The sequence below is a fragment of the Streptomyces albicerus genome (assembly GCF_008905045.1).
GTDB classification, from domain to species: Bacteria; Actinomycetota; Actinomycetes; order Streptomycetales; family Streptomycetaceae; genus Streptomyces; species Streptomyces albicerus.
In genome coordinates, this window is the sequence record NZ_VWMY01000025.1 from 81,846 (window position 1) to 137,564 (window position 55,719).

The 55,719-nt window shown below is 68.1% G+C and carries 57 protein-coding genes (2 of these 57 running past the window's edge); 34 read left to right on the forward strand and 23 right to left on the reverse strand.

The window, feature by feature from the left end; all coding sequences use genetic code 11:
* On the reverse strand, positions 1 to 2,013 hold the start of the coding sequence (locus GAS53_RS23380; protein WP_151479641.1) for an FtsK/SpoIIIE domain-containing protein. The gene continues 2,610 nt to the left of window position 1, outside the view; 2,013 of the gene's 4,623 nt are visible here — the first part of the coding sequence; the start codon lies at positions 2,011 to 2,013; its stop codon lies beyond the left edge, outside the window.
* A 289-nt stretch (positions 2,014 to 2,302) separates the two neighbouring features.
* Between GAS53_RS23380 and GAS53_RS23385 the strand changes: the two genes are divergently transcribed.
* The 4 genes from GAS53_RS23385 to GAS53_RS23400 all read left to right on the forward strand — a co-directional run bounded on the left by GAS53_RS23385 (position 2,303) and on the right by GAS53_RS23400 (position 4,265).
* On the forward strand, positions 2,303 to 2,608 hold the full coding sequence (locus tag GAS53_RS23385; RefSeq protein WP_151479642.1) for a WXG100 family type VII secretion target: 306 nt from the start codon (positions 2,303 to 2,305) through the stop codon (positions 2,606 to 2,608).
* A gap of 211 nt (positions 2,609 to 2,819) precedes the next feature.
* The gene (locus tag GAS53_RS23390) at positions 2,820 to 3,101 is read left to right on the forward strand and encodes an Arc family DNA-binding protein (protein WP_151479643.1); all 282 of its coding nucleotides are present in this window, start codon (positions 2,820 to 2,822) and stop codon (positions 3,099 to 3,101) included.
* Positions 3,098 to 3,490 (forward strand): PIN domain-containing protein, encoded by a 393-nt coding sequence (locus tag GAS53_RS23395; protein ID WP_225859046.1) that lies wholly within the window; start codon positions 3,098 to 3,100, stop codon positions 3,488 to 3,490. Before GAS53_RS23390 ends, GAS53_RS23395 begins: the two co-directional genes overlap by 4 nt.
* A gap of 202 nt (positions 3,491 to 3,692) precedes the next feature.
* The gene (locus GAS53_RS23400) at positions 3,693 to 4,265 is read left to right on the forward strand and encodes a hypothetical protein (protein WP_192583248.1); all 573 of its coding nucleotides are present in this window, start codon (positions 3,693 to 3,695) and stop codon (positions 4,263 to 4,265) included.
* Here the strand turns inward: GAS53_RS23400 and GAS53_RS23405 are convergent.
* From GAS53_RS23405 to GAS53_RS23465, 13 genes are all read right to left on the reverse strand, one after another.
* On the reverse strand, positions 4,248 to 4,871 hold the full coding sequence (locus GAS53_RS23405; protein WP_151479644.1) for a hypothetical protein: 624 nt from the start codon (positions 4,869 to 4,871) through the stop codon (positions 4,248 to 4,250). The genes GAS53_RS23400 and GAS53_RS23405 overlap by 18 nt on opposite strands.
* Positions 4,871 to 6,265 carry a WXG100 family type VII secretion target gene (locus GAS53_RS23410; protein ID WP_151479645.1) on the reverse strand — a complete coding sequence of 465 codons (1,395 nt, stop codon included), beginning with the start codon at positions 6,263 to 6,265 and terminating at the stop codon, positions 4,871 to 4,873. The genes GAS53_RS23405 and GAS53_RS23410 overlap by 1 nt, the downstream gene beginning before the upstream one ends.
* Entirely contained in the window at positions 6,262 to 6,579 is a 318-nt protein-coding gene (locus GAS53_RS23415; protein WP_151479646.1) for a hypothetical protein, read from the reverse strand. The genes GAS53_RS23410 and GAS53_RS23415 overlap by 4 nt, the downstream gene beginning before the upstream one ends.
* Complete coding sequence (locus GAS53_RS23420; protein WP_151479647.1) at positions 6,576 to 7,220, reverse strand: hypothetical protein; 645 nt, start codon at positions 7,218 to 7,220, stop codon at positions 6,576 to 6,578. Before GAS53_RS23420 ends, GAS53_RS23415 begins: the two co-directional genes overlap by 4 nt.
* Before the next feature lie 117 nt (positions 7,221 to 7,337).
* Complete coding sequence (locus GAS53_RS23425; RefSeq protein WP_151479648.1) at positions 7,338 to 7,982, reverse strand: hypothetical protein; 645 nt, start codon at positions 7,980 to 7,982, stop codon at positions 7,338 to 7,340.
* A 36-nt stretch (positions 7,983 to 8,018) separates the two neighbouring features.
* On the reverse strand, positions 8,019 to 8,777 hold the full coding sequence (locus GAS53_RS23430) for a hypothetical protein (protein WP_151479649.1): 759 nt from the start codon (positions 8,775 to 8,777) through the stop codon (positions 8,019 to 8,021).
* A gap of 40 nt (positions 8,778 to 8,817) precedes the next feature.
* Entirely contained in the window at positions 8,818 to 9,735 is a 918-nt protein-coding gene (locus GAS53_RS23435) for a hypothetical protein (protein WP_151479650.1), read from the reverse strand.
* 105 nt (positions 9,736 to 9,840) lie between these two features.
* The gene (locus tag GAS53_RS23440) at positions 9,841 to 11,073 is read right to left on the reverse strand and encodes a WXG100 family type VII secretion target (RefSeq protein WP_151479651.1); all 1,233 of its coding nucleotides are present in this window, start codon (positions 11,071 to 11,073) and stop codon (positions 9,841 to 9,843) included.
* A gap of 2 nt (positions 11,074 to 11,075) precedes the next feature.
* Complete coding sequence (locus tag GAS53_RS23445; RefSeq protein WP_151479652.1) at positions 11,076 to 11,375, reverse strand: hypothetical protein; 300 nt, start codon at positions 11,373 to 11,375, stop codon at positions 11,076 to 11,078.
* A gap of 135 nt (positions 11,376 to 11,510) precedes the next feature.
* Positions 11,511 to 12,593 carry a hypothetical protein gene (locus tag GAS53_RS23450; protein WP_151479653.1) on the reverse strand — a complete coding sequence of 361 codons (1,083 nt, stop codon included), beginning with the start codon at positions 12,591 to 12,593 and terminating at the stop codon, positions 11,511 to 11,513.
* Complete coding sequence (locus GAS53_RS23455; protein WP_151479654.1) at positions 12,590 to 13,261, reverse strand: hypothetical protein; 672 nt, start codon at positions 13,259 to 13,261, stop codon at positions 12,590 to 12,592. The genes GAS53_RS23450 and GAS53_RS23455 overlap by 4 nt, the downstream gene beginning before the upstream one ends.
* A 222-nt stretch (positions 13,262 to 13,483) precedes the next feature.
* Positions 13,484 to 13,672, reverse strand: a complete 189-nt coding sequence (locus GAS53_RS23460; protein WP_151479655.1) for a hypothetical protein — start codon at positions 13,670 to 13,672, stop codon at positions 13,484 to 13,486.
* Positions 13,669 to 13,965, reverse strand: a complete 297-nt coding sequence (locus tag GAS53_RS23465) for a hypothetical protein (RefSeq protein ID WP_151479656.1) — start codon at positions 13,963 to 13,965, stop codon at positions 13,669 to 13,671. The genes GAS53_RS23460 and GAS53_RS23465 overlap by 4 nt, the downstream gene beginning before the upstream one ends.
* 159 nt (positions 13,966 to 14,124) lie before the next feature.
* Here GAS53_RS23465 and GAS53_RS23470 point away from each other — a divergent pair, with 159 nt between their 5' ends.
* On the forward strand, positions 14,125 to 14,424 hold the full coding sequence (locus tag GAS53_RS23470; RefSeq protein ID WP_151479657.1) for a winged helix-turn-helix domain-containing protein: 300 nt from the start codon (positions 14,125 to 14,127) through the stop codon (positions 14,422 to 14,424).
* 35 nt (positions 14,425 to 14,459) lie between these two features.
* Here GAS53_RS23470 and GAS53_RS23475 read toward each other — a convergent pair whose 3' ends face one another.
* Together GAS53_RS23475 and GAS53_RS23480 are read right to left on the reverse strand one after the other, a co-directional pair.
* On the reverse strand, positions 14,460 to 14,945 hold the full coding sequence (locus GAS53_RS23475; protein WP_151479658.1) for a hypothetical protein: 486 nt from the start codon (positions 14,943 to 14,945) through the stop codon (positions 14,460 to 14,462).
* A complete protein-coding gene (locus GAS53_RS23480) occupies positions 14,942 to 15,268 on the reverse strand; it encodes a plasmid mobilization protein (RefSeq protein ID WP_151479659.1) in 327 nt (108 codons plus the stop codon). The genes GAS53_RS23475 and GAS53_RS23480 overlap by 4 nt, the downstream gene beginning before the upstream one ends.
* A 170-nt stretch (positions 15,269 to 15,438) precedes the next feature.
* Here GAS53_RS23480 and GAS53_RS23485 point away from each other — a divergent pair, with 170 nt between their 5' ends.
* From GAS53_RS23485 to GAS53_RS23505, 5 genes are all read left to right on the forward strand, one after another.
* Positions 15,439 to 16,086 (forward strand): hypothetical protein, encoded by a 648-nt coding sequence (locus tag GAS53_RS23485; RefSeq protein WP_151479660.1) that lies wholly within the window; start codon positions 15,439 to 15,441, stop codon positions 16,084 to 16,086.
* A 132-nt stretch (positions 16,087 to 16,218) separates the two neighbouring features.
* A complete protein-coding gene (locus tag GAS53_RS23490; protein ID WP_151479661.1) occupies positions 16,219 to 20,874 on the forward strand; it encodes an RHS repeat-associated core domain-containing protein in 4,656 nt (1,551 codons plus the stop codon).
* A 37-nt stretch (positions 20,875 to 20,911) separates the two neighbouring features.
* The gene (locus GAS53_RS23495; RefSeq protein WP_151479662.1) at positions 20,912 to 21,649 is read left to right on the forward strand and encodes a hypothetical protein; all 738 of its coding nucleotides are present in this window, start codon (positions 20,912 to 20,914) and stop codon (positions 21,647 to 21,649) included.
* An 87-nt stretch (positions 21,650 to 21,736) separates the two neighbouring features.
* Positions 21,737 to 22,480 (forward strand): hypothetical protein, encoded by a 744-nt coding sequence (locus GAS53_RS23500; RefSeq protein WP_151479663.1) that lies wholly within the window; start codon positions 21,737 to 21,739, stop codon positions 22,478 to 22,480.
* An 89-nt stretch (positions 22,481 to 22,569) separates the two neighbouring features.
* Positions 22,570 to 23,298 carry a hypothetical protein gene (locus tag GAS53_RS23505; RefSeq protein WP_151479664.1) on the forward strand — a complete coding sequence of 243 codons (729 nt, stop codon included), beginning with the start codon at positions 22,570 to 22,572 and terminating at the stop codon, positions 23,296 to 23,298.
* 189 nt (positions 23,299 to 23,487) lie between these two features.
* Here GAS53_RS23505 and GAS53_RS23510 read toward each other — a convergent pair whose 3' ends face one another.
* Positions 23,488 to 24,225, reverse strand: coding sequence for a hypothetical protein (locus tag GAS53_RS23510; protein WP_151479665.1), 738 nt, complete (start codon positions 24,223 to 24,225; stop codon positions 23,488 to 23,490).
* A gap of 427 nt (positions 24,226 to 24,652) precedes the next feature.
* On the opposite strand from GAS53_RS23510, the gene GAS53_RS23515 reads away from it, so the two are divergent.
* From GAS53_RS23515 to GAS53_RS23555, 9 genes are all read left to right on the forward strand, one after another.
* Positions 24,653 to 25,381, forward strand: a complete 729-nt coding sequence (locus GAS53_RS23515; protein WP_151479666.1) for a hypothetical protein — start codon at positions 24,653 to 24,655, stop codon at positions 25,379 to 25,381.
* Positions 25,382 to 25,402: 21 nt separating this feature from the next.
* Positions 25,403 to 26,257 (forward strand): hypothetical protein, encoded by an 855-nt coding sequence (locus GAS53_RS23520; RefSeq protein WP_151479667.1) that lies wholly within the window; start codon positions 25,403 to 25,405, stop codon positions 26,255 to 26,257.
* A 73-nt stretch (positions 26,258 to 26,330) separates the two neighbouring features.
* Positions 26,331 to 27,641, forward strand: coding sequence for a CpaF family protein (locus GAS53_RS23525; RefSeq protein WP_151479668.1), 1,311 nt, complete (start codon positions 26,331 to 26,333; stop codon positions 27,639 to 27,641).
* A 31-nt stretch (positions 27,642 to 27,672) separates the two neighbouring features.
* Positions 27,673 to 28,620 (forward strand): type II secretion system F family protein, encoded by a 948-nt coding sequence (locus tag GAS53_RS23530; protein WP_192583251.1) that lies wholly within the window; start codon positions 27,673 to 27,675, stop codon positions 28,618 to 28,620.
* Entirely contained in the window at positions 28,617 to 29,543 is a 927-nt protein-coding gene (locus GAS53_RS23535; protein WP_192583249.1) for a type II secretion system F family protein, read from the forward strand. Before GAS53_RS23530 ends, GAS53_RS23535 begins: the two co-directional genes overlap by 4 nt.
* Before the next feature lie 91 nt (positions 29,544 to 29,634).
* Positions 29,635 to 29,886, forward strand: coding sequence for a hypothetical protein (locus GAS53_RS23540; RefSeq protein ID WP_055610899.1), 252 nt, complete (start codon positions 29,635 to 29,637; stop codon positions 29,884 to 29,886).
* 40 nt (positions 29,887 to 29,926) lie between these two features.
* The gene (locus GAS53_RS23545; protein ID WP_151479670.1) at positions 29,927 to 30,376 is read left to right on the forward strand and encodes a TadE family protein; all 450 of its coding nucleotides are present in this window, start codon (positions 29,927 to 29,929) and stop codon (positions 30,374 to 30,376) included.
* Positions 30,376 to 30,849 carry a TadE/TadG family type IV pilus assembly protein gene (locus GAS53_RS23550; RefSeq protein ID WP_151479671.1) on the forward strand — a complete coding sequence of 158 codons (474 nt, stop codon included), beginning with the start codon at positions 30,376 to 30,378 and terminating at the stop codon, positions 30,847 to 30,849. The genes GAS53_RS23545 and GAS53_RS23550 overlap by 1 nt, the downstream gene beginning before the upstream one ends.
* A 2-nt stretch (positions 30,850 to 30,851) precedes the next feature.
* A complete protein-coding gene (locus tag GAS53_RS23555) occupies positions 30,852 to 31,313 on the forward strand; it encodes a TadE/TadG family type IV pilus assembly protein (RefSeq protein WP_151479722.1) in 462 nt (153 codons plus the stop codon).
* Between the two features lie 90 nt (positions 31,314 to 31,403).
* Here the strand turns inward: GAS53_RS23555 and GAS53_RS23560 are convergent, their stop codons facing one another.
* From GAS53_RS23560 to GAS53_RS23570, 3 genes are all read right to left on the reverse strand, one after another.
* Positions 31,404 to 31,739: a hypothetical protein gene (locus GAS53_RS23560; protein WP_151479672.1), complete on the reverse strand. Its 336-nt coding sequence runs from the start codon at positions 31,737 to 31,739 to the stop codon at positions 31,404 to 31,406.
* A gap of 133 nt (positions 31,740 to 31,872) precedes the next feature.
* Entirely contained in the window at positions 31,873 to 32,955 is a 1,083-nt protein-coding gene (locus GAS53_RS23565) for a hypothetical protein (RefSeq protein WP_151479673.1), read from the reverse strand.
* Positions 32,952 to 33,599: a hypothetical protein gene (locus GAS53_RS23570; protein WP_151479674.1), complete on the reverse strand. Its 648-nt coding sequence runs from the start codon at positions 33,597 to 33,599 to the stop codon at positions 32,952 to 32,954. The genes GAS53_RS23565 and GAS53_RS23570 overlap by 4 nt, the downstream gene beginning before the upstream one ends.
* Before the next feature lie 320 nt (positions 33,600 to 33,919).
* On the opposite strand from GAS53_RS23570, the gene GAS53_RS23575 reads away from it, so the two are divergent.
* The 5 genes from GAS53_RS23575 to GAS53_RS23595 all read left to right on the forward strand — a co-directional run bounded on the left by GAS53_RS23575 (position 33,920) and on the right by GAS53_RS23595 (position 40,332).
* The gene (locus GAS53_RS23575) at positions 33,920 to 36,907 is read left to right on the forward strand and encodes a BTAD domain-containing putative transcriptional regulator (RefSeq protein ID WP_151479675.1); all 2,988 of its coding nucleotides are present in this window, start codon (positions 33,920 to 33,922) and stop codon (positions 36,905 to 36,907) included.
* A 30-nt stretch (positions 36,908 to 36,937) separates the two neighbouring features.
* The gene (locus GAS53_RS23580; RefSeq protein ID WP_151479676.1) at positions 36,938 to 37,663 is read left to right on the forward strand and encodes a prepilin peptidase; all 726 of its coding nucleotides are present in this window, start codon (positions 36,938 to 36,940) and stop codon (positions 37,661 to 37,663) included.
* A 118-nt stretch (positions 37,664 to 37,781) separates the two neighbouring features.
* Positions 37,782 to 38,981 carry a cyclic dehypoxanthinyl futalosine synthase gene (gene mqnC / locus GAS53_RS23585; RefSeq protein ID WP_151479677.1) on the forward strand — a complete coding sequence of 400 codons (1,200 nt, stop codon included), beginning with the start codon at positions 37,782 to 37,784 and terminating at the stop codon, positions 38,979 to 38,981.
* A 19-nt stretch (positions 38,982 to 39,000) separates the two neighbouring features.
* Positions 39,001 to 39,450 (forward strand): imidazolonepropionase-like domain-containing protein, encoded by a 450-nt coding sequence (locus GAS53_RS23590; RefSeq protein ID WP_151479678.1) that lies wholly within the window; start codon positions 39,001 to 39,003, stop codon positions 39,448 to 39,450.
* Positions 39,451 to 39,636: 186 nt separating this feature from the next.
* Positions 39,637 to 40,332, forward strand: a complete 696-nt coding sequence (locus GAS53_RS23595) for a demethylmenaquinone methyltransferase (protein WP_151479679.1) — start codon at positions 39,637 to 39,639, stop codon at positions 40,330 to 40,332.
* A gap of 36 nt (positions 40,333 to 40,368) precedes the next feature.
* Here the strand turns inward: GAS53_RS23595 and GAS53_RS23600 are convergent, their stop codons facing one another.
* Positions 40,369 to 40,707, reverse strand: a complete 339-nt coding sequence (locus tag GAS53_RS23600; RefSeq protein WP_151479680.1) for a PASTA domain-containing protein — start codon at positions 40,705 to 40,707, stop codon at positions 40,369 to 40,371.
* A 209-nt stretch (positions 40,708 to 40,916) separates the two neighbouring features.
* Entirely contained in the window at positions 40,917 to 41,423 is a 507-nt protein-coding gene (locus GAS53_RS23605; protein ID WP_151479681.1) for a GNAT family N-acetyltransferase, read from the reverse strand.
* Between the two features lie 129 nt (positions 41,424 to 41,552).
* Between GAS53_RS23605 and GAS53_RS23610 the strand changes: the two genes are divergently transcribed.
* Together GAS53_RS23610 and GAS53_RS23615 are read left to right on the forward strand one after the other, a co-directional pair.
* Complete coding sequence (locus GAS53_RS23610) at positions 41,553 to 42,857, forward strand: geranylgeranyl reductase family protein (RefSeq protein ID WP_151479682.1); 1,305 nt, start codon at positions 41,553 to 41,555, stop codon at positions 42,855 to 42,857.
* 138 nt (positions 42,858 to 42,995) lie between these two features.
* The gene (locus GAS53_RS23615) at positions 42,996 to 44,810 is read left to right on the forward strand and encodes a hydroxysqualene dehydroxylase (protein ID WP_151479683.1); all 1,815 of its coding nucleotides are present in this window, start codon (positions 42,996 to 42,998) and stop codon (positions 44,808 to 44,810) included.
* A gap of 181 nt (positions 44,811 to 44,991) precedes the next feature.
* Here the strand turns inward: GAS53_RS23615 and GAS53_RS23620 are convergent, their stop codons facing one another.
* On the reverse strand, positions 44,992 to 45,828 hold the full coding sequence (locus tag GAS53_RS23620; RefSeq protein WP_151479684.1) for a C40 family peptidase: 837 nt from the start codon (positions 45,826 to 45,828) through the stop codon (positions 44,992 to 44,994).
* A 781-nt stretch (positions 45,829 to 46,609) separates the two neighbouring features.
* Here GAS53_RS23620 and GAS53_RS23625 point away from each other — a divergent pair.
* The 8 genes from GAS53_RS23625 to nuoH all read left to right on the forward strand — a co-directional run.
* Positions 46,610 to 46,969, forward strand: a complete 360-nt coding sequence (locus GAS53_RS23625; protein ID WP_151479685.1) for an NADH-quinone oxidoreductase subunit A — start codon at positions 46,610 to 46,612, stop codon at positions 46,967 to 46,969.
* Positions 46,970 to 47,034: 65 nt separating this feature from the next.
* The gene (locus tag GAS53_RS23630; RefSeq protein ID WP_018528252.1) at positions 47,035 to 47,589 is read left to right on the forward strand and encodes a NuoB/complex I 20 kDa subunit family protein; all 555 of its coding nucleotides are present in this window, start codon (positions 47,035 to 47,037) and stop codon (positions 47,587 to 47,589) included.
* Entirely contained in the window at positions 47,586 to 48,332 is a 747-nt protein-coding gene (locus GAS53_RS23635) for an NADH-quinone oxidoreductase subunit C (RefSeq protein ID WP_151479686.1), read from the forward strand. The genes GAS53_RS23630 and GAS53_RS23635 overlap by 4 nt, the downstream gene beginning before the upstream one ends.
* Positions 48,329 to 49,660, forward strand: coding sequence for an NADH-quinone oxidoreductase subunit D (locus GAS53_RS23640; RefSeq protein WP_151479687.1), 1,332 nt, complete (start codon positions 48,329 to 48,331; stop codon positions 49,658 to 49,660). The genes GAS53_RS23635 and GAS53_RS23640 overlap by 4 nt, the downstream gene beginning before the upstream one ends.
* 62 nt (positions 49,661 to 49,722) lie before the next feature.
* A complete protein-coding gene (gene nuoE / locus GAS53_RS23645; protein WP_151479723.1) occupies positions 49,723 to 50,547 on the forward strand; it encodes an NADH-quinone oxidoreductase subunit NuoE in 825 nt (274 codons plus the stop codon).
* Positions 50,547 to 51,896: an NADH-quinone oxidoreductase subunit NuoF gene (gene nuoF / locus GAS53_RS23650; protein WP_151479688.1), complete on the forward strand. Its 1,350-nt coding sequence runs from the start codon at positions 50,547 to 50,549 to the stop codon at positions 51,894 to 51,896. The genes nuoE and nuoF overlap by 1 nt, the downstream gene beginning before the upstream one ends.
* Entirely contained in the window at positions 51,893 to 54,397 is a 2,505-nt protein-coding gene (locus GAS53_RS23655) for an NADH-quinone oxidoreductase subunit G (protein WP_151479689.1), read from the forward strand. The genes nuoF and GAS53_RS23655 overlap by 4 nt, the downstream gene beginning before the upstream one ends.
* A protein-coding gene (nuoH, locus tag GAS53_RS23660; RefSeq protein ID WP_151479690.1) for an NADH-quinone oxidoreductase subunit NuoH crosses the window boundary here: on the forward strand, positions 54,394 to 55,719 show its 5' portion. 63 nt of this gene lie beyond the right edge of the window; 1,326 of the gene's 1,389 nt are visible here — the first part of the coding sequence; its start codon is at positions 54,394 to 54,396; its stop codon lies beyond the right edge, outside the window. The genes GAS53_RS23655 and nuoH overlap by 4 nt, the downstream gene beginning before the upstream one ends.

The window sequence follows — 55,719 nt, forward strand, 5'->3', positions numbered from 1 at the left end:
CGCCGAGTCCTCGGTCTCGCCGCTGATGTCGCGGATGGGGGAGAGGGCACGGGAGAGGCGGGCGCACCAGGCCGACGACACGAAGTCCGGCCGTACGTTCTTGACCCGGGCCGTGCCCGTCTGTTCGACGCGCAGACGCAGTTCGAGCGGCTTCTGCTCGCCCTCCTGCTGGTCGTCGGCCTCGGAGGTGTGCCAGGCCTGGAAGGAGGGGAAGCCGCCTGCGCCGGCCTGGTAGCCGCGGCCGGCCTGCGCGCCGGCGGCGGCCTCGGGACTCTTGTGCTCCTCCGGCCTCGGCTCGGCGATGACGATGGCCTGGCACTCGCCCGGCAGGAACCGTTCTTCCGCGTCGAGGCAGATGGCGTACATGCTGACGCTCGGGCCTTCGCGTAGCAGCCGCACCACACCCGGCATGGACCGAAGCCGCCGCGAACCATCCCAAATGACCACGATATCCGGGTCGGTGAAGCTGGCCTGGCGGCCGTTCTCCTTGGCGGCCTTCTGGCGGGCGTCGAGGAGCTGGGTCAGTTCGCCGATACGGGCGCCGACGGTCTCGGCGTCCGTACCGATCAGGACGTTGGCGTCCTGCGCGCCGGAGGGCCGCGAGTGCGGCAGCCACCGGACCCAGTCCCAACTGCTCTGGGCGCTGTTCTCGGTGAGGACGTAGAACTGCACGTCCAGCGGACTGTGCAGTACGGCGCTCTGCGCGACGATCCAGCGGCCGATCGACTGCGCCGAGTCGCCGGGACCCGCGATGCCGACGACCCCGCGCTCGCGCAGCGGCAGCGTCACCGGGGCGTCCTGGATCTTCCAGGTGACCTCGCGCTTGTGGTCGTCCTGCTCGGGGTCGTCGAGCACGACCTCGGAGGGCAACTGCCCCGTGCCGACCCTGATGAGGAGATGGTCGGCGTCGGTACGCCGCCGCTCCCAGAGTCGAGTACGGGGCCCGGTGCTCATGGACAACACGCTGGCGGGATCGGGCACGGCGAGCCGCCGATCAAGCCGCTCGGCTACCAGCGCATCCTGAGCATCCTTCTCGATCCTCTCCTTGTGCTCCTTGTACTCCTTGACCTGCTTCGCATGGGACTTGCGCCCGTGCTTCTTGTCCATGAAGTAGTTGCCGAAGAGGATCAGCGGGCTCAGCAGAGCCATGATCAGGTAGTACCAGCGCCCGAAGATCATCACTGCTACGACGGCACCGACCAGCGGGGTCAGGGCCATCAGCCAGGGCAGCGGCCGGGCCTCGAAGTCGCGGGGCGGTGCGGGCAGTTTGAACCGGGTCTGGCGCTCCGGGGGCTGGAGCCGGGGCGGCCGGTTGTAGTCGAGGCCGGCCCCGTCGTCGGACCATTTCAACGCGGCGTTGGGTGCGGAGTAGCGGTCGAGTTCGAGAAGGGTGTTGCCGACGGCGATCTGGGCACCGAGCGGCCAGTCCTTGCCGTCGAGAGGCTCGCCGTCGAGGGTGACGCCTCCCTTGTCCCCTTCTTTCCCCTCTTCCCTCTCTTCCCCCTCTTTCCCATGTATGGCGACCTGACAGGTTCCGTCCGTTGCAACTGACAACGTGAGGGCTCGGGGGGCGAGTTCCGGATCGTCGATACGGATGTAGGAGGCGGGTCCGCTGCCGATGTCGTACCGCCCGATGCCGAGCCGGTGCACGGCACCCGCGGCGGGCCCGCTCGCGACGCGCAGCTCGACGAGCCCGGTCGGCTCGCCGGGCAGGCAGCCGGCGGGGTCGTGCAGGCTGACGACGGCACCTTCGCGCAGCGGCGAGGTGCCGATGGTGGCGGCGGGATCGACGGGATACCCGTCGACGTAGGCGAGGGGCGCCCCGCCGCTCCCGGCGTGCTGTCCCTGCTGTCCATGCTGCCCAATGGGGATGATCTGCGCCCCACCGCTGTAACCGACGTGTGCGGCCAGCTCTTTCGCGATGTCCCCCATCGAGGACTCAGGATCCGCGTCGAGCACCACGTCGGCGTTGGCGCCGCCGAGCGGATCGACGACGGTCAGAGTCAGGCGCACGATCGTCCTCCCCGAAACCCCTGGGCTCGCGGGTCCCCGACGGACCACGAGTCACAGGACCACTGAACTGCCTGTTGACTGCCTAATGCTGCCTAGTGACGATATCCGCTCCACCCTTCCCACAGGCAACGGCGTATGTGCTGGTTCCCTGGAGGCTCTTGAAGGATCCGGGGTGTGCGGCTGCAAGCGTCCTGCGTAAGCTGCAGGCTCAGCGGACGATCGCATCATCCGCAACGGGAGCCACGGGGGTTGGCCCTGCGGCAAGTCGAGTTGTTACGGAGGACGCCACATGGCCGGCGGCAAAGACGCAGATATCACTTATGACGAGATGCACAAGGCGGCTACCAAGCTGACCGACGCCAAGGACAAGATCGACGAGAAGCTCGACGCCCTTGAGCGCTACATCCAGGGCCTCGTCAAGGACGGCTACACCACCCGCAAGGGCTCGCAGGCTTTCGAGGACTCCTTCACGGAGTTCAAGAAGGGCGCGAAGGACACGATCGAGGGCCTGACGGGTATGTCCAAGTTCCTCACGAACGCCGCGAAGGCGTACCAGGACCTGGACGAGGAACTGGCCAAGGGCGTCAAGGGCTGAGGTTGCCCTTTTGAGTGGTTGAGGCTGCCTGATGGTGGTGTGGTCCGGTGCGGTGGGGCGTTTGGGCGCCTCGCCGCATCGGCCCGTCAATGCCCTTCACCCGCACGCTCGCCGCAGGGGTGCCGCCGCACTGTCGGCGTGCGATCCAAACGCGCCGACGCCTTGTGGTGAACCGAGGGCAGTCGACGTATACGCCACGTATACTTGTTGCATGTCCGATGTCATGATCCGCGTCCCCGCCGAAGTCCGTGACCAGCTGGCCGCAGTGGCCGAAGCGCGGGGGACCAGCCTCCGTGCCCTCATGCAGGACATAGCTGCTCAAACGCTGACTCCGGAGCAGATCAGGGAGCGGGCCGATCACACCCGCGCTTTGCTCGCCGAGCGGTTCGGGCACTACGTCACGGACGAGGAGTCCGCCGACATGCGGCGCAAGATGCGGGCGGCCACCGCTGCTCACCGTGCTGCCCTCGCCGAGGCGGAGGCATCTCGTTGAGCGAGACCGAGCATTACGTCCTCGATGCTCCGACCTTGCTCGCCATGGGCGGCAACAAGCAGGTATCCGGTCTCATTCACGCTGCGGCAGCCAGTGGCGACGTACGCCTGTGGGTGCCTGTCCTGTGCCTCCTGGAAGCGGAACGCGAGCATTCGGGGATCGTCGGTCATGTCGGTGTGCTGGTCGACGTCATGCATTTGATCGACGATGACTACGCGATGGCAGTGACCGTCGCCGAACTGTGCCCCGATGGCGTTCCTTTCGGTGTGGCCGCAGCGGTGCATGCCGCGAGGCCGAACCAGATGCTTCCCGAGGGCGCGCTGGTCGCCACCGTCGCGCCGGATTCGTACGACGGATTCGGAGTCGGGGTCATGGATCTGAATCGCTGACGAGTCGACTCCGTCGGGATGTGTCTCCGTCGGGATGCCTCATGATCTGTGTGGCCTCCGGCAGCGGACTGGAACCGGGAGGAGCGCCGGGCGTGGGTCCCGGCCGCCCTCCCGCACTCCCGGATCTCGGCCGCCGCCCGACTGCTCGTCGTCGACCCGGCCAGCTATCCTCGTCCGGACCCCGCGAGGAATGGGAGAGTCCATGTCTGTTGGATCAGGGGCCGGGGAGTCCCGGGCGCAGAGTCCTGGGCGCTCGTTTGCCGGGAACGTGGTCTTCGGCGCCGGGCTGCTGCTCGTGCTGGCGACCATGACGCTCGGCGGCTACGGGGGCGTCGCCCTGGCCCTCGGTTTGGCGGACGATTCGTTTCTGTCGTCGGCGATTCCCGGCGACGGACGCAACGCGGCGGTCGTCGGAGGCATCGGTGCGGGCGGTCTGGCGGGGCTGGTGGTGCCGCTGATCCTGTTCGCGGCGGTTCGGGGGACCGAGGAGAATCCACGGATCGGGGCCGGAGAGGCCCTGCTCAAGGTGCTCGGCGCGGTTGCCGTCGGCGCGTACCTGTTCCTCGTCTCCCTGGTCGCCGCCCAGCTCGGCTGGGTCCTGCCCAAGGGACCCACGACCCTGGTGAGTGTCTTCGCCGTCGGCTTCAGCTGGATGCCGCTGGCGCTCGTACCGTGGGAACGATTCGGGCTGGGGGGTGTGGGAGGACTGCTCCCCACCTCTGGCGGTAAGTCTCGTGGTCGCGGCCGTGGCGGCGATTCAGACCAGTCGGACTGAGTCCGCCAACTCGTCGGCCAGCTTCGCCAGCTCCTCGCCCAGCCCCAGGGCACCCCAGAGAAGTCGGCACTCCAACGCGGTGGGATACGTCCGAGGCAGGACATAGTGCGCCACGCCTTCCAGGACCGAGCCGCTGTCCGCCTCGGGATCCGTGGGCTCCAGGCGGTGCACGCGTAGCGCGGCGCCCAGCGGAAGCTCGACCTCCGTGATGTCCGGGGGCCTGAAGTACGGCCCTTCGGCGGCCTCGGCCTCCGCGCGCAGTACGTCGAGGTGCAGCGACTCGGCCGGGACGCCGCTCAGTTCCCGTACGCAGTAGAAGGCAGCCACGCCACCGTCCTGAGGCGTGAGGAGCGCGGCGCAGAGCGCCTTCTGCCGCGCGGCGACAGCCCAGTACCAGAGCACGTCCTCGGCGAACGCCTCGCGCCATTCGGCCGGTGCGTCGTCGGCCGAGAAGTGCTCGTCGGCCGCGGACCGCGCCCACGCCTCGGGCCGCTCGGCGGTGAGGTCGAGTACGAGCCAGTTGTGCGCGGCGGGCAGCGTGACCCGGCACTCGTGCCAGTCGGCGGCCGCCGCCGTGTCCGCCGTGTCCGCGGTCTCGGTGTTCATCAGCGGCTACTTCCCGCCAGCGAGGCGTCGGGGCCGGTCACATCGATGTCGTTGCTCTCGAAGAGGCCGATGAAGCTGTTGGTGTCCGAGGCAGCCCCGGTGCCGGTCGCTCCGAGGGCCCAGGAGTTGTAGCTCATCGCCTGTTTGAACGCGTCGGGCGTTCCGATGATGCTCAGGTCCGAAGGATCGATGTTCTTGATGCGGGAGAGTTCGTCGACCATGCCCGGGCCCACGTACATGCTGGCCAGGCCGCGCGCGCCACCCGCGCGATAGGCATCACGCACGGCGGAGACGTTGTCGCCGACCTTGAACAGGTCCCTCCAGTTGCCCCGGATCGTGCCGAGGTCGTCGACGAAGGAGCCGCGCAGGCCCCTGAAGGCCGCGCCCAGGCCCACGTTGGGCGCGGCGGCCGCCCCGGTCGCACCGGCGCGCGCACCGACCATCTCCACGACCAGCGCGCGCCGGGCGGCCGAATCGAGAGCGGGATGCCATCCGCGTACGTACTGGGTTGCCGCGGTCCAGACGCGGCTGCGGCCGGCCGTGGCGGCGAGCTTGGCGCCGGCGGAGAAGACCCGCCCGACGCCGAAGGTCGCGAGGCCCAGTACGTCCATGGCGACGTCGCCCCACGAGCCGTCGCCGTTGATGGCGAGGAGCAGATGGCAGACGAGCGAGATGGCGGTCGCGATGAGTGCGATGGTGCCCAGGACACCGGCGATCGCCTGCCCGATGATCGGGATCCAGCCGACAAGGAGCGCCACCACCCCGCAGACGGCCGCCACGGCTCCGGCGATGTCGGCGACGATCTTCAGGGTGTCGCGCAGCTCGTCCAGCCAGGAGTCGTTGAGGTCGTCGCCCTCGGTGATCTCGTGGATGCGCTTGGCGGCCGTGTTCCCCGCCGTGTTGTGACGGCTCTTCAGCGTGGCGAGCTGGCCGCGCAGGCCGGCCAGGTCGCCCTGCAGGTCCGTCACCGCGGTGTCGAGCGTCTTCTGTCCCGCCTTGTCGGTGTCCTTGGGCGGGTTGTCGGCCTTGGACTTCGCGGTCGTGAGGTCGCCGCTCTTCGTCTCGGCCTGCCCGAGCAGCCGGTCCGCATCCTCCTGGATGGACTCGAGCGTGGTGTGGTACTCCTTCAGCGCGGCGCCGGCCTCTTCGTAGCGGCTGTGCGCCTTGCTCACGGTCTTCGCGGTGTCGTCGGCCTTCTCCGCGAACTCCCGGCCCGCCTTGGAGTCCCAGCTCTTCTGGTCGCCGAGACGGCGCAGCGCGGCCGCGGCGTCCGAGATGGTCTTCGCGGTGGCGGTGAACCGCTTGGCGAGGGCCTTGAGGTCGTACACATCACCCGGTACCGGGTCCTGGCTCTCGCCCAGCACTTCCCAGCGGTGGTCGGCGGGACGCGTCACTTCTTGTCCTTGCCTGTCTTGTCCTTGCCGACGAGCGCTTTGTAGAGCTCGTCGTCGATCTGGGTGTACGCCTCGCCGGCCGTCTTGGCGATCTCGCCCAGGCCCTTGATCTCCTCGATCATCTTCTCGCGGTTGTCGTTCCAGCCGTCGGAGAACTCCTGCAGCCTTTCCTGCAGCAGTTGGTGCCCCACCGTTCGTCGGTCGTAGGCGTCCAGGAGCTTGTCGAGCCCCTCGAACTCCGTGGCCACCGTCCGCAGCCCCACCCCGGCCGTGTGCAGATCCTCGGTGGAGACCCTGAGCCGCTCGCCGCTCATCCCTGTTGCCCCCGTGCTTCCTGCGTTTCTTGAGCTTCCTGAGTCTTTTTCTGCCAGCGGAGAGTACCGGCGACCGCGTCGAAGAGCTCCACCATCGCGTCCGCGATCGGCTCCAGCGGGGTGCTGAACGTCAGCATCAGCACTTCGTCCCGATCCGGTACGGGCACGAAGTACTCCACGATGGTGTCCTCGAACTCGGTACCGAGCCGCCGGGCTTCCCGGGTCCGCTCCGTGCGTCGCCGACGAGCCGCCCGTCCGGCGGCAGGCAGCCGTGCGGGAGCCACCTCGCCCTTGCCCGCCAGTGCTGAGACCGCATCAAGGCTGTCGAATCGCTGGTGGATACGAGAGATCAGCAGGGAAGCGGACAGAGGGATGCCCGCTGCTTCCAGGAACGAGAGGTAGAGCACCACTCCGCCCTGTTCGGCACCCGCCTCGGCGGCACCCAGCAACTGCTCCTCCGACCGGCGGCGAAGCACTGGCTGGTCGTCCACGCCGGCGAACTGCCTCTTGATCAAGGCGCTCACGGATGCTTGCCGCTGCTCCAAGGGCTGGAGCGGAATGCGATACCAGTCTTCGGGAGTGATCAGGCCGAAGACGTTCTCACCCTCGGCGGTCCGGTCGGCCGGCGCGGTCTGTTGCATGCCGACAGACGCTAGCCGTGGGGATCGCGTTTTCGCCACAGCGAACTTTTCCGCGAGAGGCAACAAACGGGATCAATTCGGTTCGAGCGCACCGGCGCCAGCGGTGGGCTGAGTCCGCTAGGGGTCGGCTCGGGCTGTCAGAGGGCATTTCACCCACATCAAACGACCTCTCAGGCCTCGTCTCCGATCCAGATGCTTCGGGCGAAGTCGTCGATGGCGTCCAAGGAGGCTTCGAGGAGGTCGGGGTCGTCGTAGTGGCCCTTGAGGACCAGGTCGACGTCGCGGGGCCGGGTCGTTCCAGGCGTAGGCGACGGAGGTGATCGGGCCACCGTCGGGGCGGATCCAACTGCGCACGCAGCGCAGGCCCTCGCCGAAGTGGGGCGAGACGAAGGGGGCAGTGTCCACGCTCCGGCTGGCAGTGGTGGTCGTGGGGTCGGGTTCGATCAGCAGGCTCAGATGCCGGGCGCTGTGTTCCTCATCGCAGGCGAACTGCTTCGTGAAGAGGACGAGTGGTGCCACCTGAGGCGGCATCGAGCCGAAGAGGAACGCCTGCTCGGCCTTGACGTGGTCGCGCAGCATGGCGGCCGAGCTCTCCAGGAACTTCCTCGACTGCCGCTTCTCACGCCAGGTGAGCTTGCGTCGGTGGAGCAGGGCAATCGCCTTGAGTTGCAGGTCCAGCCACTGTGAGAACTCCGACCCGGTGCCATGCAGGGGCATGTGGTACCACATGGCCGGGTCGGAATCGGTCTCGACGATCGTCATGCGGGGCTCCTGCTCCAGCGGAAGGCGGTCAGTACGTCATTCCGCGCCCGCGCCCGCGCCATCGCTCGCATCCGCGCCCGCCTCCTCATCCTGCGTCGGATCCGTGAAGGACACCGTCTGAAGGACGGCCGACATCAGGGCGTAGATCTCGGCCCACTGGTCCATGGAGGCTGTGTAGAGAGTGAAGACCGCGGTGAACGGGCCTGTGGGAAAGGGGACATGGACCTGGATCTGGCCGGTGAGGAGCGTTGTCTCCTCGCCGCTCCCCGTCATCTCCGGGCCGAGCCTGTACTCGCGCACGGTGATGCAGGACACCGCAGGACCGCACGGCAGGTCCAGCCAGATGGCGTCGTTGAGCGGGTCACTGGAGAGAGCCGCGAGGATGCCCTGGGCGACGACGTCGGTATCCGGGTCGGCCTGGTCCGTCGGGGCGATAGCTATGGTGAGTGCGCATTGGGCGACGCCCTCGGAAGGTTCGTACCTGATCACTTCCCCGTCCGCCGCGTCGTCTTCCTCCGCTGTGGAAAACAGGCCCATCGCGGCGTAGGAGACACCGGTGTCGCCCATGAGCTCGGCTATTGCCGCATAGTAGGGGGCCGCTGGTTCCCAGATGCGTTCGTCTCCTCGGGAGTACAGCTCTCGTACGAAGGAGAGGGCGCGCTCAGTGCGTTCCGCGGGCGTGGCGGCGATGGGAAGGGCGAAGAAGCCTTCTGGGGCGAGGAACCAGAAGGGCGGCAGGTTCCCGTTGGCAGGACTGACGTGCAGGGCGTTCGTGGAGTTGGCGGCGGGGGTCATGTGGATTGGCAGGCCGTTCCGATCGAGTGCAGCGCGAATATCAGGTCAGGAAGTCTTCCGGGTGGTACTCCGTGATCTTGAGTTCGGCGCCGTTCTCATTCATGACCGTGTCCAGGCTGGAGTGACCGAAGAGCGCGTTGATTGTGCTCGGTGCCAGAACCTCGATACGGAAGCAGCCGCACGGGTTCCGCTTCACCAGGGGGGGTTGGGAATCCGGGGCTTGGGCCGCCGCGAAAGTCTCTGCGGTGTCCCGCTGTGCTGGCGTGAGCGAGTCCAACGGAATGAAGTCAAGAGGTTCGATCAGATACCGGGTGAGCCTCTCTCGGCTCACACTGCCCAGCCTGCACCATGAGCCGTCCGTAAAGAAGATCTTCACGTCATGGCCGAGTTTGAAGTCCCGTGGTTCAACTTTTGCGATGGCGGATCGAGGGGTCTCCCAGAGCAACTCGTCGTCAATGCGTTTGTCGTTCCCTTTGACATAAGGGAAACCCACGATCACGAGCCGACGGTCGGTGACGACCGCGTGTGTGCGGTAGCGCTTCTCGGAGGAGCGGCCGGGATCCAGCTGCCAGGGCATGGTGCGGGCGATCGTGCCCGGCGCGGCCCACATGACAGGAAAGTCGTCGATCTCGTCCGCCTGGTCGTGCGAGGTGTTCGTACCGTGCCCGGTACCTGGAGTGCCCCCGATATTTCCGCCATGGGAAGAGAGAAAGCTCAGGACTGCGACGCCCGCGGCGATCGCGGCGCCCTTGACGGTATTCCGTGCCACCGTGCCGCCCGTTGAACGGGCTGTGTATATCGGGCCTGCGGGCCAGCCAACTAGTTCATCCTGAATGTCGTTGCGTTGGGTGTCGCGGAACCATCGCATTCCGCTGACACGCATGGCCTCACCTGTGGCAAAGGCGACCGGAGCGCGGGTGAGAAGTGTCTCGTCCGATTCGGGCTGCCAGACGCTCATATCAGTATGAATCCTCCTTCGCGGCGGTTTTGGGTCAGGGCGCTTTCGCAGGCCACCTTGCCACACCGCGTCGAACGCTCAGCTGACCGAGGGCGATTTCTCAAACTAGTCACCCGTCACATGCCCGTAGACCTTGGGCGCAACCTTGAGGCCGGCGTCGACAGCCATGGCGCCAACTCCGAACGGGTTGATGTTTACCCCGGGGATGAGGTTCGCTCCCTTGGAGCCGATCAACTGGCCTTGGTGATAGCCCGCGACGGAGAGGCCTCCCATGCGTGACATCAAGCCGCTGCTCGTATGGGCGACCTGGTAGACGTCTTCGGACATGCCTCCGATCTTCACCAAGCCGGCCTTGCCAAGCCCGCCGGTGATGTTCGCGGATTCCTGTCCGAAGGACAGCAGGACTCGCGAACTACCGATTCTGGTCGACTCAAAGCCCTTGCCGAGCCTGCCCGCGGTGACTGCGGCCTTGCCCGCGCCGACCACCTTGACGCCCTTGCCGAACATCCCAATACCCGGCAAGAGCCCCACCGCGTCGAGACCGAGCTGAGTCCAACTCACATCCGCGCCGGCCGCTTTGGCCACTCCGTGGGCGGCCAGGGAGAGCCCCGCGCCGATGAGTGCTGCCGTGCCGAAGATGGCCGCGAGGGGCGGGAACGGAAGCGTGACGATGGCCAGCATGCCGAGCACCGCGGTGATGTCACTGAGCACGTCGCCGATCATTTTGATGAGGTCGGCGTGTTCCTTCAGCCAGTCGCCGGTGGCGTCCCAGGCGTTCGAGATCCCCTCGCCCAGCTTGTCCCAGAAACCGGGCTCGTCCGGAGCGATGTCGCCGGCCTTGTCGAGCTCCTTGCTGATGTTCCCGGCAGCCCGCTTGTAGCGGTCTTCGAGGTCGTAGACCTTGTTCGTGACCTCGTCGACCGCGCCGGAGGCCTTGCCGAGTTCCTCGCTGCCCTTGCCGTCGCCTTTCTCGTCGGCTTTCTGCTGAGCCGTTTCCTTGGCTTCGAGCTTCTCGCCGGCGGACTTCTCGAGACGGTCCGCCTCGTCCTGGAAGTCCTGCAGTTCGTTGGCCCACCGGTGCAGCGCGCGTGAGGCCTTGTCGAAGGAGTCGTGGCTCTTGCGGATGAGCGGGGTGACGTCCTTGCCCACGTACTCGGTGAAGGCAACCGCCGTCTTGCCCTTCCAGGCACCGGCCTCGATCCGCTCCAACTCGCGGAGAGTGGTGCCGAGATCGCTCGCCAGGCCGCCGAGTTTCTTGGCGAGGTCCCTGGTGTCGTCGACGTCTCCCGGCGTCGGATCCCAGCCTATGTTCGGGAAGGCGGGGCGCTTGCCGGCCACGATTACTTGCCCTTCTTCTTCGTCTTGAGGGACTCGGCGAGATCGTGGTCGAGCTTGCCGAATTCCTCACCTATCTTGTTGATCATCTTCACGGCGCCGTGCGTGTGCTTGCCGAGCTGTTTGATGCCGTAGCCCCAGTCGTCGGCGAACTCGTGTACGTCCTCGATGAGTTTGCTCTCCCCGACCGCGGAGCCGTCGGCGCCGCGGAGCGTGCGGCGCGCGGTGTCCATTCGGTCGCTGATCGTCGAGAAGGTCTTCTTCAGATCTTCGAAGACGGTGTCTTCGAGACGGAGGTCACTCATGTTGTGGTCCGGGTTCCCTGAGTGTTCGTCAGTGGGGGGAGAGGGAGGAGGAGTAGTGGCTGTGGTTCTTAGGTTGGGGGGAGAGGCACGGCCGGTTCCGTGCGTACGGAACCGGCCGCAGACCACGTGCTCCGCTCAGCGGTTGACGGCCTGGATTTCCTCGACGGTGATGTCCTGGACGGCCTCGACCGTGCCGTCGGGCAGGCCCACCGCACCGGCCTGGCCGGTGCCCGTCCAGCTGATCTCCCAGGTGAGGGATGCCTTGAGGGGGAATGTCCCGCCGTCGGAGGAGCGGCCGTAGACAATGCCGCAGGGCGGGGTTTCCTTGGCCTTCCCCTTGGCGTAGGGCTCGCCGATCCTGCCGTCGACGATGAGGCATTCACCGTTGGCGGGGATGGTCTTGGCGTCTTCGGTGCCGGGGTCGAGGGTGAGGGACTTGGGGGTGGCCGTCGTCGTCGCCTGGATGTTGAAGCCGGGGACGTTGATGGCCGCCGTCGCCTCGACGTCGTCGAAGACTGCCTCGTCCAGCCAGGCCCAAGTCGGCAGGTTCACCTTGGTGTTGGCCTCGGGAGCGAGGGTGACCTCGGTATCGGGGAGTTGCATGTGCTGGTACGCGAGGGCGGCGAGCATCTCCGGCGTGATGGCCTCTTCGTACTGGGGCGGCGGGGCCTCGCCGTTGTCGACCCAGAAGGGTAGGTCGGTGCACGATTTCCGCTTGAGATAGTCCGGCTCGTCGGGGTTTTCGACGCCGGCCCAGAACATCCCCTCGCCGTCCTTCTCGACGTTGTAGTCCTTGTAGCCGGGGGTGTCGGTCCAGCCGTAGTCGTCCTCGTAGTGGCGCTCCATCTCGCCTATCGCGGCGCCTGCGTGGCCGGTCATGCCGGGTGCGTCCTTGGCGCTTGCGATGTCCTTGGACATCTTCTTCTTGAAGTCCTTGGCGCCGAGGTAGGGGGCGTACCAGCAGGGGGGCGGCGTCCAGTTGACGTCGGAGGAGGCCACGTTTCCGCTGCCGCCCTTGGCGACGGCGCCGGAGTACTGGATTCGTGCGGCGGCGTAGATGCCGGTTTCGTCGGCGCCGCCCTTCTCTTCCGCGCCGCCGCCCTTGCCCGTATCCACTGGTTCTGCCGCGGAGTTGGGTGCCGTGAGGATCAGAGTGCCGATCGCGAGGGTCAGGGCAGCGGTGCTGGTGCCGAGGGCCGTACGCCGTGACCTGTTCACCGGCACTTCTCCGCCTTCGTCTCGACGAACACCTTGGATGCCTGCCACAGGCCTTCGCCTGTGGGGAACTTGACCATGATGATCTTGTAGTAAGCGAAGTCCTTGAGGCTGGGCTCGGCCTTCAGGACCTTCCCCGTCTTGACCTCTTTGCCGAGGAACTTCCCGGTGTCCGCGCAGAACGCGACCTCCACGGAGTTGCCGTTCGGGGCAGACCGTGTGGTGGCTTCGTAGTGACGGCGGGTGCCGGTTGCGGTCCAGCCGCCCTTGATCCATTCGTTGATCTGGACCTTCGCGTAGTGGAGTCCCTCGCCGGTGGCGTAGGCGGCCACGGCCGCGTCCTTGGTCGTGCGCTTGTCGACGCCCCGGTAGATGGCGCGGAGGTAGTTGGCGGCGTCGTCCATCGCGGCCGCCTCGTTCTTGTCCTTCGGCTTGTCCCAGTCGAAGACCAGGTTCATGTCCTTGGGCAGGGACACGTCCACGCCGTCCGGCTTGTCCTCTGCCGGTGCGCCCGAGGGCTCCGCCGACTTCTTGGGCTTCTCCGCTCCCTGTTCGGCGCCGGCGATCTTGTCGTTGTCGCTGGACTTGTCGTCCCCGCCGCCGCAGGCCGTGAGCAGCAGGGCTGCGGTCGCGGCGAACGCGGCAGCAACGGGCAAAGTGCGGCGCTTCACAGTGAACCCCCGTGAGACAAAGATGCATTCAAGAGCAACGACCGTATCCATGTGACGAACGGTTTCGCTACCGCGAACTTCCTTGCATGGCTGGTCGGACACGGATAAATCGGACAAGTCGCTGGCGCTTGTGGCCCGATCGTGTCTGGTCCCACAGCGGTCCCGAACGCTAGGCGCGCGTCCGGGACCGCGGTGTGGTGTCTTCCGCTGCTCCGCTGCGCCTCAGGTCTCCTGAGGCGTCGGCGCCGGGAGTTCCAGAGCGTCGGTCATGGGCGGGTAGTGGTCGGCGCACTCGCTGCATGCGTACACGTTGAAGCCGGGGCCTGTCGCCGCGTGCACCTCGTGGACGAGGACTGGGTGGCGCGTGGTGCAGTGGCAGCGGGCGCGCATCCGTACGGCGGGGCGCGTCATCGGGCGGTCACCGGGATGCCGTGGATGTGGTCCGGGCCGACGTCGATACCGAGTGTCGCGAGGTAGAGGGCGCGGCGGCGTTCGCGTTGGCGGCGGTGTTCGGCGGGGTTCAGGACGTAGGGGCGTACGAGGCGGGATGCGTTGCCGTCGAGGATCTCGGTGAAGCGGGGTGGTGGGGCGGGGGTGAACCGGAGGGGCGGGATCGGGATCGCTCCGAGACGGTGGCGGCCCCGGGGACGCGGGGTGCAAATGCCCAGCACCCACGCGAGAAAGCGAACGGTATGGTCCAGCATGTTGGCGCTCCTGCTTTGTGGTTAGCGTCGGCCATGCCCCGGGACGGTTGCCTCCGTCGCCGGGGTGCAATTAGCCTACATTGCTGCGCATGTCAGTGCATAGCAGTGCGCAGCAATAGGGCCATCGTTGCAGCTCAGTGCTGTTTTACGGTGGTTGTTATGGCAGCAGACACGGGCGATTCGCCGATCGATCCCAACAAGATCGCGTACGTCTATATGCAGGTGGCCGACCACATCGCTGCCCGGATCGCGGCGGGTGAGTTGAGGCCTGGGGCGCGGCTGCCTGGCGAGAGGGACCTCGGAGCGGAGTACGGAGTCGCGTACCTGACCGCCCGCCGGGCAGTCCGTGAACTCCGCGAACGTGGCCTCGTCGTCACGCTCCCCGCGAAGGGCACCTTCGTCGCGTACCCCGAGGTCGATGAGCCCGACGAGCTACCGGGCGACGGCCAGGAGGCGTAGTCCCTCCGTGGGGATCTTGCTCGCCGCGTGCGGTGTCATACCGGCTGGACATGGACATCGATCGGGTTCAGTACGGCCAGATAGGCATGGATGTCCTCCGGGTCGCTTGTGAAGATCACAGCGCTGCCGTGCTTCACGGCGGACAGAGCCACCCATGCGTCCACCGCGTCCGGCCTTTTCTTGGGAGGAAGCTCGGCTTCCCCCAGTGCTGTGCCGATCCGGCGCCAGTCGGTGACGTCGGGGCCGGTCATGCAGGCGATGCACTCCGGGCGGCCGGCATCCGTCCCGCGCATGGGTGGCTCGGACGCTCGGGCCTGGGGCATGGTGCAGTCCTTCAGGACACCCGCCAGAGAATGGATCACCGCCGGACGTGGTCGCCACACCTGGGCGAGAACCGGGCCGAGGACGACCGCACGGTGAGGGGCCGCCCGGAGCCCTTGGTGCAGCGCGACGGCCTTGGCCTTGCGGTCTGTCAGGGCGATGAGCATTCCGGTGTCGTACACCGGGACTCGTACGCTCACGCGGCTTGTCCGGGCCGGGCGGTCGTGCGATCTTCGCCGTATACGAGGTTCAGGGCAGCCTCGACGTCACGTCGCTCTTGCTCTGTCAGGTCCGGTGTAGTCGTGTCCGGCTCGGGCGTGAAGGCTTCCGCCTCCGCCTCGGCCGCGGCGATGAGGGCGTCGACCCCGGAGAACTGTTCCTCTATGGCCTCGGTTTCCGCCATCTGGCGTGTCGCCGCATGCACGAGGTACGCCGAGACGTCCAGGCCTGCACGCTCGGCGTGCTGTCTGATGCGCTCTGCCTGGTCCCGCTCAAGGCTGATGGTGATCCTCGTCCTGGCCATGGAAAACAGTGTATGACGCGTATTACGCCCTGCTCAAGCGGAAGCTGCTGCGGCCTCGTAGGCTTACTCGCACCAGCCTGCGCCGTTACCGTCATCACGATCACGGCCGCCGTGACCGTCACGACCGCCCACAAGCGTCATCACCGTCGGAACCCGGGGAGAACAACCACATGGCCCGCTACATGGAGGCGCTCACCATCGAGCGCGGCGGCTTCCGGATCAAGGTTCCGGAGTCGTGGTGGGAGTTCGACGTGCGGCCCGAGTCGCGGGACGACTCGATCCGGCGCATGGTTGCCGAACGGGTGCGCCAGCGCCCGGAGTTGGCCAAGTACAAGGACACGTACACCGCCTTCCTGCAGAAGTCCGCGGCGGACGCCTGGAAGTCGGGCGCGCTGTACTGCGGCTGCATGGCGGAGAGCTTCGGAGGGGACACCCCCATCACCGGCTCGATCACCGTCTCGCTCGTCGGCGGGCGTACGCAGGCCGGTGAGCCCCTCTCCACCGACCCGCAGTTCATGGCGGGCCAACTCGCCGTCCGCGAGGCCAAGAAGGAGGGCGACGCGTGGCGGAAGGTCACGACCGTCGACATCCCCGGCGTCGGGATGGCCGCGCGTACGTACGGCATTGAGGACATTCCGGTCCCCGGCGACAGCCTGAACCGTACGATCCGTGCCGTACTCATGCAAACGTTCATCCCGGTTCCGGGGCAGGAGGGCAAGGTCGCCCTCGTCGCCGGGAGCAGCCAGGTGCTGGACCTCGCGGACTCGTTCTTCGACATCTTCGACGCGATCACGTCGACGTTCCGCTTCGTGGAGTAGCGCGGCGGCGTAGGGCCGTAGCCACGTGGCGGCCCTCGCCACCCTCGCGACCTTTCCATCGAACGCCCGTACCCAGTAACTTCACTTGTGCGTATGTGTGGTTGACGGGGTTGGCGTGACGGGGGTTGCGGCGTGGCGGGTTATCGGCCGACGGACTGGCATGTGCTGGATCTGGACAAGGATCCGACGCCGGGAGATCCGGACCGGGTGCGGTCGCTGGCCAAGAGCCTGCATGACTTTGCCGACGACGTGCAGGACGCCCTTCGTCTGGTCAAGGGGATGGCGGAGGAAGAGGCCGTCCTGACCTGGGTGGGCAAGACCGCCAAGGTGTTCCAAGACGAGTTCTCCGGCGTCCCGAAGAACCTCAAGAAGCTCAAGAAGAGTTACGACCTGGCCGGGGACGCGCTGGCGGCGTACTGGCCGAAGCTGGAGCGTGCCCAGTCGCTCGCCGACAAGGCCCTGGCGAAGGGCCGCGAAGCCCAGGCCGATCTGTCCTCCGCCAAGTCCCGCCTGTCCACGGCCGATTCCTGGGTGACCCGGGCCAACAAGGAAGCCGACAAGTACAAGGACGACCCGGGGGCGGCGGGCAAGGATGTCCCCAAGCCGGACGAGGCCAAGGTGCGGGCGGCCACCAGGGACGCGCAGAACGCCGAGTCCGCGCAGACCTCGGCCCAGGCGGATGTCACCTCCGCGCAGAACGCCCTGGACGCGGCGAAGAAGATGGCCGAGGACGCCCGGAAGATGCGCGAGGACGCCGCCGGCGAAGCGAAACGCAGACTCGACGAGGCCTCCGACGCCGGTATCCAGAACCGCAAGTGGTACGAGGAGGTCGGCGACTGGTTCTCCGACAACTGGGACACCATCGTCGCGGTCTGCAAGGTCGTCGTCGCCGTCCTCGGCGTCATCGCGCTCATCATCGGCGGGCCGATCCTCGGCGCCATCGTGCTGATCGCCGCCCTGGTCGTGCTCGCCGACACCCTCAACAAATACGCGAAAGGCCAAGCCTCTCTGTGGGATGTGGCGTTCGCGGCGCTGGACTGCATCCCCGGCATGAAGGGCCTGACCACCCTCGGCGGCCTCGCCAAAGGACTCAAAGGCCTTGGCAAGATGGGCCTCAAGGGCATGGCCAAGGGGCTTGGCAAAGGCCTGCGGAGGGGTGCCGACGACGCCGTGGCCAAGAGCAAACCCACCAAGGGGCGATGCAAGAACGGTGACCCCATCGATATGGTCTCCGGCGAGATGCTCATGGAGCAGACCGATGTGGCGTTGCCCGGAGTGCTCCCGGTCATCCTTCGTCGTACGCACCTGTCGACCTACAGGTGGGGTGGCTGGTTCGGTGAGTCCTGGGCGTCGACGTTCGACGAGCGCTTGGAACTCGACGAGGACGGGGCCGTCTTCGCCGCAGAGGACGGCATGATCCTCTGCTACCCCGCTCCGGCCGCCGAAGGCTCGGTCCTGCCGATGGAGGGCCCACGGTGGCCGCTGGCGTGGGATCCGGACATGCCCGGTGCCCTGCGAGTGACCGACCCGAAGACCGGCATCACTCGGCACTTCTCCCCGGTGGCCAAGGCAACCGGGCGGGACGCTGCTTTCTCCATGCCCTTGGCCGCGATATCAGATCGCAACGGCAACCGCGTCCGCATCGCGCGAACGCCCGACGGCACGCCCACCGCGGTACGCCACTCCGGCGGCTACGTCGTTCATGTCGACACTCAAGGTGATCGAATAGTTCGGCTTCGGCTGCGGAACACCGACGAGGGACCCGAAGGCACCACTCTGCTGAGCTACGGCTACGACTCGGTCGGTGATCTGACGGAGATCGTCGACTCTTCCGGCCTTCCGTTCCGGCTGACCTACGACGACCAGGGCCGCATCGAGTCCTGGTCCGATCGGATCGGGTCCTGGTACCGCTTCACCTACGACGAGCTTGATCGAGTCGTACGGGGTGAGGGCGCCGACGGCGTGCTCAACTGCGTCATCGAATACGACGCCGACGAGCGCGCCACCCGCTACACGAACTCTCTCGGCCACACCACGACGTATCGCCACAACGAGCGTCGGCAACTGGTCTCGACCACGAGTGCCAGGGGAGAGTCCGTACGCAACGAATGGGACGAGTCCGATCGGCTCGTCTCGCGCACCGATGCGCTGGGCAACACCTTCCGCTACGCCTATGACGAGGCAGGCAACCTCACGAGCGTCACCCGGCCCGACGGCGGGGTCACGACGGCGGTCTACAACGACTTCCACCTGCCCGTTACGGTGACGGAAGGGGACGGTGTCAGCTGGAACCACTCATACGACGAGCGCGGGAACCGGATCGCCACCCGCAACCCCCTTGGCGGACAGACGCGTTACGCCTACGACACGTCGGGCTTCCTGACCAGGGTCACGGACCCGCTGGGCCACAGCCGCCACGCCACCTGTGATGGGGTGGGACTCCCCGTGAGCCTGACCAATCCCGTCGGCAGCACCTCCACCCTGGAGCGCGACACCTTCGGCCGGGTGACAGCCTTAACTGACGCACTGGGACGCACGACACGGTTCGGCTGGACGGTCGAGGGCCGGATGGCCTGGCGCCGCGATCCCGAAGGGAAGGAGGAGCGGTTCGAGTGGGACGCCGCCGGAAACCTTCTCACCTACACGGATGCAACCGGGAACACCAGCAGTTACACACCCACCCACTTCCACCTCGCCTCGGTCCGTACCCGCCCCGACGGCTCTCGTTACACGTTCGCATACGACACCGAGCTGAACCTCACCCGAGTGACCGGCCCCCAGGGGGCGACGTGGGAGTACTTCTATGACGAGGCGAACCGCGTCATCGCGGAGAAGGACTTCAACGGCCGCACGCTGACGTACGAGGTGAACGCCGCGGGCGGCCTCATGTCCCGCACCAATGGCGCCGGAGAGACCATCTCGTTCGGCAGGGACGCGTTGGGGCGGACCACATCGATCCATCACGACGGGCAGACCACCGTCCTCCGCTACGACGCCCTGGGACGTCTGACCGAACAGGCGGGACCGGGGGTCCGAGTAGATCGCGCATACGACGAGATGGGCCGACTTCTCGCCGATAGCATCAACGGGAGAACCACGTCATACCGATACGACGCGCTCGGGCGTCGGGTTGAGCGACGCACGCCCGGCGGGATCGTTTCCACGTGGTCCTACGACGCGGCCGGTCGTCCCGATCAACTGGAGGCCGCAGGAGGCTTGTTGGGCTTCCACTTCGACGCAGGGGGCCGGGAAGTCGGCCGGGAGTTGGCCCCCGGCGTGACACTCGGCCAGTCGTGGGATGCTGCCAATCGGCTCACTACTCAGACGATCTCGCGCCATCCTGAGGGCGCCGAAACGCTCCTTCAGCACCGAACGTACGCCTATCGCGCAGACGGGCATCTTGCTGAACTGGACGAACTCACCACGGGCACACGGCGGTTCGAGCTCGACCGAGCCGGCCGCGTCACCGCTGTGCACGCGCGCGACTGGACCGAGACCTACGCATACGACGGCGTCGGGAACCTCAGTACGGCCTCGACCCCGGCCACCGACATCGACGACACCCAACGGGAGTTCACCGGCTCGCTCATCCGGAGATGCGGCAGGACCCGCTACGAGCGCGACTCGGAGGGGCGCATCGTTCGATCCGTACGGCGCCTTCTGAACGGTCAGAAGCGTGTGCGCACGTACACCTGGAACAGTCAGAGCCAGCTGATCGGTACTGTCACGCCCGAAGGCGTCCACTGGCGATATGACTACGATCCGGCCGGACGCAGGGTCGCAAAGCAGCGCCTTGGTGATGATGGCGCGGTTGCCGAGGAGACGCGCTTCACCTGGGACGGCCCGCGCCTCGCGGAACAGATCACTCAGAGTGGGCGAACCACGACCTGGGACTACGCCCCCGGAACCCATCTCCCGTTGACGCAGATCGACAGCGGATCCGGAATGTCGGCGTCGGAGGTCGACGCACGATTCCATGCCATCGTCACCGATCTGTCGGGCGCTCCGGCCGAGCTGATATCCGAGGAGGGTGAACTGGCCTGGCAACGCCGCACCATGTTGTGGGGCGCGCCGCTGCCCGCCGAGCACCTGGTGGCGCAGGCAGCGGGGGAAGGCGGTGTCGGCAGTGCGGTCGACTGCCCGCTCCGCTTCCCCGGCCAGTACGCCGACGCTGAGACCGGCTGGCACTACAACCACCACCGGTACTACGACCCGGAGACCGGCCACTACGTGAGCCCGGACCCGCTCGGCCTCGGTCCTGGGCCCAACGACACCGCGTACGTCCCGAACCCGTTCAGCTGGATCGATCCTCTCGGGCTCTACCGGGACCCCGATAGCGGTCTGTATGCGCGCGATCCCGACGCTCCGGACGTGGCCCACAACCGGAGGAGCGAGTACCCGTCCGGTTACCGGGAGTCCACCCACGATGAGATGTCGAAGAACTGGACCCTTGAAGGAGCGCAGCAGGGGGAGAGGCCACTGGACGCGAACGGCAACAAGATCCCCAGGGATCAGCTGACCTGGTTCGACTCGAGAGGTGAGGTCATCTGGGACCCCAATAATCCGGGTCCGAAGCCCTTCCATGAGACCGTGACCTACGAGCACAGGGAAGCCGTCGTGGACCACTGGAACCGCGACGGCAGGAATACTGACCGCGCGACCCGCAACGACTTCTACAACGATCCGGACAACATGGAGGCCATGAGCAAGAGCGAGAACTCACGTGGCGGCGCGGGGATGACTGCCCGATACAGCCAAGACGTGGGACCGAACTACTCATGCTCCTGACTCTTCAAGCCCCGGAACCCCTGACCTGGAAGGAACCATGGAACTTCGGCCCGCCATCGCTGGATTCCCCAACGTGGCCCCTCTGGACGACCTGGCGAATGCCTGGCATTGGAGCCTGAATCCGATCCTGCATTACGCAGGCGCGCTCACCGCGGACGGAACGCAATTGCTCCAGATGAACACTCGAGGCGCGTACAGCGAGGACTTGGCCTGCGCGGTGCTCTCCTTCACACGCGAACATGAACGGGAGCTTCTCCACGAGGGGCGATTCCTCGGCTTCGCCGAGGGCTTCAGCGCCCCGGGCTATGCCTTCGACACAGTTGCGGTAGTTGCGCCAGAGGTCGCCCAACTGCACAAGGTCCAGAATCCGGACCTCACTTCGCTGGCATACGCCGTTTTCCCCGCGTATTCATGTGAATTCTCCGGCAATGAGACCCTTGAGGAGACTGAGTACCGGTATTTGAAGATGCTCCCCACGGCCGACATCAAGAGGGAACCGGTGCCCTTCCTGAAGATGCGATTCGACAATCCCCGGACCGGCGGCGGCAGTACCAACCCAGGGCGCGCGCTGACCTATGAGCGGATCCTTCTGCAGGAGATTCCGCACCTGGAGAACGCCCCTGGCGGGTTCATCGAGTTCGAGAACCGACACGCAAAAGCGTGGCGCATCGAGTGGCACGACGGCTGGTTCATCGCTGAGGAAGGCGCCGGGGCACCTCGCGAGATCGGCCTTGACGAGCTCCTGGCCTTCGCTACCGCCCGGCTGCGGGACTGACGAGGGTGCTCGCGGGGCCGTGCCGCGTCGACCTTGTAGAACTGTTGGTCTTCGCGGAGGAGCGCCTCCGCGGCTGAGGTGAGGAACATGGACATTTGCGCCGTAGTGAACGGCTTTCGCAATGTGGCGCCGCTTCCGGGGCTGGCCGATGCCTGGCACTGGTCTCCTGCTCCCCGGACCGACTTTGCCGGCGCGCTCTCCGCGGACGGTGAGCGGCTGCTTCAGCTCAGTGCCCGTGATTCCTATGATCAGGAACTGGCCATCGCTACCCTGGAGTTCGCCAGGGAGCGCGAGGCGGAGATGTTTTCCCGTAACCCCCATCTGAGCGCGGTCGGCGGGTTCAAGGCGCCTGGTGGGCGCCGCTTCGACGTGGTGGCGGGAGTAGGAGCGGAGATGCACCGCTTCTACCGTGTCGAGAATCCGGATCTCACTCCGTATGTCCGCCTGACATTTCCCGCCTATTCCTGCGAGTTCTCGGGAGAGGAGTCCCTCGATGAGGCCGTCACCCGGTACCGCATGCTACGGATGAACAACTTCGACCGGGAGTCCCACCCCTTCGTGAAGATGCGCTTCACGAACACGCGGACTCGCGGCCGGAGCACCAACCCCGGACGTGGATTCACCGAGCTGGAGCGGCTGCTGGAGGAGTTTCGGCTCATGGAGGGCGGCCAGGGCAGTTTCGCCGAATTCGAGAACCGCCACGGCAAGGTGTGGCGTGTCGAGTGGCACGGGGCGTGGTTCATCGCGGAGTGGGAGACGCAGGGCGGAGAGCCCCATGAGATCGGGCTTGACGAACTACTCGAGTTTGCGTCGGCTCGGTTGCGGGACTAAAACGAAGTTCCCGTTCTGCTGTCCTGGTGCCCGCCGCGAGAGCCGGGTGCGCCGTGCTACCCGGGGGTTCAATGGATCCAGTTGCTGTCGTGTCGGGCTTTGCAGGTGTCGAAGCACTTGAGAGCGTTCCAGATGCCTGGCACTGGTCGCCCATACCGGGGCTGGATTTCGCTGCGGCGCTCAGCAGGGACCGCCGCCATCTCTTTCAGATTAACGCGCGTGACTCGTACGACGCCCCGCTGGTCCATGCGATCCTCGCCGCTGCTCGTGAGAGCGATGCGCAGATCCTCTCCAGTGATGCACTGCTCCGGGCAATTCCCGAGTTCAACCATCCGGGCCGTCGTTTCGAAGTGCTTGCGGCCGCCCGCCCCGGGGTGCACCGGTATCACGAAGTGCAGCACCCGGAGTTGCAGCAGGTAACCTGGGCGATTTTTCCCGGGTATGAATGCGAGTTCGCAAGCCCGGCCCGGTATTCGCCTGAGGATGCCCGGGAGAGTTTCATCAGGTTCCTCACCCCGGCCGATCTCGGCCGGGAGGCCGTTCCGTTCCTCAGGATCCGCTACGACAACACCGTGACCAAAGGTGGCACGGACGGTCCCGACGGGGTGCTTGCCAAGCCGGAAACACTGTTCCGTGAACTTAAGCTTCTCGACGGAGCTCCCGGAAGTTTTGTGGAGTTCGAGAATTTCCGCGGCCAGGTGTTCCGGGTGGAATGGAAAGGATTCTGGGAACTGTCCGAGGTCTCGGCAGGGAAGGGGCCGCGTCGGATTTCACTCGACGAGCTGCTCGGGTTTACGGAGAACTCGCTTCGTACCTGAGCTGCACAAGCCGCGACTGCGAGTTAGTGACGAGTCCGGGCGAACCTTGGAAGACCGGCCGAGTGGAAGATCAAGTGACTCCGCGAGAGAGTCCCTGTCCCTTGGCTCACTCGTAAGGGTGAGCCAAGGGTGATCAGCGGCCCGCCTCCGACCCCGCGTACCGCAAAGCGCCCGGCGCCGGCGCACACCTCAGCCGAGCTTCGCGTTCTGGGCGTCAATCACGATGGTCGGCACCCTGGTGTCGCTCGGCCGGGACTCGGCGATGGCCCTGCCGTTCACCGCGAAGTAGACGGCGATGACGTTGTCGCGGCGTACGGCTGCCGAGTGGACCGTGTGCGTGGTGCCCCTGAACGTCATCGTGGAGTTGAAGGCGAGGGATTCGTCGCCCGCCTTGGCGGTCTGCTCGGCGGTGACCGAGTCGTACGGGCTGGTGTTGCCGTTCGCCTTGGCGGTGAAGCCGTTGCCGCAGGAGTCCACCGCCTTGGAGAGGCCGGCCATCGCCGACTCGGCCTTGCCGTCCCCGTAAGCGGTGAGCGTGACGTACGTGAAGCCGTTGACGAGGCCGTTCTTCGAGGCGGTACGTGTGAGGTCGGCCTGCGAGTCGCCCAGGGGGAGTTGGTTCATCGCGTACGCCAGCGGGGCGCACACCTTCTTGTCCAGGGTGACCTCGTCCTGGGACTTGGCGAAGATGAACTCCTCGTCGTCCGCGGGTTCCTCGACCTCATAGCCCTTGACGTCAGCCTTGCCGATCACGAGCTTCGCCAGGCGCTCCGCCGGGCTCACCTCCTTGGCTCGGGAGGCGGTGGCCTTGGCCCCAGGCTTGTCGGCCGCGTCCGTCTCCGAGTCGCCGTCGCCGCTTCCGCATGCGGTCAGTCCGGTGAGTACGGCGACGGAGAGCGCGGAGATGGCGAGGGCGGATCGCTTCATGTGGGGGCGGGCTCCTTGGTTTCGGGTGGTGAAGGATGCGGACCGTCATCCGCGCGGCTGAAGATCATCCCACGCCCCCACACCGACCCCGTGAGCAATTCGTGCAGGCCTGGTGGACGCAGCGTAACGAGCGCTTGTCGGCCGGGGGATGAATGATTCGCGGTCGCACAGCGGCAGCCTCGTACGCAGGCCCGTACTCAACAGGGAACCGAACGCCCCGCGTTGCGCGTGGATAACGTCGAGCCGTGTGAGGTTCGTGGCCATGGGCGCGCCTTGAGGGGCTTATGCGCTGCTGATACGGTGCGATGACTTGACACTCATTCCGGCCATGGCTATTTGACCAGGTCGGGCGGTACGCCCGGTGCGGGTGAAGTGTTCCAAGTGTCCTGAATGACGAGACCTTCTTGGGTGTACGGGGAGCGGTTGCGTGAAGATCCAAGAGCGTACGGGGGCGGGCAACAACCGTTCCGCTGCGCCGGCTCAGCCGACGATGGGGGAGCGCCTTCCCGCGCCGCCTCGCGAGCGCAAACCGGCGCTGGCCGCGCTCGCGGTGCTGCTGATCCTCGTGGGTGCGCTCGGGGCGACCATGCTGGTGCTGCGCGCGGGCGACCGTATTGAGGTCGTGAAGGTGACGGGCGACATCCAGGCCGGTCAGTCCGTCGGCAACAACGTGGACTCGGTGCTGGTCGCGGAGGACTCCGGGATCAACTACGTCAAGTGGTCCCAGGTCGACGCCCTGAAGAAGCTCAAGGCCAAGTCCACGATCTATGGCGGCACCCTCGTCATCGGCGAGATGTTCGCCGCCAAGAGCAGCCTCCCGGCCGGCAAGGCCATCGTCGGTCTCTCCCTCAAGGAGGGCCAGTACCCGCAGAACATCCAGTCGGGCGACATCGTGGCCGCGTACCAGGTCGGCAACTCCAGCTCCTCGTCCTCGGACGACGAGACGGGCACCGGTTCCTCAGGCTCCGCGGGCACCGGCAGTACGCCGATCGTCTCCGACGCGCGCGTCACCTTCGTGCCGAAGGACAACGGCGACTCCACCATCAGCAGCACCAACAAGCGCATCACCGTGACCGTCGACGAGAGCGAAGCCGCCGCGCTGGCCCGTGCCGCCGCCGCGAACCAGGTCGCCCTCGTCCAGGTCCCCGGCAACTAGCGGCAAGAGAGTCACAAAAACATGGCCCTCATCGCCCTCGCCGCCGACAAAGGTTCCCCCGGCGTCACCACGGCGGCCGTCGCTCTCGCCGCCGTCTGGCCCCGGCGGGTCCTGCTCGCCGAGACGGATCCGGCCGGCGGTGACCTCGTCTACCGCAGTGCCGCCGCGCACGGCGGGCCGTTGAACCCGAACACCGGCATGCTCTCCATCGCGGCCACGGCCCGCCGTGGACTCGTACCGGATCAACTCTGGGACCACGTACAGCCGTTGAGCGGTGGGCTCGAAGTGCTCGTCGGGCTCGGCAACGCCGAGCAGGCCGCCGGGCTCGCCGGCCTGTGGCCGACCCTCGGCCGGGCCTTCGCGCAGCTCGCGGACTCCCCGCACGCGCCCGCCGACGTCATCGCGGACTGCGGACGGATCAGCGGGGACACCCCGGCCGTCGAGATGTTCTCGCAGGCCGCCCTCGTGCTGCTCGTCTCCCGCACCGAGCCGGAGGCCATCGCGCGCGTACGCGACCGGGCCGCCGCGCTCACCGCCAAGCTGCACGGCGGGCCGCGCGGCGCGTCCGCGCTCAGCACACCTCTCATCGGCGTCATCCTGCTCACCGACCCGAGCGACTCCGCCAAGCTCGTCCACCAGGTCAACGACATGCTCGTGGCCGCACAGACCGGCGCCCGCGTCGTCGGCACGCTCGCCGACGACCCCTCCGGCGCCGATCAGTTGGCCGGCCGCAAGCGCGGACGGCTCGACAAGTCACTGCTCATCCGCTCGGCGCGCAAGGTGACCGTGGACCTCTACCAGCAGTTCGGCGCGGCCTGGGCCGTACCGGCGGCCGGCGGTCCCAATGGCCAGCCAACCGCCGGAGCCGGCCGATGACCCAGAGGAACAGCAACAGGAACAGCAACAGGAACAGGAACAGGCGTAGGCGTAGGATCGCGGGGGGCCGGCGATGACCGCCGTCGACCATCAGCTGGTCAAGCGGTTCCGGCAGGACGCCGGTGACCGTATCGCCGAGCAGCGCCGCCTCGACCAGGTCTCCGGCGTCACGCCGATGTCCAACGAGGACGAACGGCAGTACGCCCGGGCGGTCATAGCCCAGATACTGGAGGACTACGCCCGTACGGAGATCAACTCCGGGCGTACGCCGCTGGACGCCGAGACCGAGGAGCAGTACGCGGCCGCCGTGCACGCCGCCCTCTTCGGCGTCGGCCGGCTGCAGCCGCTGCTCGACAACGCCGAGGTCGAGAACATCGACATCAACGGGTACGACCAGGTCTTCGTCGGATACGCGAACGGGGAGGAGGTCAAGGGTGATCCCGTCGCCGAGAACGACGAGGAGCTCATCGAGCTGATCCAGGTGCTCGGTGCCTACTCGGGTCTGTCGTCCCGGCCCTTCGACTCCGCGAACCCGCAGCTCGACCTGCGGCTGCCGGACGGTTCGCGACTGTCCGCCGTCATGGACGTCACCCGCAGGCCCGCCCTGTCCATCCGTCGCGCGCGCATGGGCAAGGTCTTCATGTCCGACCTGGTGGGGAACGGGACGCTGACCCCCGAGATCGGGCACTTCCTCGCCTGCGCCGTCCGCGCCCGTAAGAACGTCATGATCGCGGGCGCGACCAACGCCGGTAAGACGACGCTCCTTCGGGCGCTCGCCAACGAGATCCCGCCGCACGAGCGCCTCATCACCGTGGAGCGCGCTCTGGAGCTCGGGCTCGACCAGTTCGCCGATCTGCACCCCAACGTGGTCGCCTTCGAGGAGCGGTTGCCCAACTCCGAGGGCCAAGGCGCCATCACCATGGCCGAGTTGGTCCGGCGGTCGCTCCGTATGAACCCCTCCCGCGTCATCGTCGGTGAGGTCCTCGGCGACGAGATCGTGACCATGCTGAACGCGATGTCGCAGGGCAACGACGGTTCGCTGTCCACGATCCACGCCAACAGCTCCAGCGAGGTCTTCAACCGTATTTCCACGTACGCGCTCCAGGCGAACGAGCGGTTGCCCATCGAGGCCAGCCAGATGCTCGTCGCGGGCGCGGTGAACTTCGTCGTCTTCATCCAGCGGCGCAACAACTACCAGACGGGCGGCCGGCTTCAGCGCATGGTCACCTCGATCCGCGAGGTCAACGGCGTCGACGGGCGGGTCCTGTCCAGCGAGGTGTTCGCCGAGGCGCCGGACGGCCAGGTCGTGCCGCACGCGCCCCTCGCCTGCCTCGAAGACCTGATCCAGCACGGCTATCGCCTGCCCGGCGGGAACTGGGGGTGAGCTGACCATGTCTCTCGACGGACTCGGCTCCATGGGCGGGCTGTTCTCCACGACGGTCCTGTACGCGCTCGCGTGCGGCATCGCCGTCGGCGGCGGCCTCGCCCTGTTCGCCGTCGCGGTCCGGGGACTGCCCGCCAAGCCCGAGCACGAGAAGCAGAAGGCGAGCGAACGGGCCGGTGAGCTCGTACGGTTCGCCGGTCAGCGCGGCTCGATCGCCGCCGGCGCCGGCATCGTCGTCCTGCTGCTCACCCGGTGGGCCGTCGCCGGTATCGCGACCGCCGTACTCGTCTTCTTCTGGGACAAGCTCTTCGGCGGCGCCTCCGAGGAGAAGGCCGCCATGCGACGCGTCGAAGCCCTCGCGTCCTGGACCGAGTCGCTGCGCGACACCATCGCGGGCGCGGTCGGCCTCGAGCAGGCCATCCCCGCCTCCGCGCGCGCCGCGGCACCCGTGCTGCGGCCGCACCTCGACGCCCTCGTCGACCGGCTCCGCTCCCGTACGCCGCTGCCCGAAGCGCTGCAGCAGCTCGCCGACGAGATCGACGACGCGTCCGCCGACATCATCGTGGCCGCGCTGATCCTCAACGCGCGCCTCCGCGGCCCCGGTCTGCGCCAAGTCCTGGGCGCGCTGGCCAAGTCGGCGCGTGAAGAGGTCGACATGCGGCAGCGCGTCATGGCGCAGCGGGCCTCGACCCGCCGGTCCGTGCAGATCGTCGTCGCCGTTTCGATCGCCTTCGTCCTCGGCCTGTCCATCTTCAACCGCGACTTCGTCGAGCCGTACGGCACGGCGGTCGGACAGCTCGTACTCGCCTGTGTCTGCGGGCTGTTCGCGCTCGGCTTCTGGTGGCTGCGCAAGCTGTCGACCATCGAGACGCCCGAGCGGTTCCTGGTACGGGACGAGTCGTCGGTCCAGTTCGTACGTCCCCGCATGCCGTCGCCGTCCCAGTCCCAGTCGCTGCCGGAAGAGGGGGTACGCCGATGAACTCGACCCTGACCATGCCCGTCGTGGTCGGCGCCGTCCTGGGCCTGGGCATCTACGCCCTCGTACGCGCTCTGATGCCGTCCAAGCGCAGCGCGGTCGCGCAGGTCGCGCGCATCGACGCGATGCGGGCGCGGGGTGCGGCGTACGAGTCCGCGCACCGCACCACGGACGCCGGGCGGCTCGGCAGCGTACGGGCCCAAGTGGGCCAGCGGGTCGCCGAGTTCTATATGCAGCAGGGCTGGGAGCAGCGGTCGCTGCGGGCCGATCTGTCGGTCCTGGACCGGAGTTGGGAGAACTTCCTCGCGACGAAGGTGCTGCTGGCGGCGGCGGGGCTGTTCTTCGGCCCGTTCATGTTCGCGGTCGTGTGGACGCTCGGCTTCGGCAGCAGTCCGGTCATCCCGGTCTGGCTGGCGCTGCTGTTCGCGACCATCTTCTTCTTCCTGCCGGATCTGGAAGTACGCCGTGACGCGGCCGAGAAGCGGCGCGACCTGCGACGTGTGATCGGCGCGTACCTCGACCTGGTGTCGATGAGCCTGGCCGGCGGGCGTGGTCTGCCGGAGGCGCTGATGGCCGCCGCCGAGGTCTCCGACGGCTGGGCGACGCAGCGCATCCGCAACGCTCTCGCGGACGCCCGCATCACCGGCATCAGCCAGTGGCAGGCCCTCGGATCGCTCGGCGAGGAGATCGGAGTCGAGGAACTCAAGGACCTGTCGGCCTCGTTGGCGCTCGTCGCGGACGACGGCGCGAAGGTGCGCGAGTCGCTCGCCTCGCGCGCCGAGACGATGCGGCACCGCGAACTCGCCGAGATCGAGGGCAGCGCGGGCGAGAAGTCCCAGTCGATGCTCGTGGCCCAGCTGCTGCTGTGCGCGGGCTTCCTGGTCTTCCTGATCTTCCCGGCGGCGATGCGCGTGTTCCAGGTCTGAGTCCGAGCCCGAGTCCGACAGCGACAACGACAGCGACAACGACAACTGCATCTTCGAACTGCTCTGAACTGTCTCGAGAGGACAACTCACCATGAACGGACGGAACTTCAGCACCGGGATCCCGGGGGTGGACTTCCTGATCACCTTCCTCCAGGGCCGGGTGCAGCGCGCCCGCTCCGGCGAACTCGACCGCGGTGCGTCCGCGGTGGAGTGGGTGATCATCTCGGCGGTCGTCGTGGCGATCGTCGGCGTGGTCGCCGCGATCATCAACGCCGCGCTGAGCGACGGTGCCAACAAGGTCGGCGACTGCATCAAGGGAGCGGACGCGGGCAGCACCTGCTGATTCCGCTCCTGTTCTCTTCTTCTCTTTCTCGCATACGGGGTTGCTGGTGAGCGTACGACGCTGGGTACGCCGCCGGGTGGAGGCCGCCTCCACCCGCGGCGACTCCGGCATGACCGCGATCGAGTTCGTGCTGCTCACGCCCGTGCTCTTCTTCATGATCTTCGCGACGGTGCAGTTCGCCCTGTACTTCTTCGCCGACCATGTGGCACAGGCGGCGGCCCAGGCCGGCGCCCGCAAGGCCCGCGCCACGGCCGACGAGTCGCCCGGCGCGTGGCGGGGCGAGGCACGGGACGTCGTCGACAGCTACATCTCCCAGCTGGGGCCGCAGTTGGTGCTGTCCCCGGACGTGGAGATGCTGCAGCCGGAGCAGAACACGGTCGGCGTGGAGATCACGGCGAAGGTGCCGTCGGTGTTTCCCGGTCTTGATCTGACGGTGCATGCGCAGTCGGTGGGGCCGGTGGAGCGGTTCGTCGCGGAGGAGGGCAACTGATGAGTCTGCTGCTCCGTGATGTGCGTTCGGTCGTACGGGACTTCGTACGGGACTTCGTACGGCAACGGGTCCGTGCCGCCGCCCGCGACCGGGGCCTGTCCACCGTCGAGGTGGTCATCCTGGCTCCCGTGATGATCCTTTTCATCCTGGTCCTCGTGGCCTTCGGGCAGCTCGTGGACGGACGCGGTGCGATCGACGGCGCCGCCCGGGATGCGGCGCGTGCCGGCTCGATCCAGAAGAACCATGCCATCGCCATGTCCGAGGCCCGCAAGGCGGCCACCGCGGATCTCGAGGACGTCTGCTCGGGCCCCGTGACCGTCAACCAGACCAGCCAGGGGTTCGAGCCCGACACCATCTTCACGGTCGAAGTGAGCTGTGAGGTGCGGGGCCTGGCGATGCTCGGCCTCGACGTCCCCACGACGCTGACCGCCAGCTTCAGTTCGCCGATCGATCCCCTGCGGAGGGCAGCGTGAACATTCCGCCCGCCGTGCAGAACTGGCTCTCCGCCCGCCGCATCCGTCTCGACGACCGAGGGTCGGGCGCCGGCGCCGTCATCATCTTCGCGCTCGTGTTCCTGTCCCTCTCGGCCTTCGTCATCGACGGCGGTCTGTCGATCTCCAAGCGGGAACGGGCCGCCGACATCGCCGAACAGGCCGCCCGCTACGCGGCCCAGGACATAGACCGCGACGCCCTGTACGAGAACGAGGGCGGGCCTGCCCCGATCCTCTTCGAGAACTGCGGCGCCCGCGTCAAGGCCTTCGCCCAGGAGATGGGCATGAACGGCGCCGACATCGCCGCCACCCACTGCGTCGCCGCCAACGTCGACCAGGTCGAGGTGGAGGTCCAGCTGACGTATTCGCCGGTGTTCACGGGGATGTTCTACGGCGGGGATGTGGTGGTCCGGGGGCGGGCCGTGGCGGAGAACGAGGTCGGCTGACGCCACTGCGTCGGGTGAACGTCGCGACGGAGCCGTGTCGGTGACGGAAGCCGGACCGACCCCGCCGGCGGGGTCAGGAAGTTCGGTGAGCTACTTGCCGCCGTCCTTCTTGCCGCCCTTCTCCTCGGACTTCACGCCCTCGGAGACCTGCTTCGCCAGGTCGTCGTCCAGCTTCTTGAACTCACGGACGACCGCCTCGGACATCTCGGCCAGCGCGTCGAGCTGCTGGCCGATGTCCTCGCGGCCGTCCTCCCAGTTGGACTCGAAGTCCTCCAGCTTGTCGTAGACACCGCCGTCGCCGATGTCGTCGCGGTAGGACTCGAACATCTTCTTGGTGTGGTTCATCCGCCGCTTGATGTCACGCAGCCGGGTTCCGTAGTCCTCGAGGTCGCTCAACGGGAGTGCGAGGTCGGGTTTGCCACCCATGTCAGGTCCCCCTCCTGATGGTTCCGTGGTGCGTGGCTTGGCGTGGCTCCTGCGACGGGAGTGTACGTCCGAGTCGAGTCGACGGTCTCGGAAGACCGCCGACTCGACCGGCTCGGCGCTGACTCGGGTTGGGTCAGCGGTTGATCGACTGAATCTCCTGGACGTTCATGTCCTGCGTGGTCTCGAAGGTGCCGTCGGGCAGGTCGCCGCCCGCGCCGCCCGTGCCCTCCCAGGTGATCTGCCAAGTGACGGAGGCCTTCAGCTCGTAGGGCTGCCCGTTCGTGGCGCGGAGGTACTTGATGCCGCACGGGGGTGTCTGCTCGGCGTCGCCCTTCTCGTACGGGGTGCCGATGGAGCCGTCGTCGTTGATCTCGCAGTCACCGGAGGCGGGGTAGGTCTCCGCGTCCTCCGTGCCCGGCTCCAGGTGCAGGGCGACCGGCTTGGCAGTGGTCTCCGCCCACAGGCCCGTGTTCGGCAGTTCCGCGCGGACCTGCACCTCCTGGAACGTGCCCTTGTCCAACCACACCCACGTGGGCAGGTTCACCGTGGACTTGGCCTCAGGTTTCAGCTCGATCTCGGTGTCGGGGACCTTGACCTTGTCGTAGGCGTACTCGGCAAGGGTCTTGGCAGTCGGGGCGTTCGGGACTTGAGGGATCTGGCCGGCGTCCTGCCAGAACATGATGAGACCGCAGTCCCAGGAGTCCGGGTCGGAGTCGTCGGGCGCGACGCTGCGCCAGAAGTAGCCGTCCTTGCCCTTGTTGTAGTTCTCGTAGCCGGGGGCGGACGTCCAGTTCTCGTCCATGTTGTCCTGTGGCTTGCCGTCCCTGTAGTGGTCGGTCCACAGCTCCTTGCCGAACCACGACTGGTGGATGCCGACGTCACCGTTGCCGTCCGACTCGTCCACGAACCGCTCGAGCCCCTCGGGGGTGAATACGGGTTCGTACCAGCAGGCCGGCGGCTTCCAGTTCGGGTCGACCGCCCCGAGGTTCCCCTTCTTTCCGCCGCCGTCCCCGCCCTTGGGATACGAGATCTTGATCTGTGAGTGGGTGGCGGAGGCGTAGATGTTCTGAGCGTTCGAGCCGCCGGAGGGAGGGGGCGTGGAGGGGGCGGGCGTGGTGTTGTCCGCGGGGCCGTCGGCGTGCGCGATGCCTCCGCTCCACAGCAAGACCGCCGCGGCAGCAATGGAACTCCAGCGAAGCGCGTGTCCCGTCCTCATGCCTGGCACTCCTTGGCCTTGCCCTTCACCTCGATGACCCGCGTCTTCCAGACCTGGGCGGAGTCAGTCGGAGGGAACATGAGCATGGTGAACCTCTGGAAACTACTCGCGCTCTCCTTCGTGTAGAGGGTCTTACCGGTCTTTATTTCTTTGCCGTAGAACTTGCCCTGGTCTCTGCAGAACGTGACGAGGACGCGCTTGCCATCGTTCAGCGTGTTGGTCTCGGCGTCGTAGTACTTGTCCGTCCCGGTGACGGTCCAGCCACCCTTCACCCAGGTCTGGATCTGGGACTTGGCGTACTGGGCGGCGGCGCCGTCGGAGTAGTACCGGTACGCCGGGTCGTCCGGGTCCTGCTGTGCGATGCCGTGGTCCAGCGCGCGGATGTAGTTCTCCGCGTCGGTGAGTGCCGCCGCGTGCTTCGCGTCGGAGGGCTTGTCGAAGTCGAAGACCAGGTTCAGGCCCTTCGGCAGAGAGAGCTCGGGCTGGCCCGGGTCCGACTTCGAAGTCGACGGGCTGGCGCTCGACCCCTTGTCCGCCCCCTTGATGTCATCCGAAGACGAATCGTCACCCCCGCCGCAGGCAGTGAGCAGAAGCGCCGCGGTTGCGGCGAACGTGGCGGCGGTGGTCACGGTGTGGCGGGCCACGGGCGTACTCCCCCTGTGTAAGACGTGTGCAACAGAGAACGAAGCTATCAGGGGTGAGTAGAGGGCATCTGGGCGGCGATCGGGGATTGTGTGGGGATCGTGAGATCTGTGACGTGACAGTTGCGAAGGGCCTCGGATCCCGGGTGGTGGCGCGGTCGACGCTCGACGAACAACCCGGACTTAGGGGGCGTTGGGTGAGGAAGTGGCCGGTGTGAAGGGGCTCGCCCTCTGCCCGCCCTTCGACACCCTCAATAAGATCTAAGTAGGCTCAGCACACCCCCACTCTCCCTCCCTCCACACACGACACCAGGACACCCGCCATGGCGCGACGTACCACTTCCAACTCGACGGGAAGCTCGCCGGGTCCGAGGAATCGGACGCCGCAGCCCCTGCCCCGGCGTCGCCGTACGTTCGGGGACTTCGTCAAGGCGTTCCTGGCCTTTGTGGCACTGCTTGTGCTGGTCGTCGGCGTGCCTGGGGCGCTGGCCACGCAGATGGGGTGGCCGCTGCCTTCCGGGGCGCCGAAGCTGGAGTGGCTTCAGCAGGAGATCACCGTCGGCACGTTCACCAACGTGCTGACGGTCGTCGTCTGGTTCGCCTGGGCCCAGTTCACCGCCTGCGTGCTCGTCGAGGTGAAGGCCGCGGTGTCAGGTGTCGGGCTGCCGAACCGGGTGCCCGGCGCCGGACCGAGCCAGTTGCTCGCAAGGCAGCTCGTCGCCGCCCTGCTGCTCGTCGGGGCGACCGCGGCGAGCTTCACGCCGGGGCTGTCGCAGCTCGGGCAGCAGTTGGAGGGGAACCAGCGGCCGGCCGCCGCGGCCGCGCAGCAGACGCCGGGCGGGCTGCTGGGGCAGCAGCAGGAGCAGGCGGCTTCCACCGCCGCCGCGCTGGCCGAGCAGGCCGCCGACGCCGCCGCGCACGCCGAGAGCGGGAGCAGCGCGCAAGGGGCCGATGACACGAAGTTCTATCGGATCCAGCCGCCGGAAGGGCGTCACCACGACTCCCTTTGGGAGGTCGCCGAGCGCCACCTCGGCGATGGGCGGCGGTACAAGGAGATCTACCAGCTCAACAAGGACCGTACGCAGCCCGACGGTTCGAAGCTCTCCGAGGCCAGCCTCATCCGGCCCGGCTGGATCATGGAGATGCCCGGCGACGCCCGCGGCGGCGACCTCGTGGAGATGCCCGACGAGGCCCCGAAGGTGTCGGAAGAAGTCCAGCAGCAGATCTCCGACTACGCCCGGACCGGCGGCGCGGATCAGCAGCAGGGGAGCGGGCAGCAGGGAGGCGGGTCCCTCGATCGCGACACCGCCCACATCAGCCTTCCCGAGCAGCGGCCCGCCCCGGACCAGGGGCAGGGTCAGGGGCAGCAAGGTCAGCAGCAGGGCCAGGAGCACGCCGGTCCCGCCGCCGGGGAAGACAGCGGGTTCGGGCTGCCCCAGGCCCTCCTCGGTGCGCCTCTCCTTGCCGCCGGTCTTCTCGGTGCCCTCGGCCGGCGCCGCCGCCAGGCGCTGTGGCAGTCGGCCCTCGGTTCGGTCGGCGGGCGGCGCGGCATGGAGCCGCCGACCCCCACCGGCGCGGCCGCCGACGCGCAGGACGCGCTGATGGTGGGGGCCGACCCCGAGGGCGTACGCCTCCTCGACCGTTCCCTGCGGGGACTCGCAGCCGCACTCGCGGGTGAGTCCCGGCCGCTGCCGACCGTGTACGCGGCCTGGCTGAGCGGCAACGGCGATCTGCACCTCCAGCTCGCCCAGCCCGCCGGAAAGCCGCCGGCACCCTGGCAGCTCGGGCAGGACCAGACGTTCTGGATGCTCGCGCGGGCCGACGCCGAGCGGTACGAGGACGTCGACACGGCCGCTCCGTACCCGGGGCTCGTCAGCCTCGGCACGATGGACGACTCGCGGCTGCTGCTCAACCTCGAGTCCGTCCCCGGCATCGTCTCGCTGAGCGGCCGCGAGCAGGACCGGGCGGGCGTATTCGCCTCCGTGGCCGCCGAGTTGGCGACCAACGGGTGGTCCGACCGCATGACGATCACGCTCGTCGGCTTCGGCGAGGACCTGACGCCGCTCGCGCCCAACCGGCTGCGCCACCTCGACGACGTCGAGGCGCTCGTCGAAACCATGGAGGCGGAGACGCGGCAGCGGCGCGGGGCATTGGGAGCGGCCGGACACGACTCCGTTCTCACCGGGCGTACGGGCCCTGCCCAGCACACCCGTTGGGCTCCGCACCTTGTGCTGCTCGCCGCCGAGCCGTCCGCCGAGGACGCCGTCAAGCTCGCCGAACTCGCCGCCGACGCAAGCCGGTTGGGCATCGGGTATCTCGTCGGCGCGCAATCGGGCGATCTGCCCGGCGCCGCCTGGGAGATGGAGATCACCAGCGAGGGCAAGCTCCTCGCGCCGCTCCTCGGACTCGAACTCGACGCGCAGCTCCTGCCGGTGGCCCAGCAGCGGGCCGTCGTCGAACTGTTCACCGACGCCGACCCCGAGCGCGACGACAACCGCCCGACGACCACGCCGCCGTTCCTCGTCGACATCAGCGAGCAGGGGCGTCCCGCGGTGTACGCGCGGCTCGTCGGCCCGTACGAGATCATCGGGCTCGAGACGCCGGACGGTGAGCGCAGTCCGCTGCTGCACGAGGCGTTGGCGCTGTTGCTGCTGCACCGCGAAGGCGTTCATCCTCGGGTGCTGTCTTCCGCGCTCTGGCCGCGCGGCGTCACGGACGACGTGCGGGACGCGCTCGTCGAGCGGCTTCGCGCCTGGCTCGGCAACGATCCGGACGGCACGCCGCGGCTCGGCACCGACACGACCGGGCGGCTCAAGCTCGCCAAGTCCGTCGTGTCCGACCTGGATGTGCTGCGGTCGCTGTACCACGAGGCCACGCAGGGGCGGGGGGCCAACAGCCGGGCTGTGCGCGGGCGTTTGCTGACCGATGCGCTGGTGCTGGTGCGAGGGCCGTTGCTGGCCGAACGGCCGGCCGGGCGGTACGGCTGGCTCACGCACGAGATCATCGACGCCCAACTGCCGCTCCTGGTCGCGGACATCGGGCTCGCCCTGTCCGCGTTCCATCTGGAGAAGGACCGGGCGGAGAAGGCCATTGAGGCGCTCAACGCCGCGCTGGGGTCCGCGCCGGGGGACGAGAGGCTGTGGAACGAGTTGCTGCGGGCCACGCATGCCACCGGTGACAGCGACCGCTTGAAGAGGCTCGCTGCGGATCTGGTGTCGCGGAGTGGCGCGCGGGGGCTGCCGCCGCGTACGGAGGCTTTGCTGGACGAGTTGCTTCCCGCGTGGCGGAGTGGTGTTGCTGCCGTCGGATAAGCGGGAGCCGTTCTATCGGTGGAGTGGCCTGTGGACCTCCTGCTGATCCTCGGTGCCGCCCTATGGGGCGGTGCCGTCGGCCTGCTCGTCCCCCGGCCCGCCCATCGCTTCTCCGTAGCCCCCGATGAGGAGTGGCAGACACAGTGCCCCGAAGGACACCCCATCCCGCACTGGGTCGGCTGGGCGCGATGCCGGCAGTGCGGGGGGCGTACGTACGGGCCCAGCACCCCCCTCGTCGCCCTCGCCACCGCCCTCGTCTGCGCAGCCCTCGCGGCAGCGACCGGGACCCGGCCCGAGCTGGGCGTCTGGCTGCTGATCGCGCCGCTCGGCGTGCTCCTCGCCGTCGTGGACTTCACGGTGCAGCGGCTGCCGGACGTGCTGACGCTGTCCCTCGCGGGGGCCTCCCTGGTCCTGCTCGCGGGAGCAGCGGCGGCTCCCGAGCACGCCGGGGACTGGCTGACCGCGCTGTACGGAGCCCTCGCCCTCGGCGCCGGCTACTTCGTGCTCTTCCTCATCAACCCCAACGGCATGGGCTTCGGGGACGTGAAGCTCGCCCTCGGTCTCGGGGCGGTCCTCGGCTGGTACGGCTGGGGAGCGCTGCTGCTCGGTACCTTCGCCGGGTTCCTGTTCGGCGGGCTGTACGGGCTGGGGCTCGTCGTCATCCGCAAGGCCGGGCGGAAGACCTCCATCCCCTTCGGACCGTTCCTGATCACGGGCGCCTTCGTGGGGCTGCTCATCGGGGCGTACGCGGCCTGACGTCGGCGGATGGAGAAGGCCCGGCGTCAGCGGACGGAAAGGCCTGACGTCAGCGCGGCGAACCGGCTGGCGTACGCTGGATCAGTCCGTCCACACCCTTACGAAAGGGACCGCTCCGGTGACCGAGAAGGCCGACCTTCAGTCCGTCCTCGACCGTGCCGCCGAGGGTGGGCGGATCACCCCGGAGGAGGCGCTCGACCTCTACCGCGACGCTCCGCTGCACGCGCTGGGCGCCGCCGCGGACGCCGTACGCCGCCGCCGGTACGCCGGTACGGAGCACATCGCGACGTACATCATCGAGCGCAACATCAACTACACGAACGTATGCGTCACGGCGTGCAAGTTCTGCGCCTTCTACGCCCCGCCGAAGGACACCGCCAAGGGCTGGACGCGCGACCTCGACGACATCCTGCGCCGCTGCGCGGAGACCGTCGAGCTCGGCGGGACGCAGATCATGTTCCAGGGCGGACACCACCCGGACTACGGCGTCGAGTACTACGAGAAGCACTTCGCCGCGATCAAGGCCGTGTACCCGCAGCTCGTCATCCACTCCCTCGGGGCGTCGGAGGTCGAGCACATGGCCCGTATCTCCAAGGTGAGCGTGGAAGAGGCCATCTCGCGGATTCACGCCGCCGGGCTCGACTCCTTCGCCGGCGCCGGCGCCGAGCTGCTGCCCGAGCGGCCGCGCAAGGCCATCGCCCCGCTCAAGGAGAGCGGCGAGCGCTGGCTGGAGATCATGGAGACCGCGCACAACCTGGGCGTGGAGTCCACGTCCACCATGCTCATGGGCACCGGTGAGACCAACGCCGAGCGCATCGAGCACCTGCGCATGATCCGTGACGTACAGGACCGGACGGGCGGCTTCCGCGCCTTCATCCCGTACACGTACCAGCCCGAGAACAACCACCTCAAGGGCCGTACGCAGGCCACGCTCTTCGAGTACCTGCGGATGATCGCCATCGCGCGGCTCTTCATGGACAACATCGCCCACATCCAGGGCTCCTGGCTCACCACCGGCAAGGAGGTCGGCCAGCTCTCGCTGCATTACGGGGCCGACGACCTCGGTTCGATCATGCTGGAGGAGAACGTCGTCTCCTCGGCCGGCGCCAAGCACCGCTCCAACCGCATGGAGATCATCGACCTGATCCGCAAGGCGGGGCGTGTGCCGGCTCAGCGGGCGACGACGTACGAGCACCTCGTCGTCCACGACGACCCGGCGAACGACCCCGTCGACGAGCGGGTCCAGTCGCACATCTCGTCCACGGCGATCGAGGGCGGGACGGCCCACCCCGAGCTGAAGCTGCTCGCCTCCAACTAGGGTTCCGACTGGCGTTGCTGTGCTGACGATTCACACGGCCGGAGTGCTCCGCCGTGCCTGGGACGACTCCGAGCCGGTCAAGGACGGGGCTGTCGCGGTGGAGGGGGTTCTCGTCGCCGCGACCGGTTCGCTCGCCGAGCTTCAGGAGCGTTTCCCGGGTGCACGCGTGCGGCGGTGGCCCGGGGTGCTCGGGCCCGCGCTCGTCCACGAGGGCCCGCTGCCGGATGCGCCGACGCCGCGCGAACGAGTGCACGCGGTGTTGAAGCGGGGTGCGGTGGCGGTGCTGGAGGAGTTCGTGGACGCGCCCGAGTTGAGGGTGGCCGCCGAGCGCAATGGTCTGGTCGTCCTGTCACGTGATCGCCTCGCGGCGATCGTCGACGGGGGGCGAGCCGATCTCGCGGTCTTCGACGAGGACGGGGCGTGCGTCGCGACGGTGTGTGCGGGGCGTTTGGTGCACCGGCGACGGTAGCTCCGCTGATCGTGCGAATTTCGGCTGCGGGTCCGTAGTGGTTTGTCGCGCAGTTCCCCGCGCCCCCAAAAGCAAGGGGCACGCCGACTTCCTAGGGGTGCGGGGAGCTGCGCGACCAGCCCCGAGGCACCGGCGTACGGGCCGGGTGCCGGAGAGTCGCCCGGCCCGTACTGCCACAATGGGACCGTGACCCGCGCATCCCTGAACAAGCAGCCGCACGAAGTCGCCTCGATGTTCGACGACGTGGCGGAACGCTACGACCTGACGAACGACGTGCTGTCACTCGGCCAGGACCGGGTGTGGCGCAAGGCGGTCGCGAAGGCGGTCGACGCGCGGCCGGCGCAGAAGATCCTGGACCTGGCGGCGGGCACCGCCACCTCCTCGCTGCCCTTCGCGCGCACGGGTGCGTACGTCGTCCCGTGCGACTTCTCCCTCGGGATGCTCAGGGTCGGCAAGAAGAACCACCCCTGGCTGCCGCTCACGGCGGGCGACGCCACGAAGCTGCCGTTCAAGGACGACACCTTCGACGCGGTGACGATCTCCTTCGGGCTGCGGAACGTGCAGGACACGGACACGGCGCTGCGCGAGCTGTACCGGGTGACGAAGCCCGGCGGACGCGTCGTGATCTGCGAGTTCTCGCACCCGACCTGGGCGCCCTTCCGCACGGTCTACACCGAGTACCTGATGCGCGCCCTGCCGCCGGTGGCCCGCGCGGTCTCCTCCAACCCCGAGGCGTACGTCTACCTCGCGGAATCCATCCGCGACTGGCCCGACCAGCCCGCCCTGGCCGCCCGCCTGATCAAGGCGGGTTGGTCACAGGTGGCGTGGCGCAACCTGACGGGCGGGGTTGTGGCCTTGCACCGGGGCTTCAAGCAGGGCTAGTTTCCCCCCTCACCCGACGCTTTTACCCGACACCGTTCACCTGAGGACCTCGAACGGGTCGCGCGGCGCGTCGAGTTCGCGCTGCAGCCCGCCCGACGGCGGCCGTGGCAGCCGTGGTTCGCGCACTCCCGCGCCCCCGCCGCCCTCACCCTCACCGAGGTCGAACCACACCGTGACGACCGCGCCCCGAGGCACCTCGGACCCCGGCAGCGGGTACTGGCGTACGACGTAGTCCACGACGGTCAGATGGAAGTCGGGCCGGTCGGGCGCGGCGAGCAGCACCCCACGCGCCTCGGCCGTCTCGCGCGCGTCCACGGCCATCAGACCGACGAGCCGTGGTACGCGCACTTCGGGTGTCTTGGGTGTTATGCGCACAGACGTCACCCCCAGCGGTACCGGCAGGGTAAGCCCTGCCGGGCCGCGCCGGAAGGCGTCGGAGGTCCGGCCCAAGGCGCCCTGAGCGGCCTTGGTGAAGTCCGGTGCGGTACCGCGCCCCGTAAGGGGCGCGGGGAACTGCGCGACCAGCCCCCTCCGGCCCGCAGGTACATCGGTGTTCTTCCAGCGGAGCTCCCGGCGGAGAGCGGTCAGAGAGCCAGCCGGTAGCAGTGCCCCCGCTGCTTCGAGGCCGGCGACACGAACGTCTCGGCGAGCTCCATGCCGAGACGTCTGGTCACCGCGATGGACCGTTCGTTGCGCGAGTTCACCATCGCCACCACGCTGCGGACGCCCGTCGCGCGCACCCGCTCCAGCGTGGCCTGCGCGGCCACGGTGACGTACCCCTTGCCCCAGTACTCCCTGCCGAGCCGCCAGCCGATCTCGATCTCGCCCTTGGGACCCCACTCGTGCGGCCACGGCTGGGCGCCGGTGAAACCGATGACCTGCCCTTCCTCATCGAGCATGGTCCAGAAGCAGAAGCCGTACTCGGCGTCGTGCCGGCGCTGCCGGGCCGTCAGCTCCTCGTACACGGACAGCTCGGCCGACTTTCCGCCGTGGAACTCCATCACGTCCGGGTGGTCGAAGACCCGGTGCCAGGCGAAGGCGTCCTCGTCGGTGGGGACGCGCAGGTGTACCACAGGGAGCGCTCGGTTCACGGGGCAGCCCTTCAGCCGGGTGATCAGTACCGCTGCATAGACTGCCCATGTCCCGTGCCCCTCAGCACGCGGATTTCGAGACTTCGCGCTTCGAGACTTAGAGCCTTCGAGACTTGGGGAGAACCCGCCGTGACCGAGTCCCAGCCCCTCTCCGAACACACCGCCGATGTGATCGTCGTCGGGGCCGGGCCAGCCGGTTCCACCACCGCGTACTACCTGGCCAAGGCCGGGCTCGATGTCCTGCTTCTCGAGAAGACCGCGTTTCCGCGGGAAAAGGTGTGCGGTGACGGTCTTACGCCCCGCGCCACCAAACAGCTCGTCTCGATGGGCATCGACATCTCGGAGGAGGCGGGCTGGCTCCGGAACAAGGGGCTCCGCATCATCGGCGGCGGTGTCCGCCTCCAGCTGGACTGGCCGGAACTCGCCGCCTACCCCGACTACGGACTCGTACGGAAGCGGGACGACTTCGACGAGCAGCTGGCCCGGCAGGCGCAGAAGGCGGGCGCGCGGCTGTACGAGCGCTGCAATGTCGGCGCGCCGATCATCGATGACCGCACGGGCCGCATCACGGGCGTCCACGCGAAGCTCGGCGACGCCGACTCCAAGGAGAAGCGCGAGGTCACCTTCCACGCGCCGCTCGTCGTCGCGGCCGACGGCAACTCGACCCGTCTGTCCCTCGCGATGGGCCTGCACCGCCGCGAGGACCGCCCGATGGGCGTCGCGGTCCGTACGTACTTCACGTCCCCGCGCCACGACGACGACTACCTGGAGTCGTGGCTGGAGCTGTGGGACCGCCGCGGCCCCGGCGAGGACCGGCTGCTGCCCGGCTACGGCTGGATCTTCGGCATGGGCGACGGTACGAGCAATGTGGGCCTGGGCGTGCTGAACACCACCGCCTCCTTCAAGGAGCTGGACTGGCGCGAGGTCCTCAAGGCCTGGTGCGCCTCGATGCCCGAGGACTGGGGCTACACCCCGGAGAACATGACGATTCCGATCCGCGGTGCCGCCCTCCCGATGGCTTTCAACCGCCAGCCCCACTACACGAAGGGCCTGCTGCTCGTCGGCGACGCGGGCGGCATGGTGAACCCCTTCAACGGCGAGGGCATCGCCTACGCCATGGAGTCCGGCCAGATCGCCGCCGACGTCATCGTCCAGGCGCACGCCCGCGCGACCCCCGCCCAGCGCGAACTCGCCCTCCAGCGCTACCCGAAGGTCCTCAAGGACACCTACGGCGGCTACTACACGCTCGGCCGCGCCTTCGTGAAGCTCATCGGCAACCCGAAGGTCATGAAGATCGCGACCCAGCGTGGCCTCACGCACCCGATCCTCATGAAGTTCACCCTGAAGATGCTCGCCAACCTCACCGACCCGACGGGCGGCGACGCGATGGACCGCATCATCAACGGCCTTTCCAAGGTGGCTCCGAGGGCCTAGAGAACCCCGGGAACGACGGCCCCGAGAGCCCCGCTCACGGCCACCGAGAGCCCCGCTCGCGAACACCGTGTGAGGGTGCTGTGGGTGGCCTGTTTGCCGGTTCCGTCTCCACGCGGCGCTCCCTACCCTGCCGTATCCATGACAACAGAACACATGGATCAGCAGCAGGACCCCACGGGCCACACACGCAGACGGTTCCTCGCCGGAGCCGGGGGAGCGGCGGGTGCCGTCGCGTTATGGCCGGCCGGCAGCGCGGCCGCCGCGGCTGCCGGGAAGCGGGTCGCCGTCCTCGGCGGTGGCGTCTCCGGTCTGAGCGCGGCGCAGGAACTCGCCGAGCGGGGCTACGCCGTGACCGTCTACGAGTGCTACGACGTCCTCGGCGGCAAGGCCCGCTCCATGGACGTCCCCGGGACCGGTGCCGGAGGCCGCAAACCGCTCCCCGGCGAGCACGGCTTCCGGTTCTTCCCCGGCTTCTACCGGAACCTCCCGGACACACTGCGCCGCATCCCGTTCCCCGGCAACGCGAACGGCGTCCACGACAACCTCCGCAGCGGCACCGAGGCCCTCTTCGCGCGCGAAGGCGGCCGCCCGGACCTCCACTTCCCGCTGCGCCGGCTCACCGCCCCGCCCCGGCCGGGTGACCTCACCCCGTCCTGGATCCGCGATCAGATACTGAGCGTCCTCGACCTCGGCACCCGCCTGCCCGCCCACGAGGCCGCGTACTTCGCCGACCGCCTCCTCGTCCACCTCACCAGCTGCGACGCCCGCCGCGAGGACGACTGGGAGAAGACCGCCTGGTGGGACTTCATCCGGGCCGAGGAGATGAGCGAGGAGTACCAGATGCTCCTCGGCATCGGGCAGACCCGGAACCTCGTCGCCACCCGGGCACAGGAGGCGTCCACCCGCACGGTCGGCCGCGTCATCATCGAGGCCCTGATGCTGTGGGGCCTCCTCGGCCGGGGCATGGACGGCGACGCCGACGTCGACCGCGTCCTGAACGCCCCCACCAGCGAGGCCTGGATCGACCCCTGGGTCACCCATCTGCGCTCCTTGGGCGTGGAGTTCGTGCTCGGTACGCAGGTGCGCGAGGTCCAGTACGCGGGCGGGCGCGTCACCGGCGTCCGCGTGTCGGCCCCGGACGGCGGCCAGGAACGTACCGTCACCGCCGACCACTACGTCTCCGCCATGCCCGTCGAACACGCCCGCGGGACGTGGGGCCGGGCCCTGCGCGCCGCAGATCCGCAGCTGGCGAAGTGCGACGCGCTGAGGACTGACTGGATGGTCGGGATCATGTTCTATCTGCGCACCCCCACCCCCGTGGTGCACGGGCACATCAACTGCCTCGACTCGCCCTGGGCGGTGACCGGCATCGGCCAGGCCCAGTTCTGGGACGTACGGGACTTCTCGCGGGACTACGGCGACGGGCGGGCGTACGACTGCCTCTCGACGATCATCTCCGAGTGGGACCTGCCCGGGATCCTGTACGGCAAGACGGCCCGTGAGTGCACGCGCGAGGAGATCGTCGCCGAGTGCTGGGCCCAGCTGAAGGACGGTCTGAACGACGCGGGCAAGACCACGCTGCGGGACGAGGACCGGCTCGGCTGGTTCATGGACCCGGCGGTGACGGGCCTCGGCGGTCCCGACCCGCAGAACCGCGAGCAGCTCCTGATCCATCCGACGGGCACGCTCTACAACCGACCCTCGGCCCGCACGGCCGTGCCGAACTTCTTCCTCGCGGGCGACTTCGTCCGTACGGACGTGGACCTCGCGACCATGGAGGGCGCCAACGAGTCGGCGCGGCTCGCCGTCAACGCGCTGCTGGACGCGGACAATTCGGACGCCGAGCGGTGTGAGCTCTGGGAACTGTTCCGGCCGCCGGAGCTCGAGCCGCTGAAGCGGGTGGACGAGGTCCGCCATCGGCTGGGGCTGCCGAACACCTTCGACCTGGGGTGAGTCGGGCCCCTGAGGCGTACTCGTGGGGTGTGCCGGTGACGCATGCCGGTGTGCCTGCCGGCGAGGCGGGCCGCTGAGGCACGCCTGAAGGGCCGCTTCCCCCGTTGGGGAAGCGGCCCTTCAAAAGCGTGGCCGAGGGCCGGAGAAGCGCGACCAGAGGCCGGGAAGGCGTGCCCGAAGGTCAGAGCACGCGTACCGCGCCGCTCGCCGGGTAGCCCGACAGGTCCTGGATGACGACGCCCTTCGAGGGGTTCGCGGCGTCCAGGTACTGGCCGTTACCGATGTAGACGCCCGTGTGGTACGCCGAGCCCGCGCCACCCCAGTACAGGATGTCGCCGACCTGGATGTTGGACAGCGAGACCGGGGTGCCGGCCACGGACTGGTCCTGGGAGACGCGCGGCAGGTCGACGCCGACCTGCCTGAAGGCGGCCTGCACCAGGCTGGAGCAGTCCCACGCGTTGGGGCCGGTGGCGCCCATGACGTAGGCGTCGCCGACCTGCGCCTTGAGGAAGTTGATGACGGTGCCGACGCTGCCGCTCGCGGGAGCGGGGACGTCGCTGTCGGCCGATGTGGACGTGGACGTGAGCGTGGTCCGCTCGGCGGACCGAGTGGCGCGCTCGGCGGCGGCCTTGCGGGCGGCCTCGGCCTTCTCCTTGGCCTCCGCCTTCTTCTTCGCCTCGGCGAGGTCCGCCTTGGCCTGCTTGGCGGCCTTGGCGGCGGCCGCGTCACGCTCGGCCCGCAGCTCGTAGTCGGCCGCGGCCTGCTGGGTGACCTCCGCGGACTCGGCGACCTGAGCGGTCAGGTCGGCCGTGAGGGTCGGCAGCTCGATGGTCTGGGTCACCGGCTCGGCCGCGTTCGCCGATCCGGACGCACCGGCCACTGCCAGGGTACTGAGAACGCCACCGGCAACTCCGGCGCGCATCGCGAGCGTCGAGCTGCTGCGAGGCCGGGGTTTCCGGTGGCTGCGTATGTGAGCGGTGTGGGACATGAGTACAACCGGTATCAGGGGCTCCTCCATACCTTCAAGAAACGTGTGGTGCGCCACAATTACTCAATGGACGCCCCGAAACCCCGGCGCTCCGTTCCTTATTGACGCCGTAACGGGCATTGCGGACACCACCCAGCAAGCCTGTGATCAAGGCCTTTCAGTGTTACGCCCGAATTGCCCGACGCCTACCACTCGTTGGCGCCGATGGCCAAGCCCGGTTGTTTCCGACCCGTTACCAGTGTGACGCAGGTCACGGAACGCATGCCCCGGCGACCGCGTCGCGCCGCGCGAAACGGGGGAGGAGCGGAGACCGGGTCGATGTCACGTTGCGGTCATGGCGCGGCCCGGTCGCGGCCATGTCGCGCTCGTGAACGAATGCACGCGCACGAGCCCGTCCACACGAGCGCTCCAACTACCCCCGAAGTGTGAACGACTTCCTCTATCAAGCACTGTCGTCCGACACCAATTTGCCTTGGAAGTCGGCCCCTTGGTATTGCGTCCGCAGCCTGGACCAGCGACGACGAGCGAAAATGTCACCTCTGGTGATCACTCGGACGCTTCTCGTACGAAGATCGGCACTCATCCGACTTCATGATCCTTCGACGGGTGGTGGAGATCACAAAGGCGTTGTCGTACCCCGTGTCGCAGATCACAGACCGGCAGGCATAAGATGCGTGGCAGTTGGGCTTGTGACCTGCTTCACATGTACGCGATCTTCATTGAGACGTACGGGGCATGTGAGCTTCGTGAGGCGGGAGTGAGTCCACTGCAACCGCCAGCAGTCAATGCCGACTGAGAGGAGCGAGGAGCGGTGAACGCGTATGCGCCCATCCTCGTACTGGGAGCCCTCGGGGCAGGCTTTGCGATCTTCTCCGTGGTCATGGCCACGCTTATCGGTCCAAAGCGATACAACCGGGCCAAGCAAGAGGCTTACGAGTGCGGTATCGAGCCGACCCCCACGCCGGCCGGCGGCGGGCGGTTCCCCATCAAGTACTACCTGACGGCGATGCTCTTCATCATCTTCGATATCGAGATCGTCTTCCTCTATCCCTGGGCCGTCACCTTTGACGCACTCGGGGTTTTCGGGCTCGTGGAGATGCTGCTCTTCGTGCTCACCGTCTTCGTCGCGTACGCGTACGTATGGCGGCGGGGCGGCCTGGAATGGGACTGAACCCGCATGGGACTGAACCCCGCAAGGGACTGAGCCCCGTATAGGGGACAGAGGAGCCACTGAGCATGGGACTCGAAGAAAAGCTGCCGAGCGGCTTCCTGCTGACCACCGTCGAGCAGGCCGCGGGGTGGGTGCGCAAGTCGTCCGTCTTCCCCGCCACCTTCGGCCTCGCCTGCTGCGCCATCGAGATGATGACGACGGGCGCGGGCCGCTACGACCTGGCGCGCTTCGGCATGGAGGTCTTCCGCGGCTCGCCGCGCCAGGCCGACCTGATGATCGTCGCCGGGCGCGTCAGCCAGAAGATGGCGCCGGTTCTGAGGCAGGTCTACGACCAGATGCCGAACCCCAAGTGGGTGATCTCCATGGGGGTTTGCGCCTCGTCGGGCGGCATGTTCAACAACTACGCGATCGTGCAGGGCGTCGATCACATCGTCCCTGTCGATATCTATCTGCCCGGCTGTCCGCCGCGGCCCGAGATGCTGATGGACGCGATTCTCAAGCTCCACCAGAAGATCCAGAGCTCGAAGCTCGGCGTGAACGCCGAGGAGGCGGCCCGCGAGGCGGAGGAAGCGGCGCTCAAGGCGCTTCCCACCATCGAGATGAAGGGCCTGCTGCGGTGAGCGACGCGAACGGCAACGGCAACGGGGTGAACCCCGAGAAGGACCTGGGCGCCGACAACCTCCCGGGCCAGCGCGGCGAGGGCGGTGAGGAGATCCGCGTCCAGCGCGGCATGTTCGGCGCCAACAACGGCGGCGACACCTCCGGCTACGGCGGCCTGGTCCGCTCGATCCGGCTGCCCGGCCCGGCCACCCGCCCGTACGGCGGCTGGTTCGACGAGGTCGCCGACGAGCTGGAGGGCGCCCTGGAGGAACAGGGCCTCGTCCCCGAGAACGCGATCGAGAAGACGGTCGTCGACCGCGACGAGATCACCTTCCATGTCGAACGCGAGCATCTGCTCCGCGTCGCCCAGACCCTGCGCGACGACCCGGCCCTGCGCTTCGAGCTCTGCACGGGCGTGAGCGGAGTCCACTACCCGCAGGACAAGGGCCGCGAGCTGCACGCCGTCTACCACCTGCGCTCGATCACCCACAACCGGCTGATCCGCCTCGAAGTCAGTGCCCCCGACGCCGACCCGCACATCCCGTCCCTGGTCTCCGTCTATCCGACGAACGACTGGCACGAGCGCGAGACGTACGACTTCTTCGGCATCGTCTTCGACGGCCATCCGGCACTGACGCGGATCATGATGCCGGACGACTGGCAGGGCTTTCCGCAGCGCAAGGACTATCCCCTCGGCGGCATCCCCGTCGAGTACAAGGGCGCCCAGATCCCGGCTCCGGACCAGCGGAGGTCGTACTCATGAGCACGTCGCACGCATCAGCCGCCTCGGCCCGCGAGACGACCGAGGGCACCGTCTACACGGTCACCGGCGGCGACTGGGACGAGGTCGTCCAGACCGCGGCCCGGGCCGACGACGAACGCATCGTCGTCAACATGGGCCCGCAGCACCCGTCCACCCACGGTGTGCTCCGGCTGATCCTGGAGATCGACGGCGAGACGGTCACCGAGGCCCGCTGCGGCATCGGCTATCTGCACACCGGCATCGAGAAGAACCTCGAGTTCCGTACGTGGACACAGGGCACGACCTTCGTGACGCGCATGGACTACCTGACGTCCTTCTACAACGAGACCGCGTACTGTCTCGCCGTCGAGAAGCTCCTCGGCATCGAGGACGAGATCCCGGACCGCGCCACGATCATCCGCGTGCTCCTGATGGAGCTGAACCGGCTTTCCTCGCACCTGGTGGCCATCGCCACCGGCGGCATGGAACTCGGCGCGACCACGATCATGATCTACGGCTTCCGTGATCGTGAACTCATTCTCGACATCTACGAGCTGATCACCGGCCTGCGCATGAACCACGCGTACATCCGGCCCGGCGGACTCGCCCAGGACCTGCCCCCGGGCGCGGTGGACCAGATCCGCGAGTTCGTGAAGAAGATGCAGAAGAACCTTCCCGAGTACGACAAGCTCGCCACCGGGAACCCCATCTTCAAGGGCCGCATGCAGGGCATCGGACATCTCGACCTGGCCGGCTGCATGGCCCTCGGCGCCACGGGCCCGATCCTCCGCTCGGCCGGCCTGCCGCACGACCTGCGCAAGGCGCAGCCCTACTGCGGCTACGAGACATACGACTTCGACGTCCCGACCACCGACACCTGCGACGCGTACGGGCGCTTCCTCATCCGCCTGGAGGAGATGCGCCAGTCGCTGGGGATCGTCGAGCAGTGCCTGGACCGGCTGGAGCCCGGCCCGGTGATGGTCGGCGACAAGAAGATCGCCTGGCCCGCCCAGCTGGCGCTCGGCCCCGACGGTCTCGGCAACTCGCTCGACCACATCAAGAAGATCATGGGCACCTCCATGGAGGCCCTCATCCACCACTTCAAGCTGGTGACCGAGGGCTTCCGCGTCCCGCCCGGCCAGGCGTACGCGGCCGTCGAGTCGCCCAAGGGCGAACTCGGGGTGCACGTCGTGTCCGACGGAGGCACCCGCCCCTACCGGGTCCACTACCGGGACCCGTCCTTCACCAACCTGCAGGCCATGGCGGCGATGTGCGAGGGCGGCCAGGTCGCCGACGTCATCGTCGCCGTCGCGTCCATCGACCCCGTGATGGGAGGCGTCGACCGGTGACCACCACTCCTTCCGAGCAGGGCGTACAGGGCGTACAAGGGGCACAGGGCGTCAGCCTGGGCATGCCCCAACTGCCCGCGCCCGACTACCCGGACGACGTCCGAGCCCGGCTCCAGGCGGACGCGCGCGAGATCATCGCCCGCTACCCGGACTCCCGCTCCGCCCTCCTTCCGTTGCTGCATCTCGTGCAGGCGGAGGAGGGCCATGTGACGCGCACCGGCATGCGGTTCTGCGCCGACATGCTCGGCCTGACCACGGCCGAGGTCACCGCGGTCGCCACCTTCTACACCATGTACCGGCGCAAGCCGAGCGGTGACTACCAGGTGGGCGTCTGCACCAACACCCTGTGCGCGGTGATGGGCGGTGACGCGATCTTCGAGGCACTCCAGGACCATCTGGGCGTCGGCAACGGCGAGACCACCGGCGACGGCAAGGTCACCCTGGAGCACATCGAGTGCAACGCGGCCTGCGACTTCGCGCCGGTCGTGATGGTCAACTGGGAGTTCTTCGACAACCAGACCGTGGCGAGCGCGAAGCGTCTCGTCGACGACCTGCGCGCGGGAACACAGGTCGAGCCGACGCGCGGTGCCCCCTTGTGCACGTTCAAGGACACCGCCCGCATCCTGGCGGGCTTCCCCGACGAGCGCGAGGGCGCGGTCGAGGCGAGCGGCAGCGCGGGTCCCGCTTCACTGATCGGCCTCCGGCTGGCCAAGGGGGAGACGACCCCCGCGCGCGTGGTGCACCCGCGAGGTTCCGGCGCTCCCCAGGGCGAGCCGCCGCACGGGGCGTCACCGGCCGAGCACCTCAGTTCGCACGACGCGCCGCAGGACACGTCGGCCTCCGACCCCGCCCACCCGGCCGGGCCCGTCGCCGAGGAGGGGGAGTGATGACCTTGGCAGCCGAAATCAAAGACACCAGCCCGGAGAAGCTGCTCGCACCCGTGCTGTCGTCCTTCTGGGACGAGGACAAGTCCTGGACGCTGGACGTGTACCGGAGGCACGACGGGTACGAAGGTCTGCGCAAGGCCCTCGCCATGTCGCCGGACGACCTCATCGCGTACGTGAAGGACTCCGGTCTGCGCGGGCGCGGCGGCGCGGGATTCCCCACGGGAATGAAGTGGCAGTTCATTCCCCAGGGAGATGGAAAGCCTCACTATCTAGTTGTCAACGCCGACGAATCAGAGCCTGGCACTTGCAAGGACATCCCGCTCCTCTTCGCGAACCCGCATAGCCTCATCGAGGGCATTGTCATCGCCTGTTATGCGATCCGGTCCTCGCATGCCTTCATTTATCTGCGCGGTGAAGTGGTCCCCGTGCTGCGGCGGTTGCACGAGGCCGTCCGCGAGGCCTACGCGGCGGGCTACCTGGGCGAGAACATCCTCGGCAGCGGACTCGACCTCCAGGTCACCGTGCACGCGGGCGCGGGCGCGTACATCTGTGGTGAGGAGACCGCACTGCTCGACTCGCTCGAAGGCCGCCGTGGACAGCCGCGACTTCGTCCCCCTTTCCCTGCCGTCGCGGGCCTCTATGCCTGTCCGACTGTTGTGAATAACGTCGAGTCGATCGCGTCGGTTCCCGCGATTCTCCACAAAGGCAAAGAATGGTTCCGATCGATGGGAAGCGAGAAGTCCCCGGGCTTCACGCTCTACTCGCTCAGCGGCCATGTCACCAATCCCGGCCAGTACGAGGCCCCGCTCGGCATCACGCTCCGTCAGCTCCTCGACATGAGCGGCGGCATCCGGCCGGGACACCGCCTCAAGTTCTGGACGCCGGGCGGCTCTTCGACCCCGATGTTCACCGACGAGCACCTCGACGTCCCTCTTGACTACGAAGGAGTGGGTGCCGCGGGTTCCATGCTCGGCACAAAAGCACTCCAGTGCTTCGACGAGACGACCTGCGTCGTCCGGGCGGTCACGCGGTGGACCGAGTTCTACGCCCATGAGTCGTGCGGCAAGTGCACGCCCTGCCGCGAAGGGACCTACTGGCTCGTGCAGTTGCTGCGCGACATCGAGGCGGGCAAGGGCGTCATGTCCGACCTCGACAAGCTGAACGACATCGCCGACAACATCAACGGCAAGTCCTTCTGCGCCCTCGGCGACGGCGCCGCCTCGCCGATCTTCTCCTCCCTCAAGTACTTCCGCGCGGAGTACGAGGAGCACATCAGGGGCCGGGGCTGCCCCTTCGACCCGGCGAAGTCGACGGCCTGGGCGGACAAGCACACGGAGGTGAACGCATGACAGTGACCACCAGCGCTCCCTCCGGGGGCGGGGAGGCGGCGGTTCCGCCGGAAGATCTCGTCTCGCTGACCATCGACGGCGTCGAGATCAGCGTGCCCAAGGGCACTCTGGTCATCCGCGCCGCCGAACAGCTCGGCATCGAGATCCCCCGCTTCTGCGACCATCCGCTCCTCGACCCGGCCGGCGCCTGCCGCCAGTGCATCGTCGAGGTCGAGGGCCAGCGCAAGCCCATGGCGTCCTGCACGATCACTTGCACGGACGGGATGGTCGTCAAGACCCACCTCACCTCTCCTGTTGCCGAAAAGGCACAGAAGGGTGTGATGGAGCTGCTGCTCATCAACCACCCGCTGGACTGCCCGGTCTGCGACAAGGGCGGCGAGTGCCCCCTGCAGAACCAGGCCATGTCCCACGGCCACGCCGAGTCCCGGTTCGAGGGCAAGAAGCGGACGTTCGAGAAGCCGGTCCCGATCTCCCCCCAGGTGCTGCTCGACCGTGAGCGGTGTGTGCTGTGCGCCCGGTGCACCCGGTTCAGCAACCAGGTCGCGGGCGACCCGATGATCGAGCTGCTCGAGCGGGGCGCGCTCCAGCAGGTCGGCACCGGTGAGGGCGACCCCTTCGAGTCGTACTTCTCCGGGAACACCATCCAGATCTGCCCGGTCGGCGCGCTGACCTCGGCGGCGTATCGCTTCCGTTCCCGCCCCTTCGACCTGGTGTCCTCGCCGAGTGTGTGCGAGCACTGCTCCGGCGGCTGCGCGACCCGCACCGACCACCGGCGCGGCAAGGTCATGCGGCGGCTCGCGGCGAACGACCCCGAGGTCAACGAGGAGTGGATGTGCGACAAGGGGCGGTTCGGATTCCGGTACGCGCAGCAGCGGGACCGGCTGCAGATGCCCCTGGTACGCGGTGAATCCGGTGAGCTGGAGCCCGCCTCCTGGCCGGAGGCCCTGGAAGCGGCGGCTCAGGGGCTCCTGGCCGCTCGCTCCCGGGCCGGCGTGCTCACCGGCGGCCGCCTCACCGTCGAGGACGCCTACGCGTACAGCAAGTTCGCGCGCGTGGCCCTCGACACGAACGACATCGACTTCCGCGCGCGCGTGCACAGCAGCGAGGAGGCCGACTTCCTGGCCGCCCGCGTCGCCGGGCACGGTCGGGATCTCGACGGTACGGGCGTCACGTACACCGCCCTGGAGAAGGCCCCCGCCGTCCTGCTCGCCGGATTCGAGTCCGAGGAGGAGGCCCCCGGTGTCTTCCTGAGGCTGCGCAAGGCCTGGCGCGGACACGGGCAGAAGTCCTTCTCGCTGGCCACGCACGCGACGCGCGGCCTGGAGAAGGCGGGCGGCACGCTGCTGCCGGCCGCGCCCGGCACCGAGACCGAGTGGCTGGACGCGCTCGCCTCCGGGGTCGGCCTGGAGGGCGACGGAGCGAAGGCCGCCGAGGCGCTGCGTACCGAAGGCGCCGTGATCCTGGTCGGTGAACGCCTGGCCTCCGTGGCGGGTGGGCTCACCGCCGCCGTACGGGCCTCGTCCGCGACCGGCGCCCAGCTGGTGTGGATCCCGCGCCGGGCCGGGGAACGCGGCGCCATCGAGGCGGGCGCGCTGCCCTCGTTGCTGCCCGGCGGGCGCCCGGCCACCGACCCGCGCGCGCGGGACGAGGTCGCCGTCGCCTGGGGGATCGCCGAACTCCCGCACCGCTTCGGCCGCGACACCGGACAGATCGTCGAGGCCGCCGCCACCGGTGAACTCTCCGCGCTCGTCGTGGCGGGCGTCGAGGTCGCCGACCTTCCCGACCCGGCACGCGCGCGTGAAGCACTCTCCGAAGTGGGCTTCCTGGTGTCGCTGGAACTGCGCCCCAGTGAGGTCACCGAGCACGCGGACGTCGTACTCCCCGTCGCCGCGGTCGCCGAGAAGGCGGGCACCTTCCTCAACTGGGAAGGCCGGGCGCGCCTCTTCGACGCCTCACTCAAGCCCGACCAGATGACCCGCCGGGTGGCGCCCACCGACGCGCGCGCCCTGCAGATGCTGGCCGACGCCATGGACGTCCATCTGGGTCTGCCGGATCTGCGCACCGCGCGCGTGGAGCTGGACCGGCTCGGAGCCTGGGACGGGCCGCGGGCCACCGAGCCCCTGGAGACGGCGGCCGTGCTGCCGCGGCCCGCCGCCGGGGAGGCTGTGCTCGCCGGGCACCGGCTGCTGCTCGACCAGGGCCGCCTCCAGGAGGGCGACGACGCGCTCGCCGGGACGCGGCACGCCGCACACGCGCGCGTGTCGGCCGCCACCGCCGCCGAGGCGGGCGTCAAGGACGGCGACCTGCTCGCCGTGACCGGCCCCTCCGGAGTGGTCGAACTCCCGCTGCAGATCACGGAGATGCCCGACCGCGTCGTCTGGCTCCCGCTGAACTCCGCCGGGGGAGGCGTCGCCTCCGACACGGGCGCGCTGCCCGGCGCGCTCGTCCACATCGGCCCGGCGACCCTCGCCACCGAGGCCCCCAAGGAGGTGGAGGCATGACCGCCAACCTCGCCGCGCCCGCGTACCTGGCCGCGGAGGACCTCTCCATGTTCGGCCGCGACCCCTGGTGGCTGGTCGCCATCAAGGCGGTCTTCTGCTTCGCCTTCCTGATGATCACCGTGCTCTTCTCCATCGTGTGGGAGCGCAAGGTCGTCGCCTGGATGCAGCTGCGCATCGGTCCCAACCGGCACGGCCCCTGGGGCATGCTCCAGTCGCTCGCCGACGGCATCAAGCTGATGCTCAAGGAAGACCTCGTCGTCAAACGCGCGGACAAGGTCGTCTACATCCTCGCGCCGATCGTCGCCGCGATCCCGGCCTTCATGGCGATCGCCGTGATCCCCTTCGGGCCGGCCGGCAACGAGGTCTCGATCTTCGGCCACCGCACCACGATGCAGCTCACCGACCTGCCGATCGCGATGCTCTACATCCTCGCCGTCGCCTCGGTGGGCATCTACGGGATCGTGCTCGCGGGCTGGGCCTCCGGATCGACGTATCCGCTGCTCGGCGGTCTGCGCGCCTGCGCGCAGATGATCTCGTACGAGATCGCCATGGGCGCCGCGTTCGCGTCGGTGTTCCTGTACTCCGGCTCGATGTCGACCTCGGAGATCGTCGCCCAGCAGCAGGACCGCTGGTACATCATCCTGCTGCCGGTGTCGTTCCTGATCTACATCGTGACGATGGTCGGCGAGACCAACCGCGCGCCGTTCGACATGCCGGAGTCCGAGGGCGACCTCGTGGGCGGCTTCAACACCGAGTACTCGTCCATCAAGTTCGCGCTGTTCATGCTCGCCGAGTACGTGAACATGGTGACCGTCTCGGCGGTCTCCGTGACGCTGTTCCTGGGCGGCTGGCGGGCTCCATGGCCGGTCAGCACCTTCTGGGAGGGTGCGAACCACGGCTGGTGGCCGATGCTCTGGTTCGTCGTCAAGGTGCAGCTGTTGCTGTTCTTCTTCATCTGGCTGCGCGGCACGCTCCCGCGCGTGCGTTACGACCAGCTGATGAAGCTCGGCTGGAAGGTCCTCATCCCGGTCTCCGTGGTCTGGCTGATGCTCGTAGCGACCGTACGGACGCTTCGGAACGAGAACTACGACTTCGCCGACATCGCCCTGTACGTGGGCGGCGGCGTCCTCGCCCTGCTGTTGCTCTCCTTCCTCGCCGACATGTTCCGCGACCGGAAGGCCGCCCAGGAGGCGCCGCCCGAACCCCCCGTCTTCGACCCGATGGCAGGCGGATTCCCCGTACCGCCACTGCCGGGACAGGAGCTGCCACCGGTGCCACGGCGACGCCCGCGCCGGGAGCGGGAGTTGATTGTCAGTGGTGGG

What these genes read in the sequence shown, in the direction of transcription:
- GAS53_RS23385 (WP_151479642.1), top strand. Translation starts at nt 2,303, where the DNA reads ATGGCCGGCGGCAAAGACGCAGATATCACTTATGACGAGATGCACAAG.
- GAS53_RS23480 (WP_151479659.1), bottom strand. Translation starts at nt 15,268, where the DNA reads ATGGCCAGGACGAGGATCACCATCAGCCTTGAGCGGGACCAGGCAGAG.
- GAS53_RS23520 (WP_151479667.1), top strand. Translation starts at nt 25,403, where the DNA reads ATGGCCCTCATCGCCCTCGCCGCCGACAAAGGTTCCCCCGGCGTCACC.
- nuoE (WP_151479723.1), top strand. Translation starts at nt 49,723, where the DNA reads ATGCCCCAACTGCCCGCGCCCGACTACCCGGACGACGTCCGAGCCCGG.
- GAS53_RS23400 (WP_192583248.1), top strand. Translation starts at nt 3,693, where the DNA reads ATGTCTGTTGGATCAGGGGCCGGGGAGTCCCGGGCGCAGAGTCCTGGG.
- GAS53_RS23565 (WP_151479673.1), bottom strand. Translation starts at nt 32,955, where the DNA reads ATGAGGACGGGACACGCGCTTCGCTGGAGTTCCATTGCTGCCGCGGCG.
- GAS53_RS23620 (WP_151479684.1), bottom strand. Translation starts at nt 45,828, where the DNA reads ATGGAGGAGCCCCTGATACCGGTTGTACTCATGTCCCACACCGCTCAC.
- GAS53_RS23640 (WP_151479687.1), top strand. Translation starts at nt 48,329, where the DNA reads ATGAGCACGTCGCACGCATCAGCCGCCTCGGCCCGCGAGACGACCGAG.
- GAS53_RS23470 (WP_151479657.1), top strand. Translation starts at nt 14,125, where the DNA reads ATGGCAGCAGACACGGGCGATTCGCCGATCGATCCCAACAAGATCGCG.
- GAS53_RS23390 (WP_151479643.1), top strand. Translation starts at nt 2,820, where the DNA reads ATGTCCGATGTCATGATCCGCGTCCCCGCCGAAGTCCGTGACCAGCTG.
- GAS53_RS23535 (WP_192583249.1), top strand. Translation starts at nt 28,617, where the DNA reads ATGAACTCGACCCTGACCATGCCCGTCGTGGTCGGCGCCGTCCTGGGC.
- GAS53_RS23465 (WP_151479656.1), bottom strand. Translation starts at nt 13,965, where the DNA reads ATGCTGGACCATACCGTTCGCTTTCTCGCGTGGGTGCTGGGCATTTGC.
- GAS53_RS23615 (WP_151479683.1), top strand. Translation starts at nt 42,996, where the DNA reads ATGACAACAGAACACATGGATCAGCAGCAGGACCCCACGGGCCACACA.
- GAS53_RS23495 (WP_151479662.1), top strand. Translation starts at nt 20,912, where the DNA reads ATGGAACTTCGGCCCGCCATCGCTGGATTCCCCAACGTGGCCCCTCTG.
- GAS53_RS23425 (WP_151479648.1), bottom strand. Translation starts at nt 7,982, where the DNA reads ATGACGATCGTCGAGACCGATTCCGACCCGGCCATGTGGTACCACATG.
- GAS53_RS23630 (WP_018528252.1), top strand. Translation starts at nt 47,035, where the DNA reads ATGGGACTCGAAGAAAAGCTGCCGAGCGGCTTCCTGCTGACCACCGTC.
- GAS53_RS23510 (WP_151479665.1), bottom strand. Translation starts at nt 24,225, where the DNA reads ATGAAGCGATCCGCCCTCGCCATCTCCGCGCTCTCCGTCGCCGTACTC.
- GAS53_RS23540 (WP_055610899.1), top strand. Translation starts at nt 29,635, where the DNA reads ATGAACGGACGGAACTTCAGCACCGGGATCCCGGGGGTGGACTTCCTG.
- GAS53_RS23460 (WP_151479655.1), bottom strand. Translation starts at nt 13,672, where the DNA reads ATGACGCGCCCCGCCGTACGGATGCGCGCCCGCTGCCACTGCACCACG.
- GAS53_RS23445 (WP_151479652.1), bottom strand. Translation starts at nt 11,375, where the DNA reads ATGAGTGACCTCCGTCTCGAAGACACCGTCTTCGAAGATCTGAAGAAG.
- GAS53_RS23525 (WP_151479668.1), top strand. Translation starts at nt 26,331, where the DNA reads ATGACCGCCGTCGACCATCAGCTGGTCAAGCGGTTCCGGCAGGACGCC.
- GAS53_RS23655 (WP_151479689.1), top strand. Translation starts at nt 51,893, where the DNA reads ATGACAGTGACCACCAGCGCTCCCTCCGGGGGCGGGGAGGCGGCGGTT.
- GAS53_RS23415 (WP_151479646.1), bottom strand. Translation starts at nt 6,579, where the DNA reads ATGAGCGGCGAGCGGCTCAGGGTCTCCACCGAGGATCTGCACACGGCC.
- GAS53_RS23430 (WP_151479649.1), bottom strand. Translation starts at nt 8,777, where the DNA reads ATGACCCCCGCCGCCAACTCCACGAACGCCCTGCACGTCAGTCCTGCC.
- nuoF (WP_151479688.1), top strand. Translation starts at nt 50,547, where the DNA reads ATGACCTTGGCAGCCGAAATCAAAGACACCAGCCCGGAGAAGCTGCTC.
- GAS53_RS23575 (WP_151479675.1), top strand. Translation starts at nt 33,920, where the DNA reads ATGGCGCGACGTACCACTTCCAACTCGACGGGAAGCTCGCCGGGTCCG.
- GAS53_RS23560 (WP_151479672.1), bottom strand. Translation starts at nt 31,739, where the DNA reads ATGGGTGGCAAACCCGACCTCGCACTCCCGTTGAGCGACCTCGAGGAC.
- GAS53_RS23485 (WP_151479660.1), top strand. Translation starts at nt 15,439, where the DNA reads ATGGCCCGCTACATGGAGGCGCTCACCATCGAGCGCGGCGGCTTCCGG.
- GAS53_RS23435 (WP_151479650.1), bottom strand. Translation starts at nt 9,735, where the DNA reads ATGAGCGTCTGGCAGCCCGAATCGGACGAGACACTTCTCACCCGCGCT.
- GAS53_RS23420 (WP_151479647.1), bottom strand. Translation starts at nt 7,220, where the DNA reads ATGCAACAGACCGCGCCGGCCGACCGGACCGCCGAGGGTGAGAACGTC.
- GAS53_RS23550 (WP_151479671.1), top strand. Translation starts at nt 30,376, where the DNA reads ATGAGTCTGCTGCTCCGTGATGTGCGTTCGGTCGTACGGGACTTCGTA.
- GAS53_RS23500 (WP_151479663.1), top strand. Translation starts at nt 21,737, where the DNA reads ATGGACATTTGCGCCGTAGTGAACGGCTTTCGCAATGTGGCGCCGCTT.
- GAS53_RS23405 (WP_151479644.1), bottom strand. Translation starts at nt 4,871, where the DNA reads ATGAACACCGAGACCGCGGACACGGCGGACACGGCGGCGGCCGCCGAC.
- GAS53_RS23530 (WP_192583251.1), top strand. Translation starts at nt 27,673, where the DNA reads ATGGGCGGGCTGTTCTCCACGACGGTCCTGTACGCGCTCGCGTGCGGC.